Origin of the sequence: Halomonas dongshanensis, assembly GCF_024790395.1 — a bacterium.
GTDB classification, from domain to species: domain Bacteria; phylum Pseudomonadota; class Gammaproteobacteria; order Pseudomonadales; family Halomonadaceae; genus Vreelandella; species Vreelandella dongshanensis.
Genome location: NZ_JAJISC010000002.1, coordinates 114,242 through 170,938 on the forward strand (window position 1 = coordinate 114,242; position 56,697 = coordinate 170,938).

53 protein-coding genes and 1 pseudogene (2 of these 54 only partly in view) are annotated in these 56,697 nt (G+C 59.4%); 26 read left to right on the top strand and 28 right to left on the bottom strand.

The features are described 5' to 3' along the window. A protein-coding gene (locus tag LLY24_RS04050; protein ID WP_259035000.1) for a sedoheptulose 7-phosphate cyclase crosses the window boundary here: on the bottom strand, positions 1-8 show its beginning. Its footprint begins 1,180 nt before the window's first position; 8 of the gene's 1,188 nt are visible here — the first part of the coding sequence; it begins with the start codon at positions 6-8; its stop codon lies off the left edge, out of view. A gap of 348 nt (positions 9-356) precedes the next feature. Between LLY24_RS04050 and LLY24_RS04055 the strand changes: the two genes are divergently transcribed. Continuing rightward, the gene (locus LLY24_RS04055) at positions 357-473 is read left to right on the top strand and encodes a transposase (protein ID WP_259035001.1); all 117 of its coding nucleotides are present in this window, start codon (positions 357-359) and stop codon (positions 471-473) included. Positions 474-547: 74 nt separating this feature from the next. Further along, positions 548-1,691, top strand: a pseudogene (locus tag LLY24_RS04060) (IS3 family transposase). A gap of 76 nt (positions 1,692-1,767) precedes the next feature. On the opposite strand, the gene LLY24_RS04065 reads toward LLY24_RS04060, so the two are convergent. From LLY24_RS04065 to LLY24_RS04075, 3 genes are all read right to left on the bottom strand, one after another. Next, positions 1,768-2,070 (bottom strand): hypothetical protein, encoded by a 303-nt coding sequence (locus LLY24_RS04065; protein WP_259035002.1) that lies wholly within the window; start codon positions 2,068-2,070, stop codon positions 1,768-1,770. A gap of 225 nt (positions 2,071-2,295) precedes the next feature. Further along, a complete protein-coding gene (locus LLY24_RS04070; protein ID WP_259035003.1) occupies positions 2,296-3,564 on the bottom strand; it encodes a type II toxin-antitoxin system HipA family toxin in 1,269 nt (422 codons plus the stop codon). Further along, positions 3,554-3,811 carry a helix-turn-helix transcriptional regulator gene (locus LLY24_RS04075; protein WP_259035004.1) on the bottom strand — a complete coding sequence of 86 codons (258 nt, stop codon included), beginning with the start codon at positions 3,809-3,811 and terminating at the stop codon, positions 3,554-3,556. The genes LLY24_RS04070 and LLY24_RS04075 overlap by 11 nt, the downstream gene beginning before the upstream one ends. A gap of 246 nt (positions 3,812-4,057) precedes the next feature. Here LLY24_RS04075 and LLY24_RS04080 point away from each other — a divergent pair, with 246 nt between their 5' ends. Then, the gene (locus LLY24_RS04080) at positions 4,058-5,002 is read left to right on the top strand and encodes a DUF808 domain-containing protein (RefSeq protein ID WP_259035005.1); all 945 of its coding nucleotides are present in this window, start codon (positions 4,058-4,060) and stop codon (positions 5,000-5,002) included. Positions 5,003-5,151: 149 nt separating this feature from the next. Here LLY24_RS04080 and LLY24_RS04085 read toward each other — a convergent pair whose 3' ends face one another. Next, on the bottom strand, positions 5,152-5,739 hold the full coding sequence (locus tag LLY24_RS04085) for a superoxide dismutase (protein WP_259035006.1): 588 nt from the start codon (positions 5,737-5,739) through the stop codon (positions 5,152-5,154). Positions 5,740-5,959: 220 nt separating this feature from the next. Here LLY24_RS04085 and LLY24_RS04090 point away from each other — a divergent pair, with 220 nt between their 5' ends. Next, positions 5,960-6,487, top strand: coding sequence for a tetratricopeptide repeat protein (locus LLY24_RS04090; RefSeq protein ID WP_259035007.1), 528 nt, complete (start codon positions 5,960-5,962; stop codon positions 6,485-6,487). 7 nt (positions 6,488-6,494) lie between these two features. On the opposite strand, the gene LLY24_RS04095 is transcribed toward LLY24_RS04090, so the two are convergent. Beyond that, entirely contained in the window at positions 6,495-7,226 is a 732-nt protein-coding gene (locus LLY24_RS04095) for an SDR family oxidoreductase (protein ID WP_259035008.1), read from the bottom strand. Between the two features lie 123 nt (positions 7,227-7,349). On the opposite strand from LLY24_RS04095, the gene LLY24_RS04100 reads away from it, so the two are divergent. The 6 genes from LLY24_RS04100 (at position 7,350) to LLY24_RS04125 (ending at position 13,760) form a co-directional block, all read left to right on the top strand. Then, on the top strand, positions 7,350-8,246 hold the full coding sequence (locus LLY24_RS04100) for a LysR family transcriptional regulator (protein ID WP_259035009.1): 897 nt from the start codon (positions 7,350-7,352) through the stop codon (positions 8,244-8,246). A gap of 269 nt (positions 8,247-8,515) precedes the next feature. Further along, entirely contained in the window at positions 8,516-9,505 is a 990-nt protein-coding gene (locus LLY24_RS04105; protein WP_259035522.1) for a TRAP transporter substrate-binding protein, read from the top strand. 107 nt (positions 9,506-9,612) lie between these two features. After that, positions 9,613-10,116 (top strand): TRAP transporter small permease, encoded by a 504-nt coding sequence (locus LLY24_RS04110; protein ID WP_259035010.1) that lies wholly within the window; start codon positions 9,613-9,615, stop codon positions 10,114-10,116. 4 nt (positions 10,117-10,120) lie between these two features. Further along, positions 10,121-11,401, top strand: a complete 1,281-nt coding sequence (locus LLY24_RS04115; RefSeq protein ID WP_259035011.1) for a TRAP transporter large permease — start codon at positions 10,121-10,123, stop codon at positions 11,399-11,401. Between the two features lie 24 nt (positions 11,402-11,425). After that, the gene (ggt, locus tag LLY24_RS04120; RefSeq protein WP_259035012.1) at positions 11,426-13,030 is read left to right on the top strand and encodes a gamma-glutamyltransferase; all 1,605 of its coding nucleotides are present in this window, start codon (positions 11,426-11,428) and stop codon (positions 13,028-13,030) included. Between the two features lie 55 nt (positions 13,031-13,085). Continuing rightward, positions 13,086-13,760, top strand: a complete 675-nt coding sequence (locus LLY24_RS04125) for a TetR/AcrR family transcriptional regulator (RefSeq protein WP_259035013.1) — start codon at positions 13,086-13,088, stop codon at positions 13,758-13,760. Between the two features lie 34 nt (positions 13,761-13,794). Here the strand turns inward: LLY24_RS04125 and LLY24_RS04130 are convergent, their stop codons facing one another. The 3 genes from LLY24_RS04130 to LLY24_RS04140 all read right to left on the bottom strand — a co-directional run bounded on the left by LLY24_RS04130 (position 13,795) and on the right by LLY24_RS04140 (position 16,077). Next, positions 13,795-14,655, bottom strand: a complete 861-nt coding sequence (locus LLY24_RS04130; protein WP_259035014.1) for a hypothetical protein — start codon at positions 14,653-14,655, stop codon at positions 13,795-13,797. Between the two features lie 104 nt (positions 14,656-14,759). Continuing rightward, on the bottom strand, positions 14,760-15,278 hold the full coding sequence (locus tag LLY24_RS04135; protein ID WP_259035015.1) for a cupin: 519 nt from the start codon (positions 15,276-15,278) through the stop codon (positions 14,760-14,762). 61 nt (positions 15,279-15,339) lie between these two features. Then, positions 15,340-16,077 carry a YoaK family protein gene (locus LLY24_RS04140; RefSeq protein WP_259035016.1) on the bottom strand — a complete coding sequence of 246 codons (738 nt, stop codon included), beginning with the start codon at positions 16,075-16,077 and terminating at the stop codon, positions 15,340-15,342. Between the two features lie 330 nt (positions 16,078-16,407). On the opposite strand from LLY24_RS04140, the gene LLY24_RS04145 reads away from it, so the two are divergent. The 5 genes from LLY24_RS04145 (at position 16,408) to thrS (ending at position 22,555) form a co-directional block, all read left to right on the top strand. Beyond that, positions 16,408-16,809 (top strand): Fur family transcriptional regulator, encoded by a 402-nt coding sequence (locus LLY24_RS04145; RefSeq protein ID WP_259035017.1) that lies wholly within the window; start codon positions 16,408-16,410, stop codon positions 16,807-16,809. A gap of 140 nt (positions 16,810-16,949) precedes the next feature. Further along, positions 16,950-18,347 carry a cysteine--tRNA ligase gene (gene cysS / locus LLY24_RS04150; RefSeq protein ID WP_259035018.1) on the top strand — a complete coding sequence of 466 codons (1,398 nt, stop codon included), beginning with the start codon at positions 16,950-16,952 and terminating at the stop codon, positions 18,345-18,347. Between the two features lie 51 nt (positions 18,348-18,398). Then, positions 18,399-19,514 carry an NAD(P)/FAD-dependent oxidoreductase gene (locus LLY24_RS04155; RefSeq protein WP_259035019.1) on the top strand — a complete coding sequence of 372 codons (1,116 nt, stop codon included), beginning with the start codon at positions 18,399-18,401 and terminating at the stop codon, positions 19,512-19,514. Further along, the gene (locus tag LLY24_RS04160; protein ID WP_259035020.1) at positions 19,508-20,521 is read left to right on the top strand and encodes an arsenic resistance protein; all 1,014 of its coding nucleotides are present in this window, start codon (positions 19,508-19,510) and stop codon (positions 20,519-20,521) included. The genes LLY24_RS04155 and LLY24_RS04160 overlap by 7 nt, the downstream gene beginning before the upstream one ends. Positions 20,522-20,545: 24 nt before the next feature. Next, complete coding sequence (gene thrS, locus LLY24_RS04165; RefSeq protein ID WP_259035021.1) at positions 20,546-22,555, top strand: threonine--tRNA ligase; 2,010 nt, start codon at positions 20,546-20,548, stop codon at positions 22,553-22,555. 364 nt (positions 22,556-22,919) lie between these two features. Here the strand turns inward: thrS and LLY24_RS04170 are convergent, their stop codons facing one another. The 8 genes from LLY24_RS04170 to LLY24_RS04205 form a co-directional block, all read right to left on the bottom strand. Then, entirely contained in the window at positions 22,920-25,076 is a 2,157-nt protein-coding gene (locus LLY24_RS04170) for a sensor domain-containing phosphodiesterase (RefSeq protein WP_259035022.1), read from the bottom strand. A gap of 407 nt (positions 25,077-25,483) precedes the next feature. Further along, positions 25,484-26,980, bottom strand: coding sequence for a tripartite tricarboxylate transporter permease (locus tag LLY24_RS04175; RefSeq protein ID WP_259035023.1), 1,497 nt, complete (start codon positions 26,978-26,980; stop codon positions 25,484-25,486). Further along, a complete protein-coding gene (locus tag LLY24_RS04180; protein WP_259035024.1) occupies positions 26,980-27,432 on the bottom strand; it encodes a tripartite tricarboxylate transporter TctB family protein in 453 nt (150 codons plus the stop codon). Before LLY24_RS04180 ends, LLY24_RS04175 begins: the two co-directional genes overlap by 1 nt. 49 nt (positions 27,433-27,481) lie before the next feature. Further along, a complete protein-coding gene (locus LLY24_RS04185) occupies positions 27,482-28,453 on the bottom strand; it encodes a Bug family tripartite tricarboxylate transporter substrate binding protein (RefSeq protein ID WP_259035025.1) in 972 nt (323 codons plus the stop codon). Between the two features lie 158 nt (positions 28,454-28,611). Next, the gene (locus tag LLY24_RS04190) at positions 28,612-29,313 is read right to left on the bottom strand and encodes an RraA family protein (RefSeq protein ID WP_259035026.1); all 702 of its coding nucleotides are present in this window, start codon (positions 29,311-29,313) and stop codon (positions 28,612-28,614) included. Then, positions 29,310-30,281, bottom strand: a complete 972-nt coding sequence (locus LLY24_RS04195) for a hydroxyacid dehydrogenase (RefSeq protein WP_259035027.1) — start codon at positions 30,279-30,281, stop codon at positions 29,310-29,312. The genes LLY24_RS04190 and LLY24_RS04195 overlap by 4 nt, the downstream gene beginning before the upstream one ends. Then, positions 30,278-31,114, bottom strand: coding sequence for a citryl-CoA lyase (locus tag LLY24_RS04200; RefSeq protein ID WP_259035028.1), 837 nt, complete (start codon positions 31,112-31,114; stop codon positions 30,278-30,280). Before LLY24_RS04200 ends, LLY24_RS04195 begins: the two co-directional genes overlap by 4 nt. Then, positions 31,111-32,370: a CaiB/BaiF CoA transferase family protein gene (locus LLY24_RS04205; protein ID WP_259035029.1), complete on the bottom strand. Its 1,260-nt coding sequence runs from the start codon at positions 32,368-32,370 to the stop codon at positions 31,111-31,113. Before LLY24_RS04205 ends, LLY24_RS04200 begins: the two co-directional genes overlap by 4 nt. Positions 32,371-32,539: 169 nt before the next feature. On the opposite strand from LLY24_RS04205, the gene LLY24_RS04210 reads away from it, so the two are divergent. Then, the gene (locus tag LLY24_RS04210) at positions 32,540-33,223 is read left to right on the top strand and encodes an IclR family transcriptional regulator (protein WP_259035030.1); all 684 of its coding nucleotides are present in this window, start codon (positions 32,540-32,542) and stop codon (positions 33,221-33,223) included. Between the two features lie 49 nt (positions 33,224-33,272). On the opposite strand, the gene LLY24_RS04215 is transcribed toward LLY24_RS04210, so the two are convergent. Together LLY24_RS04215 and LLY24_RS04220 are read right to left on the bottom strand one after the other, a co-directional pair. Continuing rightward, positions 33,273-33,569 (bottom strand): DUF1330 domain-containing protein, encoded by a 297-nt coding sequence (locus LLY24_RS04215; RefSeq protein ID WP_259035031.1) that lies wholly within the window; start codon positions 33,567-33,569, stop codon positions 33,273-33,275. A 71-nt stretch (positions 33,570-33,640) separates the two neighbouring features. Further along, positions 33,641-34,366, bottom strand: coding sequence for a FadR/GntR family transcriptional regulator (locus tag LLY24_RS04220; RefSeq protein WP_259035032.1), 726 nt, complete (start codon positions 34,364-34,366; stop codon positions 33,641-33,643). A 123-nt stretch (positions 34,367-34,489) separates the two neighbouring features. Here LLY24_RS04220 and LLY24_RS04225 point away from each other — a divergent pair, with 123 nt between their 5' ends. The 4 genes from LLY24_RS04225 (at position 34,490) to LLY24_RS04240 (ending at position 38,439) form a co-directional block, all read left to right on the top strand. Further along, the gene (locus LLY24_RS04225) at positions 34,490-35,455 is read left to right on the top strand and encodes a sialic acid TRAP transporter substrate-binding protein SiaP (protein WP_259035033.1); all 966 of its coding nucleotides are present in this window, start codon (positions 34,490-34,492) and stop codon (positions 35,453-35,455) included. Positions 35,456-35,550: 95 nt separating this feature from the next. Beyond that, the gene (locus tag LLY24_RS04230) at positions 35,551-35,976 is read left to right on the top strand and encodes a TRAP transporter small permease (RefSeq protein WP_259035034.1); all 426 of its coding nucleotides are present in this window, start codon (positions 35,551-35,553) and stop codon (positions 35,974-35,976) included. Beyond that, positions 35,973-37,244, top strand: a complete 1,272-nt coding sequence (locus LLY24_RS04235; protein WP_259035035.1) for a TRAP transporter large permease — start codon at positions 35,973-35,975, stop codon at positions 37,242-37,244. Before LLY24_RS04230 ends, LLY24_RS04235 begins: the two co-directional genes overlap by 4 nt. A 19-nt stretch (positions 37,245-37,263) precedes the next feature. Next, the gene (locus tag LLY24_RS04240; RefSeq protein WP_259035036.1) at positions 37,264-38,439 is read left to right on the top strand and encodes a mandelate racemase/muconate lactonizing enzyme family protein; all 1,176 of its coding nucleotides are present in this window, start codon (positions 37,264-37,266) and stop codon (positions 38,437-38,439) included. Between the two features lie 10 nt (positions 38,440-38,449). On the opposite strand, the gene LLY24_RS04245 is transcribed toward LLY24_RS04240, so the two are convergent. Next, positions 38,450-39,007, bottom strand: coding sequence for a hypothetical protein (locus LLY24_RS04245; RefSeq protein ID WP_259035037.1), 558 nt, complete (start codon positions 39,005-39,007; stop codon positions 38,450-38,452). Positions 39,008-39,181: 174 nt separating this feature from the next. On the opposite strand from LLY24_RS04245, the gene lldD reads away from it, so the two are divergent. Continuing rightward, positions 39,182-40,342, top strand: a complete 1,161-nt coding sequence (gene lldD, locus LLY24_RS04250; protein WP_259035038.1) for an FMN-dependent L-lactate dehydrogenase LldD — start codon at positions 39,182-39,184, stop codon at positions 40,340-40,342. Between the two features lie 154 nt (positions 40,343-40,496). Here the strand turns inward: lldD and LLY24_RS04255 are convergent, their stop codons facing one another. Further along, on the bottom strand, positions 40,497-41,060 hold the full coding sequence (locus LLY24_RS04255) for a TetR/AcrR family transcriptional regulator (protein WP_259035039.1): 564 nt from the start codon (positions 41,058-41,060) through the stop codon (positions 40,497-40,499). 123 nt (positions 41,061-41,183) lie between these two features. Between LLY24_RS04255 and LLY24_RS04260 the strand changes: the two genes are divergently transcribed. Genes LLY24_RS04260 through LLY24_RS04270 form a run of 3 tightly spaced genes read left to right on the top strand, consistent with a single transcriptional unit; the run spans position 41,184 to position 43,992 of the window. After that, the gene (locus LLY24_RS04260) at positions 41,184-42,413 is read left to right on the top strand and encodes an MFS transporter (RefSeq protein WP_259035040.1); all 1,230 of its coding nucleotides are present in this window, start codon (positions 41,184-41,186) and stop codon (positions 42,411-42,413) included. Then, on the top strand, positions 42,410-42,622 hold the full coding sequence (locus tag LLY24_RS04265) for a hypothetical protein (protein WP_259035041.1): 213 nt from the start codon (positions 42,410-42,412) through the stop codon (positions 42,620-42,622). The genes LLY24_RS04260 and LLY24_RS04265 overlap by 4 nt, the downstream gene beginning before the upstream one ends. Then, positions 42,619-43,992 carry an amidase gene (locus LLY24_RS04270; protein WP_259035042.1) on the top strand — a complete coding sequence of 458 codons (1,374 nt, stop codon included), beginning with the start codon at positions 42,619-42,621 and terminating at the stop codon, positions 43,990-43,992. The genes LLY24_RS04265 and LLY24_RS04270 overlap by 4 nt, the downstream gene beginning before the upstream one ends. A gap of 194 nt (positions 43,993-44,186) precedes the next feature. On the opposite strand, the gene LLY24_RS04275 is transcribed toward LLY24_RS04270, so the two are convergent. From LLY24_RS04275 to fhuE, 7 genes are all read right to left on the bottom strand, one after another. Continuing rightward, positions 44,187-45,479, bottom strand: coding sequence for a PQQ-dependent sugar dehydrogenase (locus tag LLY24_RS04275; RefSeq protein ID WP_259035043.1), 1,293 nt, complete (start codon positions 45,477-45,479; stop codon positions 44,187-44,189). After that, complete coding sequence (locus tag LLY24_RS04280; RefSeq protein WP_259035044.1) at positions 45,476-45,904, bottom strand: DUF2231 domain-containing protein; 429 nt, start codon at positions 45,902-45,904, stop codon at positions 45,476-45,478. Before LLY24_RS04280 ends, LLY24_RS04275 begins: the two co-directional genes overlap by 4 nt. A 128-nt stretch (positions 45,905-46,032) precedes the next feature. Continuing rightward, entirely contained in the window at positions 46,033-46,845 is an 813-nt protein-coding gene (locus LLY24_RS04285) for an ABC transporter ATP-binding protein (RefSeq protein WP_259035045.1), read from the bottom strand. 20 nt (positions 46,846-46,865) lie between these two features. Beyond that, entirely contained in the window at positions 46,866-47,912 is a 1,047-nt protein-coding gene (locus tag LLY24_RS04290) for a FecCD family ABC transporter permease (protein WP_259035046.1), read from the bottom strand. Next, entirely contained in the window at positions 47,909-48,862 is a 954-nt protein-coding gene (locus LLY24_RS04295; protein WP_259035047.1) for a FecCD family ABC transporter permease, read from the bottom strand. Before LLY24_RS04295 ends, LLY24_RS04290 begins: the two co-directional genes overlap by 4 nt. Positions 48,863-48,923: 61 nt before the next feature. Then, positions 48,924-49,913, bottom strand: coding sequence for an iron-siderophore ABC transporter substrate-binding protein (locus LLY24_RS04300; protein WP_259035048.1), 990 nt, complete (start codon positions 49,911-49,913; stop codon positions 48,924-48,926). A 160-nt stretch (positions 49,914-50,073) separates the two neighbouring features. Next, positions 50,074-52,260 (bottom strand): ferric-rhodotorulic acid/ferric-coprogen receptor FhuE, encoded by a 2,187-nt coding sequence (fhuE, locus tag LLY24_RS04305; RefSeq protein ID WP_259035049.1) that lies wholly within the window; start codon positions 52,258-52,260, stop codon positions 50,074-50,076. 345 nt (positions 52,261-52,605) lie between these two features. Between fhuE and LLY24_RS04310 the strand changes: the two genes are divergently transcribed. Together LLY24_RS04310 and cobN are read left to right on the top strand one after the other, a co-directional pair. Beyond that, positions 52,606-54,564 carry a TonB-dependent receptor domain-containing protein gene (locus LLY24_RS04310; RefSeq protein WP_259035050.1) on the top strand — a complete coding sequence of 653 codons (1,959 nt, stop codon included), beginning with the start codon at positions 52,606-52,608 and terminating at the stop codon, positions 54,562-54,564. Further along, positions 54,564-56,697: the 5' portion of a cobaltochelatase subunit CobN gene (gene cobN, locus LLY24_RS04315; protein ID WP_259035051.1), read on the top strand. 1,817 nt of this gene lie beyond the right edge of the window; 2,134 of the gene's 3,951 nt are visible here — the first part of the coding sequence; it begins with the start codon at positions 54,564-54,566; the stop codon falls past the right edge of the window. The genes LLY24_RS04310 and cobN overlap by 1 nt, the downstream gene beginning before the upstream one ends.

The window sequence follows — 56,697 nt, forward strand, 5'->3', positions numbered from 1 at the left end:
ATAAGCATTTGTAGTATACCTTTATTGTTAATTATTAAATTAAAGTGATATTAATTTTACAGTTATGCTATGTCAATTTTTTCCGACCTGGTTTGATTATACTTTCGTTGTAAGATATAAGATATTAGGCAAGGTTAATATTTCTTTATTTTGCATTAAGGAAGCTCTGAAAAGCCCCTGTCACCAGTGACTTTTCCCCGAAATTAACACCATGGACTCGATGAGATTTCCAGCCAACCTTGGTTAACGGAGACCTCATTATGAAAAAGACGCGCTATACCGAAGAGCAGATCATAGGCGTGAAGTGACTCCCTCCCGAGCTGCACAGACTATAGTGCAGCCATTAGGAGGATAAAATGAGCAATGAACCTACCGTCAAACGTTGGACGGCGAAGCGCAAAGCCGCAGTCGTCATGGACATCTTCAAAGGCAAGGCCACCGTCGCTGAAGTGGCTCGTCAGCACGATCTCTGATCTTGCCCAGTAACAGTGGACACTTCAAGAATGTAATACGCTACGATGAGGTGAACCATGGCAAGATCGACGACATCAATGAAGAAAAATCTTATACCCGTTACTCAGATGCCTACCGTCAAGAAGCGTTAGCGCTGACTGATCGCATTGGTGTGGCAGCAGCGGCTCGTGAACTGGGCATACATGCGGGCCAGCTTTATCAGTGGCGCTCTAAAGCGCAGCTTCAGCAAGATACCTCTGAACGAGAGCAGTCGTTGGTAGAAGAAAACGCCCGCTTGAAGCGCCAATTAGCCGAAGCAAATGAAGAGTTGGCCATTACAAAAAAGGCCGCGGTGTACTTTGCGAAGAGCCTGAAGTGAAGTACGCCTTTATCCATCGTCATCGGCAGGTTTTCAGTGTTCAGCGCATGTGCCATGTTGTTGGAGTCGCTCGGAGTGGCTACTACGCTTGGCGACAGCGCGAAGGAGCTTCGTCCCCAAAACGCAGCCAGCAAGCCATTACCGATCAGTGCGTGGCGAAAGCTTATCACCAACGTAAGGGGCGCTCAGGCGCCCCGAGATTAGCACTAGACCTTCGAGATGATGGGCTGCCGATCAACCGTAAGACGGTGGCTGCCAGCATGCAGCGTCAGGGCTTGTGCGCTAAAGCAGCCCGGCCACCACCGACTCTCGACATTCGCTGCCAGTAGCGCCAAATCTGCTAGCGCAAAACTTCACGGCCACAGCCACAGCCCCCAATCAAAAGTGGGTGGGGGACATCACCTATTTAGCGACGGGTGAAGGCTGGCTTTATCTAGCAGTGCTCATTGACCTGTATTCCCGAAAAGTGATCGGTTGGGCGATGAGTGGGCGTATGACAGCCGATCTTGTCTGTGATGCGCTACAAATGGCGCTATGGAAATGCAAAATGCCCAAAGGCGTGATAGTCCATTCGGATAGGGGCCGTCAGTACTGTTCCGCGCTTTACCAATCGCTGCTTACCCGGCATGAGCTTAAGTGCAGTATGAGCGCCAAAGGCAACTGCTATGATAATGCTTGTACCGAAAGCTTCTTCTACCGTCTCAAAGTTGAAGCGATCCACGGAGAGCAACTTAAAACGCGGGATACGATGAGACGCTAAGCGTTTGAATACATCGAACGGGACTACAACAAGCAACGGCGGCACAGTGCCATCGGGATGATCAGCCCAGAGGTCTTTGAAGCCCAAATGATTGCTTAAACCAGTGTCCACTATTGCTGGGCAAGATCAACCTGCTCTTCATCCAGGCCCCACCAAACCGTGCGTTTCCGCTCGATCAGCGACCCGCGCAGTTATCACGATAGAGCGCATTATCGCTCCCCAGCGCTAGGCGCTTGGTGGCACTGTTGTAGTAGAAGTGGCCAGCCTCTGCATCTGAAAATGCGTAGTCGCCGCATACCCCGTAGCCCTTGTTGACTTGCCTCAGGTGGAAAATCTCGGCGGATGTTTGGCTGCCGACGCGCTCTGAGATCGCCGTCGCAATATGGGCATCGCGCTGGGCCTCGGAGTAGGCTTGGTTGCCGAATATCAGGCCCGCCACGACGACAATGGCGACAACGGGAATCCATAGGTTGTGCATAGCGTGTCCAGTTCGAGCAGTAGGGTGCGCAGTGAGGTCGGCAGGAAAATTCTTTAGCGGGATAATAACGTGTCGTGCAACGAAATTCATGTCAAAGGGTAGCAGGCGTGGGGCGCTAGCTGTGCTTGAGCCGAGTATGAGTCCTAATCGGCTCATTATTTGATTCGAATACGCGGGGTAATCGGCTCAAGCATCTCTACGACATTACGGCTTGTTATTTCTCAATCAGTGCGTCGTTATCCGTTGCCAACGTCGCGGCATTTTTCGGCAGTTGGTCGAAAGGCGCTGTTGTAACCGCTCAAGACATGTCTGTTCGGTCCCTTCGTTAGCCAAGGGGCTTAACGTAGTGATGACCCGGTCGATAGCATCCGGCATACGTTCCACCAGCTCTAGCCCCTGCTTCATGAAATAACGGGGTTGAAAGCGCAGCGTACGGGCAAGTGCTTCCAAATGCGACCGTTCGATGTGGCCTGGTCGATCCTCATGGTGGATGCGCAAAGCAAAGCGGTTTGAAAGGCCGCTATAAAGTGTCGTACTCATCAAGTCGTAGAAGGGTGCTAAGCGTGGACCATCGGGAGTATAAAGAATGGCAAGATTCTTAGCGTGGCTGTCGTTGTTGCCAATCAATAGATTGAAAAAAAGCCAACCGATCAGCCGCTGTAGGTCCTTGGCCGGTGCGCCTTGTTGTTGCAAAAGCTCACGGCAGCAGATTAGGCCAGGGCCGCCGTCGCTTTCATATTTGATCGATGACGGGGTCCTGGCGAGTTGGCAGAAATCCAGCTGGTGCAGGCGCTGCAAGTTGCCTTGCGCATCGGAAATACGGTCATATCTGCGCACCAGGCAGGCTCGGGTATCGGGTTGGTAGGTCGCTTCGGCCGCGTCGAGTTCGAGCTCATTGGCTAACTGCATGCAGAAGGTTTCATTCAGGGCGGTCGCCCAAACCCCCTTCAGCCCTTGAATATCCGGTTTGAGTATATGGCTGGATGGGGCCGAGCCTTCTGGTATGGCGGGGCTTCCATCTGGCTTTATCATAAGAAGTAGCTTGTTTTGAGCACCCGCGAGTGAAATACGCGCGTCGCTGCTATTCGATATGAATAAAGAACCTGGTTTTCGCTGACGTAAATGTTCCGCCACGGTTGCCCATTGAGTAGGCCGGTAGTGGGGCAGCACAGGTGGTTCGCCGGGAGCAAGTAGAGTGAAGCCGCTGGCGGTATCTCCGCCGACGGCGTTCAGCAGTCCGAAAACGGTTGTGGTGTGATGACGAAGTTCGAGGTGGTTGCGAAGGCTGCCCTCCGGCAGTAGGTTCTCAAAATAAGCTAAAACGCTATCGCCTTCGTGAACCAGCTGTGAGAGGGGCAAAGAAGGTGAGAGGCTGACTGCATTAGGATGCTCTCGCCACGTTGAAACGTACTCGAAGCGTAGTGGGTTAGCATCGTGCAGCCATCCAACCAGCTTTTCAGCCTGATATACCGCCAGACAGGAGTTACTCGCCATGGCCACTATTCCCCTTGCGCTTCACTACCACTTCAAGGCCCATTAAATCCAATACATCCAACACTTTTTGCAACTGAAGGGTAGGCTTGCCGCGTTCCAAATCGACGATAAAACGGTTGCCGGTACCCGCGAGTCCCGCCAGGTCCATCTGTAATAAACCTTGCTCGATGCGGTATTGGCGCACCAGTTGACCAAGCTCTTCACTTTGTCGAATAGTCGTGGGTGAAGCAGGAGTATGTGTTGCCATGTGGAACGCCTATCGATGATTACCGTTAGGTAATTTTAGATAGAGTTTTGCTAGGACACAATTGGTTAATTACCGTTCGGTAACTTATGTGGTTCGACGCGCTAGAATTTTCAATAAATTACCGTTCGGTAGTTTATTTTAGGCATTCCACTGGGTGCTCGCTGTGCTTGATCCGAAGACGCGTCTCCAAACGTCGATTCTGCCTATGCTGTACGAGCGTTAACGCTTATTCACGGAGGAAGCCCCATGGGCGGATTGTTGGGTTTGCTGGATGACATCGCGGCCCTTGCGAAGCTTGCGGCCGCTTCGCTCGATGATGTGGGGGCGGCGGCTGGGCGTGCTACGGCGAAGGCGGCTGGGGTGGTGGTCGATGACACGGCCGTTACGCCGCAATATTTGCAAGGTGTGACGGCGGAGCGTGAGCTGCCAATCGTCAAGAAGATCGCGCTGGGGTCGATCCGTAACAAGCTGCTGTTCATTCTGCCGGTGGCGCTTTTATTGAATCACTTTCTGCCTGCGCTATTGCCCCTTATCTTGATACTGGGCGGCGCTTATCTCGCCTTCGAAGGGGCGGAGAAGGTATGGCACAAATTTTTCGGCGCCCAGCACGATGACAAGCCTGCCGTGGTTAAGGGCCCAGAGGCCGAAAAGCGGATCGTAAGCGGCGCCATTCGTACCGATCTGATTCTTTCGGCTGAAATCATGGTGATTGCGCTCTCTGAGGTGGCTCATCAAGGGTTTTGGTCGCAGCTGGTAAGCCTATTGGTCGTGGCCTTCTTCATTACAGTGCTTGTGTATGGCGCGGTGGCGCTGCTGGTGCGCATGGACGATATCGGTCTGAAACTCGCCGAGCGCGAAGGTTCGGGGGCGCAAGCGCTGGGCCGTGGCTTGGTAACGGCCATGCCTAGCGTACTGGCGGTCATTTCGTTGGTGGGCACCGTGGCGATGCTGTGGGTGGGCGGGCACATTCTGCTGGCCAATATGGGAGAGGAGGGGCTGGGCTGGCTCAACGCGCCTTACGCCTGGGTGCACCATATTGAGCACATCATTGCGGAAGCCACCGGGGCCTTTGGCAGCGTGCTCGGCTGGAGCTTCAATACGCTGTGCTCGGCAGTTATCGGCTTTATGGTGGGGTCGTTACTCGTTGGGGGCTTGCGCCTTGTCGCGGCGGGAAAAGGCCATGTGGAATAGAAATAACCATAGTGTTGCGAAATTCTGATACGCCACCGTGCCCACCTATAAGATGGGCACGGCAGCTAAGTACAAGGACGGTAGGGGCTTTGCTATGCTTCACACCACCTCATTTTTGCCTACTACTCACCACTCACCACTCACCACTCTCACTCATCCAGCCGCCGCGCAGCGGCGCCGAAATCTGCTAGCGCCCAGAAGCTTTCCAGGAAATCCGGTTTCGCGTTGCGGTGGTCGATGTAGTAGGCGTGCTCCCACATGTCGACGGTCAGAAGCGGCGTTTGGCCTTCGAGCAGTGGATTTTGTGCATTTGGGGTATTGACGATCTTGAGCGTGTCGCCGTCTGCCACTAGCCACGTCCAGCCAGCGCCAAAGACCTTCTGCGCGGCGTCTGAAAACTGCTGCTTGAATGCCTCCAGCGAGCCAAAGTGGCGGTCCAATTCACGGGCCAGCTCGCCAGAGGGAGCAGAACCTCCGGGCGTCAGGCAGTGCCAGAAAAACGTGTGGTTCCAGATTTGCGCGGCCTGATTGAACAGAAACCCGTCGCGCTCACGGGTGATTAGCTCAGGCAAATCGGCGTTACTAAGCGATGCGTCGGCGGTGTTCTTGATCGCGTCGTTGGCCTTGGTCACGTAGGTGTTGTGGTGCTTTCCGTAGTGGTAATCCAGTGTCTCGCGCGACATATGCGGTGCTAAGGCGTCGCGGGGGTAGGGTAGCTCGGGAAGCGTAAACGCCATGGTTCTCTCCTCGGTTGGTTTTCATCGATGCCGTCACAGTGCTTGCAAAAGGTTTGTTTCCCTTTGCTTAAAATTTTAGCCAATGCTAAGTTTTAAATCAAAGGGGCAGGCTGTGGCATTGCCTAGGTGGCTCACAAAGGCGTTTGTTTTCTCAGCAACACGTCTTTGCCGCACGCCTTGCCCACATCCTCAAAACGGTTCCTAAAAGAGGAAGCCTTCGATGAGCCAGACGATGCACGTCATGCCAGTTGAAGAGAGTATCGACAGCCAATGGGCGCGCTTCACCCAAGCCGGTAACGAGGCGTTCGAGCGTGGTGACATGCGCGAGGCGCAGCACTATTACGAGAAGGCAATGGCAGAGGCCAACGACATGTTCGACAAGGCCCATACTGACCCTGCTGCCTGCCAATATGCGCCTATGACCTACACTATCGCAGCGTTCAATCTCGCGGGTTTATTCAGTGATATCGGTGATAGGCAGATGATGCACCGCTACGCGCGCGCGGGGTTGGAGCGCCTGGTAGAGCTCGCCGATGAACGGAGCGTGCCGCACGCCCTGCGGGTGCAGTGCGTGCGCCACCTTGGCCGTGCGGTCATAACGCTAGAGGAGATCTACCCGGCGGCACGAACCCACCCTGACTATCGCGTGCTGGTCGCGAATGCCGACCTGCTCCAACGCCAGTTCGATACCCAGGCGGGGCTTTACAGCGTGCCTTCGGCATCGGCGCGTGTTGCTATGGTGCATTGAGTGGGCCTTAATGGGGTGATGCGGTAGCGCGAATAGTAATCTCCGAGGTATCGACGTTAGCGGGTGCTTCGATAAGCTGCCTAACCGCGTGGGCAATATCGATGGGTTGTAGCGCTATGGCGCGGTACTCATCCATGGAGGCCGCCGTCTCATCGTGCGTGATGGTCGATGCCAAATCGCTCTCTACGACACCTGGGTTTACGCAGGTCACGCGAATGTTGGACGTTTCCTGGCGCAGCCCATCCGATATAGCGCGTACGGCGAACTTCGTTGCGCAGTAAACGGCGGCCGTGGGAACGGCTTTGAGCGCCCCAACAGATGCAATATTGATGATTTGCCCCTCGGCTTGGTGCTCCATGGTGGGCAAGACGGCGCCGATGCCCCATAGAACGCCCTTGATATTCACGTCGATCATACGCTCCCACTCATCCAACTTGTCGGCACTAAGCGGCGAAAGCGGCATGATGCCTGCATTGTTGACCAACACATCGATGCGCCCCCAGCGATCCAGTGCATCCTGAGCGAAGGCCGCCATCGCGTTTCGATCCGTAACGTCTAGGGCGTGTGCTTCTGCCGTTCCGCCCTCAAGGCGGATCTCTTTGACGATCTGTTCCAGCCTATCCAGACGGCGTGCGCCCACTAGCACCTTGGCGCCTGCAGTAGCCAATTCTCGGGCAATGGCTTCTCCGATGCCGCTACTTCCGCCCGTAATCAAGACGACTTTATGGTTGATGCTCATGCGCTTTTTCTCCTCGTTTCTTGGGTGGGAACCTCGTTGGTACCCAAGGCAGTCACGATAGAGCGCCGAATGCGTAAACAGAATATGCTGAATGCTGGACTCTTAGGTTAGCCAGGTTTACCAATGAGCAGTGATCTCAATCTTTTGACGATGTTTGTTGCTGTAGCTGAGGCACAAAACTTTCGCATTGCAGCTGATCGATTAGGCGTGACGCGCTCGGCGGTGAGCCAGGGTGTGGGACGTCTCGAGCGTACGCTGGGAAAGCCTCTTTTCAATCGAACGACGCGCAGTGTAAGGCTGACGGAGGAGGGGGAGCGGCTGCTTCAGGCAGTGGTAAGCCCCTTGGCGGATATAGCCGCAGTGCTTGAGGCGACGGTGGATGAACCCGGGTCACCTCGGGGTAAGCTCAAAGTGACGACGACCTCGATTGCAGAGCGGTTTTTATCAGGACCGTTGCTTGCCGACTTTATCGAGCGCTATCCCCATATCGTGCTGGATGTGACGGTGAGCGACGAGGAGTTCGATATCGTTGATGCGGGATTCGATGCCGGGATACGCCTGGGTGAGGTGATCGAGCAAGACATGGTCGCCATTCCTCTTACGGGAGAGCAGCGTCAGGTCGCCGTTGCATCACCGCGTTATCTGGCCCGCCATGGGCAGCCAGATCATCCCCGTAACTTGACCCAACATCGTTGCATTGGCTGGCGTCTATTGCCTGATACAGCGCCTTATCGATGGGAGTTCGAACGCGATGGCAAAGCGTTCGACGTGGCGGTCGAACCCCAGTTTACGACCAACGATATGTTGTTAATGACCCGTATGGCGCTAGCCGGCGGCGGTGTTACGTTTGGAATGGAGGAGACCTTCAAGCCTTATATCGAACGTGGTGAACTGATCACTATGCTAGACGAGTGGTTACCACCTTTTGCGGGTTTTTATCTCTACTATCCCAGCCGACGTACCGTTACGCCTAGGCTTCGCGCCTTGATCGATCACGTTCGCCACTATCGCGCTCACTAGTAGCTTGGGGATTGGCAACATTATTCGATATGGCTTCCCCTAACTGAATTTCAAACGGTGCCCGCACCATGTTAGTGCTCTATGCACAGTGGTGGTGCGGTTTTTTATCTCCTTTCTCAATGAAATCAGCCACCTAACAAGAATTTATATTGGCACGATATCTGCATAGTGAATTATTAAGTAAACGATTACTTATCTCGCTGTGTAACGAACGTTCAATGACAAGATGTAAAGGCAGGGGTCACCTCATGAAAAAGCACATTAAGGCTATGAAATTGAAAGCTCTCGTAGGTAGCGTCGCCATGGGGGCAATGATGCTCTCTGGCGTAGCAAGTGCCAATGTCCATATTAAATTTCACCATGACTTACCGGAAGATAGCGCTCAGCACTTAGCCGCCGAGCGCTTCCGGGACACGATAGCCGAGCGCAGCAGTGGCGAGATCACTGTCGAAATATTTCCTAACAATACGCTGGGTGACGATGTCGAAGTTACCCAGCAAATGCAGATGGGCGCCGTAGAGGCGGCGATCATTCCCACGGCCAAGCTATCGGGCTTCGTACCCGCCATGCAGATCGTCGACCTTCCGTTCCTATTTCCGACCCCGGAGATCGCCCACACCGTGCTGGATGGTCAGGCAGGCGATGATCTTCTCGCCACGGTAGAGCAGGTCGGTCTGCACGGCGTAACGTTCTGGGAAAGTGGCTTCAAGCAGTTCACCTGTAACCATCCCATTGAGGGGCCGGAAGACTTCAGCGGGCAGAAAGTGCGCGTAATGCAGAGCCCCATCATCATGGAGCAGTTCAGGGCGATGGGTGCCAACCCGGTGCCGATTTCCTTCGGCGAAACCTATAACGCGCTGCAGCAGCGCATCGTCGACTGTCAGGAGAACCCGTTGGTTTCGATTGCCCAAATGCGATTCTACGAGGTGCAGTCGGACATGGTCATCAGCAACCATGCTTACTTGGGTTACGCCTTTCTGTTCAGCCAGCGCTGGTTCGAAGGGCTAAGCGCTGAGGACCAAGCGTTGTTGACCGAGGTGGCGCGAGAAACCACTACGTTCCAGCGTGAAGAAACTGCGCGTCGAGAAGCCGGTTATATCGACACCATCGAAGCCAGCGGCACCAACATCAGCACGCTTGACGATAGCCAGTTGGCTGCCTTCAGAGCGGCAACCGCACCGGTACACGAGGCGTTTGCAAGCGACATAGGTGCCGACTTGGTAGCGGAGTTCCAGCAGGCGATCGCCGAAGCAGAGTGACGCGATAGACGAGGGGCTGGCGACACTCTGCTGGCCCTTTTTCGCGCTAGCTCTACTCACGTTGTGGTTTTTCTTCCTCCTCTCTCTCATCGCTAGTGGAGTCTGTGATGCGCAAACTCGATGCCGTGATCTCACGCGCAGAGGAAATCTTGATTGGCCTGCTAATTTTGTCGGCCTCGATCATTCTGTTCGCCAATGTCATTGCGCGCTACGTGTTCAACGATGGTTTTTCCTGGGCCGAAGAGCTAGTGCGCTACGAGATTGTCTGGATGGTGCTGTTGGGGGCTAGCGTTGCGGCGCGTCAGGGGATTCACATCGGTGTGGATATTCTGCGTCGTTTTAGCCCGCCGCCGATGGCAAAAGCGGTCACGCTATTGGTGCATGCGATCTCGATCGCATTCTGTGTTTTTTTGGTGGTGTACGGCGTTCAGCTTACTGAGCAGACCCACCGCTTTGGTCAGGTAAGTTCGGCACTGCAGGCGCCCATGTGGGCCATCCAACTGGCGATTCCCGTCGGGGGACTATTGATGGGAATCCGTTTTACCCAGCATTTTTTCCGTACGCTGTTCGATCGTGAGCAGGGTCCCGTTCATCTCGATCAGATCGGATAACGTCATGGTCATCACCTTTCTCGTTCTCTTGGCGGCCTCGATGCTGGTGGGCGTGCCCATCTTCATTGCCTTGGCCGGTTCCGTTGCGGTGGCGATGGGGAGTTTCAGCCATATCCCGCTGGCCATCGTCATTGAGCGGCTATTTGCAGGGCTAGATAAGTTTCCTTTGATGGCCATTCCTTTCTTCATTCTCACCGGTAGCCTGATGAGCGCAGGAGGGCTGTCGCAGCGTATCATTCGCTTTGCCAACCTCCTGGTGGGGCGCTTTACCGGTGGCATGGGTATGACGGCGGTGTCATCGAGCATGTTTTTTGGCGCTATCTCGGGCTCAAGTCCAGCTACCGTGGTAGCGGTGGGGTCACTGCTGTATCCCGCCATGCGCAAGGAGGGCTATTCCGGTCCATTTTCCATTGGCGTATTGGTCTCGTCTGGTTCGTTGGGCATCATCATTCCGCCTTCGGTGGTGATGATAGTCTATGCGGCCGTTACCGGCGTCTCGGTAGGAGCCTTGTTCATGGCGGGCGTGGGCGCGGGGCTTTTGTACGGCGCTTGTTTCTTACCCTACTGCTGGTATCGGGCGAAGAAAGATGGTGTAACCCCCATGACGCCGCCTAGCTGGCGCGAGGTGCTGACCGGGCTGAAAGAGGCTTCTTGGGGGCTTGGGGTGCCGGTGGTGGTGCTCGGCGGTATCTACTTGGGTATCTTTACCCCCACCGAAGCGGCGGCTGTCTCGGTGATTTATGCGCTGCTGGTTTCGGCGCTGATCTACCGCGAAAAAAGCCTCAAAGATCTGTTTTACAGCATGGTAGAGGCGGCAACCACCACTGCTCAGGTCATGATCATCCTGGCGGCAGCATCGGTATTGGCCTGGTTTTTGACCAGTAACGGTCTGGCGGTGATGCTGGCCAATGCCATTCTGTCGCTTTCCGACAACCCTTATCACATTTTTCTACTGATCAATGTATCGGTGCTGATCGCCGGTATGTTCCTCGATGCTTCATCGATCATGGTGATTCTAGGACCGCTGTTTTACGCGGTGGGCCTGCGCGTGGGGATCGACCCCGTGCATCTAGGCGCGGTACTGACCGTCAACGGGGCGATTGGTATGTTTACCCCGCCGTTCGGCCTCAACCTGTTCGTCGCGGGCACGCTCAAGGGCGTCGATTACGTGCAAGCGGTGCGTGGGGCAATGCCGTTCATCGGGATTGCGCTGTTTGCCTTGGTACTACTGACGTACATTCCCGCCATCAGCATGTGGTTGCCCAGCGTGGTATACGGCGGCTAGAGCGCCAACATAAGGACATATATTTTGGTCATTTCGACGGATCACGATTCATCGGCGCTGGCGCACTCCTTCGAAGGGGTCGTGACCAGCCCGCATACTCTGGCCACCGAAGCGGGACGCGAGGTGCTGCGTCAGGGAGGTAATGCAGTCGAAGCGGCGATTACCATGAGCGCGTGCCTGGCCGTCACTTATCCGCACTTTAACGGGCTTGGCGGGGATGCTTTCATGATCATTGCCGATGCTGCGGGCGGCGTTCGTACGCTCTCCGGCATTGGTCAGGCACCGCAGGCAAGGCTCGAACTCTCAGGCCCGCTGCCCACGCGAGGGCCGGGTTCGTTGCTAACCACGGCAGCGACGGTGGATACCTGGGGGCAGGCCCACGAGATTTCCCGCCAGCATTGTGGCGGCCAAATGAGCTGGCAAGCCTTGCTGGCGCCCGCTATCGAATTTGCCAGCGAGGGCTTCGCGCTTTCGCCCTCGCAGCGATTCTGGCTCGATTTTAGGCGCGATGAGATGGCTGCCATGCCCTGCGTGCGCAAGCTGTTCATGCCCGGCAATAAGCTGCCACAAGTGGGCGATAGGCTTCATCAACCACAACTGGCCGCTTCGCTCGAGTCGCTGGCTGCGAACGGCTATCGAGATTTTTATGAAGGAGAGTTGGCGTCGAGGATCGCCGCTGGACTCGCCGATGCTGGGTCGCCGCTGACGGCGGCGGATCTAGCCGCGACTCGTGCCCGTATCGAAGCGCCGCTATCGGTGGCCTATCGTGGGGGGGAACTGTTGGCCCATCGCCCGCCGACGCAGGGAATGACGACGCTCGAGATCATGGGCATTCTGGCGCGTTTCGACCTTTCGCGCATCGAAGAGGGCAGTGCCGACTATTACCACCTGTTGGTCGAGGCAGTGAAGCGCGCCTTTCTGGACCGTAATGCTCACCTGGCGGATCCTGAGTTTGCCTCGGTGCCTTGGGATCGCCTATTGTCGGCAGAGCACCTCGACGCTCAAGCCAAACAGATCGATATGCGTCGAGCGTTGGCGTGGCCCCTGGACTATCAGCACGGCGATACAGTTTATCTCGCCGCGTCTGACCGTTTTGGCAATGCCGTTTCGATGTTGCAGACGATCTACTACGACTGGGGAAGCGGCGTTGAGATTGGCGATACCGGCATTCTTTGGCATAACCGTGGCGCGGCGTTCAGCCTCGATCCGGCGCATCCGAACGTGCTGGCGCCGAGTAAGCGGCCGTTTCACACCCTTAACCCAGGCATGTACCGTGTGGATGGCAAGCCGCGCCTGCTTTATGGCACTCAAGGTGCCGACGGGCAGCCGCAGACCTTAGCCGCAGTGCTGACCCGTTTGATAGACTATGGCATGGATCCGCTCAGCGCTCTGAGTGCTCCGCGTTTTCTGCTTGGGCGCACTTTCTCTGATGGTCGCGATACCTTAAAGCTAGAGCAGGATGCCGGTGAGGCCGTGTTTGCCGAACTGGCTAAGCGTGGCCACCAAGTGAGTCCGCTACCTGTGCAAAGTGCCTTGGCTGGACAACCTGGTGCGGTAGTCATTACTCCTGAGAATGGCGCATACGCCGCCCATGACCCGCGCAGCGATGGCATTGCGTTAGGGCTTTGACAAGCCGAAACGGTAAAGAGCGACAGGACGTTGAGATGAAATACAGGACGTTGATATGAGCCTTCACGAACCTGGTGCTTCGCAGCGGCACCCGCGTATCCAAAGCCCCAAGCGTCGAGACGCTCAGGAAACGCGTGAACGCCTGCTAAAGGCAGCGATGCAAGAATTTTGTGAGCGTGGCTACGACGGCGCGCGCATGCAGCGCATCGTGGGTGTGGCTGAGTGCAACGTGCGTATGGCGTACCACTATTTTGGCGACAAGGAAGGGCTTTATCTGGCCGTACTGGAGCACGTTTACGCGGAGCTGCGCGCCAAGGAGCGCGCGCTTAATCTAGGCGGCCTCGAGCCCGAGGCGGGCATGCGTGCTTTGGTCGAATTCACCTTCGACCACATGGCCGAACATCCTGAGTTCACAAGTCTCGTGCGTAACGAAAACCTGCTTGGAGGGCGCATGCTGCGCAAATCTAGCAAAGTTGTGCAGCAAACGACGCCACTGGTGGGGATGATTCGCGATACGCTGTCGCGAGGCGAAGCGGCTGGGGTATTTCGTCCTGCTGTTGACCCCACTCAGCTTTATATCTCAATTCTGTCGCTGTCGATCATCCATATCAATCAGCGCGATACTCTCTCCATCATCTTCGAGCAGGACCTGGCGGCACCGGGCTGGCTCGCCGCACGCCGCGCTCATGCGGTCGAGGTGATTCTTTCTTATCTTTGCGTGACCGCTTAAGCGCGTAGTGAGTAGTAGTGGGTAACGGCTATGTTCATCCCCGCAACCGCTCCTCGTGCGGGGTGTCGTCATAACGGGGGTCGAGCCACTTGCGTATTTTTTGGTAGCCCTTGAAGATGAAATAGCCCGCCGTGCAGACACCTAGCAAATAGAGGACCATAGCCAGCAGCACCAACAAAACGTTCGTTCGCGCGATGAAGGTCACCATGAATGGCTGCATCGCGATATACAGGGTGAGCGCCGCGAAAAGGCAGAAAGAGAGCGCCCACTGAAGCTGGTGGATGAGCAAATAGTGGCGTCCATACTTTGCCAGTACCCCGTGGATATTGATGGTGCCTTGGTGATTGAGCACGATCCCCACCCCGTCGATATCCTGGCCAAGCAAACGCTTATTCAAACGCGCTAGTAGCGTTTTCAGCTTCTGGAGGCTGGAGATGTCGATCATCGCCACGCTTAGCGCCACATACTGGCCCACCAGCGGGCGATAAATCCCTTCCGAGTTGGGAGGCCAGCAAATCCGAATGGCATCGATGTAATACTCGTAGTGGGTAGAACGACTGCCGGTATTGGGGCTAACGGCCGTGCGTCGCTTTTCGATCAGAGTGCCGCGTAGCTGCGTCGTGGTGGGGCTCAGCGTCATTTGTCGCCATAGCCCATGGGCGGTGATGAAAAGCCCCAAGGCAAAAATGACCAATGCCAGTGCGAACAGAAACATCATCATGAGAGGCGATATGCGCATATCGTCCACCACGAACGCAACGGGCAATCCGATGCCGAGTAGGGTAAGTAGAATGCCCAACACCAGCAGCACCCACTTGAGTAATATCAAGCGCACGTAAACCGTGCGGGCGTAATACGTTTCCAAACCGGTCAGCGGGCGGTTGGGTTTGCTCAAGAGGGCTCCTTACGATCATCGAGGCCGCTGACGGCGGCCTTTACAAGGCCAATATCGTGAAGGAGGCAGGGAGGAAAATCAAAAAAAGCGCAGGGCGCATCAGTTCACGGCTCGCCACCCCACAAAAACGCAAGCGCCCCGCCTAGCGGGGCATGCTCAGGGAGCGGTACGGCTGCCGTTTGGACGAGGGCGTCATCCAGCGTGGCGGGGTCGCCGCGTTTGAGGTCGGGCGTTTGCCCTTCGGGGTAGGCGCCGACCATGCAAAAGTCATCGCTTGCTTCCAGGCTCTTGTGACCGACCCCGGCAGGCAGCACCAGCACGTCCCCTTTTTCGAGCACGATATCGATACCGCTAGGACCACCCAGCCGCGCCTTGGCGTGGCCGCGAAACACTCCCAGTGCCTCGTGAGCGGTGGTGTGAAAATGATGGAAATCATAAAGGTGGTAGCGCCAGGCAGGCAGCCAGCCGTTTCGCGCGAAGAGCGCCTCGAAGCTTTGAGCCCCCGTTTCGGGGTCTTTGATCTTCACCGCACCACGATACACCAGCACCGGCAGTAATGCGTTGGGAAAGCCGTACTGGTGATCGGCGGGTAGTGTCAGCGTTTCTGGGGCGAGCTTGTTCATTGGCGCCTCCTTGGCATCGTAGCTTCTGTATAGAAGATCGCCTCTTCTGTATAGAAGAAAGTCACGCTTTACGCGCCACCATCAGCTTGCTTGCAGTGCGTACCGTGAGCACGATGGCGCTGGCGGCGACGACCATGAGAAAAGCGCCTAGGGCAAGCATCGCCTTGAAACCGAAAGCGTCGAAGAGCAAAAGCCCGGCGACACAGCCAGTGAGAAAGGAGAAAATCGTCGTCAGGTGGGTGTGCAATTGCTTTTGAAACGCGCGCCGGTCTAGCGCTTTTTCACGCGAGAAAAGACACGAGATCACCGAGCCCAGGGCTATTCCTGCATCGGTCAGGGTACCGGTCACGTGGGTCGTTCTTACCCGACCGTTGGAGAGCTGGGTCGAGGTGGAATTGTGCACGCCCATCAAAAAGCCCAGTGACAGCAAGACTTCCGAATCGAAGCGCGGCGAGAAAAACAGGATTTCGAAGAGCGAAATGGCGCTCAAGGCTGCGCCTTCCATCAGCAAAATCAGGCAAAAAATGGTGCGTAGTCTCTGCCCCATGAGAACGGTGATACGCGCCAACATACCGCCCGCCACAAAGGCGAGAATTAGTGCTGCGAGAAAGAGCAAGCCGTAGGTGTCGGCGCTAACCACTTCGCTCGATATCTGCGATGCGTTGCCGCTCATGTGTGAGGGAAGAAAACCGAAGGCGCCCAGGGCCATGGCATTGAGTACTCCAGCTGCCGTTGCCAGCACGAGGGCCAAATAGCGGTCTTCGGTATGCGAACGCACTCTCTTTTTCTTGATCAGCACAGGCGTCTCCCGCCAACTAATGGATATTTAACGTTGCGACGTCATGAGGAAAGAATAGTTCTCGTTTATCTAATTAAGCAGGTGCTATTTTCCATTTCATTCAACGCTAACCGTTTACTCGCTTGGCAGTGAGGTGCTCACGTTATCAATGGTGCGGCTCGAATAAGCAGGCCTACGCCACTATGCGTTATTTATTTGTTATGTTATAACGTTTTATTTAGTATTGCATGCGCCGCTATGTATGTCCTTGAGAACGCAACTGGGATTACGTGCTGAAAAAGATTACCGAGTTAGCCGTTGAATGAGCGGAATTAACCGAGCGATTCGACCATGCCTTTGACCGCCAACCAAAAAGCCGTATACACCGCGTTGAGGCGCGCCCAAAGCCCGCTGAGCGCTTATACGCTGCTAGCTCGCCTGCGTGAGCAAGGGTTCAATGCGCCTACCCAGGTATACCGCGCGCTGGATCGTTTGCTCGAACAGGGCATCGTTCACCGGCTCGAGTCCATGAACGCCTATGTTTCGTGTCGCCATTCGGATGGCTGCCACCACGCGGCGAGAGCGTTTGCCATCTGCGATAACTGCGGCCACGTCGACGAATTCTCCGACGACGAACTGGCACATTGCCTGGGACGCTGGACGAGCGGTAACGGCTTTTCGCTAAGCCACACCACCGTGGAGTTGCACGGCCTGTGTGGCATCTGCGCCTCCTCGAGAGCGCAAGACAGCTGACCTCTGAATACCGTTTATCTCGCTCATCGGCCGAACCGCAGTGGCATTGCCGTTGCTTGTGGGTATCGATGCCCCGGCCGCCCTCTTTTATACAAGCCTCGTAAAAGACTCTTTTGGAAGTACCTTCAGGAGCACCTGGTATGACCCACATCCTGTTGCATAACACCTTGACGCGCACCAAGGAGCCGCTGCAAACCGAAAGGCCGGATCGGGTCACGCTCTACGTGTGTGGGCCGACGGTGTACAACTATGCGCATATTGGTAATGCACGGCCTGCCGTAGTATTCGACGTGCTGGCACGCCTGCTGCGCCACGATTACCGCGAGCTGGTGTACGCGCGCAACTTCACCGACGTAGACGACAAAATCAACGCTGCCGCGGCGGCCGCCGGTGTTTCCATCGGCAGTATCACCTCGCGCTACATCGATGCCTACCACCAGGACATGCAGGCGCTGAGCGTGCTTACTCCCGACGTCGAGCCGCGCGTAACGGCGCATATCGATGACATCATTACCTTGGTGCAGACGCTCGTCGAGCGCGGTCACGCCTACGAGGTCGAAGGGCACGTGCTCTTCGAGGTGGCCTCCTACCCGGAGTACGGCCATCTCTCGGGGCGTCGCCCGGAAGACATGCTCGCGGGTGCCCGAGTGGAAGTTGCACCTTACAAGCGCGACCCGCTGGACTTCGTGCTGTGGAAGCCCTCGACCGACGAGCAGCCCGGCTGGGAGAGCCCCTGGGGGCGGGGTCGGCCGGGCTGGCACGTCGAATGCACGGCGATGATCGGCCAGCACCTGGGCCACACCATCGACATTCACGGCGGTGGCCAGGACCTGATTTTTCCCCATCACGAAAACGAGATCGCCCAGGGCACCTGCGCCCACGGTGGGCTCTACTGCCGCACCTGGGTGCACAACAGCTTCGTCACCGTCGATGGGCAGAAGATGTCCAAATCGCTGGGCAACGTGCTGCTGGTGCGCGACTTACTGGCGCAGGCCTCGGGTGAGGCGATTCGATTGGCCCTGCTCTCGACCCACTACCGGCGGCCGCTGGACTGGAACGCCGCCCGTCTCGAGGCCGCGCGTAAAACGCTGGCGCGTATTTACACCACGTTGCGAAAAGTAGCCGATGTTGCCCCCACGCCTGGCATCGGCGCCGATGCCGACGTGCTGGCGGCGCTGCGTAACGACTTGAACGTCTCCGCCGCCCTAACTCGGCTACAGCAGTTAGTGCGCACTCTCGATAGTGCTGAAACATACGCGCAGCAAGCCGAAGCCAAAGCTCGGCTGTTGGCCTCGGCGAGTTTGCTCGGGCTGCTCCATAACGCTGACGCAGAACGGGATGTTGGAGAAAGCGGTGCAGAGCGCACAGATGAAATCGCCCAGGCCGAAAGGCTTCTGGCCGCACGCGAGCAGGCGCGGCAAAAGCGTGACTTCGCCAAGGCGGACGCCCTGCGCGACGAACTGGCAGCGCTTGGTTTCGACATCCAAGACGGCGCCTCGGGCTCAAAGCTCAAACCACGCACGGAGGCGCTCATATGAGCAGTGAGCGTCAAAACCAGAGTGTGACATTCAAGACGACAGGGGGCGCCGATGCGTAGTGTCGATGTAGTGATCGTAGGCGCGGGGGCGGCCGGTATCGGTATGGCCAGAGCGCTGCAGGCCGTACCCGACATCGAGTATGAAATTTTGGAGAGCGGGCGCATCGGCGAGTCGTTTCACCGCTGGCCCGCGCAGACCCGTTTCATCACCCCGTCGTTCTACAGCAATCCTTTCGGCTTGGCCGATCTCAACGCCGTCGACGCCGTGACGTCACCGGCACTCGCCGTCGGGGCCGAGCATCTGAGCGGCCGGCAGTACGCCGAGTATTTACGCTTCGTTGCCGAGGCAGCCGAGCTTTCGATCACCTGCCAGTGCAAGGTGCTGGACGTGACCCGCCGCCACGATGGCTACTTCGAGCTTGAAACCGAGCAGGGCGACTACGAAGCGCGCTTCGTCATCTGGGCCTGCGGCGAATACCAGTTCCCTGATCTGAATCCCTTTCCGGGCGGACAGTGGTGCCTGCACTACGCCAACGTGGCCGACTGGCAGGCCCTCGAGCCCGGCCATTACACGGTGATCGGCGGCTACGAAAGCGGCGTGGATACGGTGGTGAATCTGGTGCGCCTGGGCCACTCGGTGCGCCTGCTGGTGCGCCGTGCCACCTGGGAGCAACCCGGCGTACACGACCCCAGCGTGGCCTTGTCGCCTTACAGCCAGCAGCGCCTGCGTGACCTGCAGCCCAGCGGCGCGCTGCAGATCATTTACGGCGCCGACGTGGTGGAGGTCAGTGCCGACGCAGGCGGCGGGGCACGTATTCACGCTGCCGACGGCCGCTACTGGGACAGCCAGACGCCACCGATACTCGGTACCGGCTTCCTCAAGGGCGGCGGCGCCACGCAGATTGCCGATTTCTGGTCATGGGATGAGAGCGGCCGCATTCGCCTGAGCGAGCGCGACGAGTCGCTGCGCACGCCGGGGCTGTTTCTGGTCGGCCCGCAGGTGCGCCACGAGCCGCTCATCTACTGCTTCATCTACAAGTTCCGCCAGCGTTTCGCGCTGATTGCCGAAGAGATCGCCGCGCGGCTGAGTCTCGAACATGCCGGGCAGGAGCCGGGCAGTTGGGGGCCGTTCGGTAATGCAGAATGTTGCGAGGGCTGCCAATGCTGACGCTCAAGGCGTCTGGCGTCTCCTTCACCTCACTGATCCTGCTGGCGGCCATCGCCCTCGGCTCCGCCCTGGGGCACTTCGCGCCGGACACCGGCGAGCGCTTGGGCGACTGGGTCGACCCCACGCTGCTGAGCCTGGTGGCGCTGCTGTTCTTTGGCGTGCGTTTTGGCGCCTTGCTGCAGGCAGCGAGCAACCTGCGTTTCTTCGCCGTGGCGCTGCTGGCCAACTTCGTGCTGATTCCGCTGATCGGCTACGCCGTGGCCTGGCTGCTGCTTGGCCACCATCCGCTGTTCATGGTCGGCCTGGTGATCTACTTCATGTCGCCCTGCACCGACTGGTTTCTCGACTTCACCCGGCTGGCCAAGGGCAACGTCGCTCTGGGAACGGCGCTGATTCCGCTGAACATGCTGGTGCAACTGCTGCTTTACCCACTCTATCTACAACTGTTCGCCGGGCAGGCCGTGGCGGTGGAGGCGGGCGCCCTGGGCAGCACGCTGCTGCAGTGGTTCCTGCAGCCGTTGCTGCTGGCCATTGCCGCCCATCAGGTGCTGCGCTGGCTGCTGGGCGGCGAGCGTTTCGAGGCCTTACTGGCCCGGGTCGATCAACTGTTGCCCTGGCTGATCGGCCTGCTGGTACTGGAAATCTTCGTCGGCAACATCGCGGTGATCCTCGAACACCGCGGCGTGTTCGCCTGGGTGCTGCTGGCGGTGTTCATCTTCTTCGTGCTGACCTTCCTGCTCGGTGAAGCGCTCAGCCGCCTGCTGCATTTCGACTACCCCGAGCACGCCCTGCTGAGCATGACCACCGCCGCACGCAATGCGCCGCTGATGCTTGCCGTGACCATGGCGGCTTTGCCCGGCCAGCCGCTGATCTACGCCGCCCTGGTGATCGGCATGCTGGTGGAGTTCCCCCACCTGACCGCGCTCAGCCGCGTGCTGCTCGGTACCCGCCGGGAGCGCACCTGGTTAAGTCACCTGTTTCAGGCCACCCGCTCCAGACATCAGTAAGCCCTTTTTAGGAGTGAGCTTTTAATGAGTAACCACCGCAATACCCTGACGCTACCCGACGGTTCGCAGCGCACCTTCGACGCACCGGTCACCGTGGCCGAAGTCGCCGCTGCCATCGGCCCGGGCCTGGCGAAAAACACCCTGGCCGGGCGCCTCGACGGCCGTCTGGTGGACGCCTGCGAGCGCATCGACCACGACGCTAGCCTGCAGATCATCACCCCTCGCGACGACGAGGGCCTGGAGATCATCCGCCACTCCTGCGCCCACCTGATCGGCCACGCGGTCAAGCAGCTCTATCCCACGGCGAAGATGGTCATCGGCCCGGTGATCAACGACGGTTTCTACTACGACATCGCCTACGAGCGGCCCTTCACCCCCGAGGATCTAGCCGCCATTGAGCAGCGCATGGGCGAGCTGATCAAGCGCGATTACGACGTGATCAAGCGCATGACCCCGCGCGACGAGGTCATCGCGCTGTTCGCCTCACGGGGTGAGGACTACAAGCTGCAGCTGATCGACGACATGCCCGAGGAATCGGCCATGGGCCTGTACTTTCACCAGGAGTACGTCGACATGTGCCGGGGCCCGCACGTGCCCAACACACGCTTTCTCAAACACTTCAAGCTGACCAAACTGTCCGGCGCCTACTGGCGCGGCGATGCGCAGAACGAGCAGTTGCAGCGCATCTACGGCACCGCCTGGGCCGACAAGAAATCGCTGCAGGCCTACCTGCAGCGCCTCGAAGAAGCCGAGAAGCGCGACCACCGCAAGTTGGGCCGCGAGCTGGATCTGTTCCACTTCCAGGAAGATGCTCCCGGTGCAGTGTTCTGGCACCCGCGCGGCTGGACGCTGTTCCAGCAGCTGATCGGCTACATGCGTCGCCGCCACGATGGCGCGGGCTACATCGAGGTCAACACCCCGGACGTGATGGACCGCAGCCTGTGGCAGATTTCTGGGCACTGGCAGAACTACCGCGACCACATGTTCACCACCGAAACCGAGGACGGGCGCGCCCTGGCGCTCAAGCCGATGAACTGCCCCGGCAGCGTGCTGCTCTACCGTCATGGCCTGAAGAGTTACCGCGACCTGCCGATCCGCATGGGCGAGTTCGGCAAGGTGCACCGCTACGAGCCGTCCGGCTCGCTGCACGGCCTGCTGCGCGTGCGCCATTTCACCCAGGATGACGCGCACATCTACTGCACCCCGGCGCAGATGGATGCCGAATGCCGCGAAGTGGTGGCGCTGACCCTGGACATCTACCGTCAGTTCGGCTTCGACGACGTGCGCATCAAGCTCTCCACCCGCCCGGCCAACCGCATGGGCAGCGAAGCCACCTGGGACACTCTCGAAGGCGCCCTGGTGCAGGCGCTGGACGCGATGAACCTGCCGTACCAGATCAACCCGGGGGAGGGCGCCTTCTACGGGCCCAAACTGGAGTTCGTGCTGCGCGACGCCATCGGCCGCGACTGGCAGTGCGGCACCCTGCAGGTGGACATGAACCTGCCCGAACGCTTCGGCATCGACTACGTCGACGAAGAGGGGCAGCGGCAGCGCCCGGTGATGCTGCACCGCGCGTTGTTCGGCTCGCTGGAGCGCTTCACCGGTATTCTCATCGAGCACTACACCGGCAAGCTGCCGGTGTGGCTGGCGCCGGTGCAGGCGGTGCTGCTGCCAATCACCGATGCCCACGCCGATTATGCCCGCGACGTGGCCCAGTGGCTGGTGGACGCCGGCCTGCGTGTCGAGCACGACCTGCGCAACGAGAAGATCGGCTACAAGATCCGTGAGCAGACCCTGCAGCGCGTACCTTTCCTGCTGGTGGTCGGCGCCAAGGAAGCGGCAGCCGGCGAAGTGGCGCTGCGCACCCGCGACGGCGAAGACCTGGGCGTGATGCGCCTGGAAGACGCTCGCCGCTACTTGCTGGAGCAGGCTCAGGCGCCGGACTGCCTCGAGGGGCAGGCCGAGCAGCGCGAGCGTGATGAACGCCTGCGCGCTTTAGTCGGGATGAAGCCAGCGGCTGAGATGAACATATGAGTGAACTTCACGCCGCTGTGTCTCCGAACGGCGGGATACTACTGACACTCAGCGGCGCTCATCTTGATGAACGATACCGTCATTGCCGCTTCGCTCCCTCTCCATAGAGAGGGAAACCGGAGACTGGCGATTAAGCTCTATGCAGATAGGACCGATGCCGCTAGTGCTGATGCTGGGCTATATAAATAACGCTTGGAAAGACTATTCCGACAAGCGGAGCGTTACGGGAACTACTCGCAGCATCTTGTTATGGCACAAGGAGGCCGTCAGTGGACTCGAAAGAGGTCAATGGAAACGCATCGAGCTTACCCTGTTGCAAGTTTTTTATAGACATTCAGCTGGGTAGATTTATTCTGAAGTGGCTCTATTGCGTCGGTAAGATAAAATCTTTTGCGGGAACAGGGCGGCCAAAAAGATACCCCTGTGCTTCTAGGCAGTGGTGTTCTTTTAGAAAGGAAAGCTGAGCTTCATTTTCAACGCCCTCTGCGATGACACTCATGTCGAAACTACGTGCGAGATACAGTATTGCTTTGACCACGGCGGCGTCTTCACTCGATGTCGTTACGTTCCGAATAAACGAGCGATCTATCTTCAGACGGGTAACAGGGAATTTCTTGAGAAGGCTGAGTGAGGCAAAACCCGTGCCGTAATCATCAAAGGCAAGGCCAATGCCTATATCGCGTAGGTCATATATCAGTTTCAGTGTCTTTGCATCGGTGTGTAGTAAAATGTTTTCTACGAGTTCAAGCTCTAGTGCTTCAGGGGGGAGATGGTACTCATCTAAAATGTCATGAATGGTCTGGGGAAGAGATCCAGAACGAAACTGTGACTCAAATAAGTTAACCCCTATGGTAAAGTCGGGAATGATGTTTCGCCATTGGGCTGCCTGTTGGCAAGCCGAGCGCAAAATCCATTCTCCGACCATTACGGCTGAGGATTTTTGCCCCAGTATTTCGATAAAGGTGTCTGGCGTTAATAGCCCACGGCCTGGATGATTCCAGCGTAAGAGAGCCTCGGCGCCTAAGAGTCGACGATCATAAGTCGAGACTTGGGGTTGATAGTAAAGCTCGAACTCCTCATGCTCGAAGGCGTTGCGTAACTCTTTTTGAAAAGCGCGTCGTGCGGTGGCCACTTCGCGTAGTGAAGGCTCGAATATTTCATAGTGCCCCTTTCCCGTCGCTTTCGCTCTGTAGAGTGCTAGGTCGGCCGATCCCAGTAACTCCTCGGGTGTGGTGCTGTGTTGGGGCGAGAAAGAGACGCCAATGCTGACACCGATTTCCACTGTTTGTCCCGAAAATTCATAGAGATCCGTGATGGCGGCAACGAGTCGAGAGGCGATAGCGTTGGCTTGACGTTCATCATTGCCTGGAATCAGTGCGACAAATTCGTCGCCGCCAAGTCTCGCCACCATGATGGCATCAGTACACGTGCTTTTAAGACGCTGTGCTACGCTTTTAAGAACAGCATCGCCAGCAGAGTGCCCCAGAGTGTCATTGACCTCTTTGAAACCATCTAAATCGAGTAGCAGTACCGTCGCAGGCAGGTTGGCCGCCAACGTTTGATTCAAGCGTTCGCGCCAAGCGCTGCGGTTAGGAAGGTCTGTGAGCGCGTCGAGAGACGCAAGCCGGAAAAGACGTTCTTCGTTTTGGCGTCGTTCCGTGATGTCACGCACGATAGCGCCGACGCTGGTGCTGTCGCCCTCGTTCCACGTGGACAAGGAGAATTCAGCAGGAAATTCGCTACCATCTTTACGCAAGCCAGAAAGTTCGACGGTTCGGTCGGCAAGCTTCAGTTTGCAACCCTGCTTCAGACGCTTTAATTCGTCTTCATATATAACCCGCCAGCTATCTGGCACAATGATTTCGGTGGTTTTTTCAACGGCTTCTTGTGCGCTATATCCGAAAATTCTCTCAGCGGAGCGGTTCCAAAACGTAATACCACCCTCGGAGTTAGAACAGATGATCGCGTCGGGGGAAGTAGCGGCGATATTCTCAAAACGGGCCTGATTGATCGACTTGACGAAGTCTAGTCGCCTTAACTCCATGCGGTCCATGACCAGTGCCGCCAAATCAGCAAGGTTTTTCCTATCTTTGTCCGTGAACTCCTGTCTTGGCTTGGTATCGATAAGACAAACGGTTCCTATGTTTTCACCCGCCGGCGATTTTAGTGGCTTACCAGCATAAAAACGAATAAAGGGATATCCTAGAACGAGAGGATTGGTGGAGAATCGCGCGTCTTTCAGTGCATCGAAGATGACCATTGTGTCGTCTTGCATAATCGCATGAGTGCAAAAAGAGACCTCTCGGCTCGTCTCACAAACGTCGAACCCAATTTTGGACTTAAAGAATTGACGATCCCGATCGAGTAACGTGACCAGTACGATGGGCACGTCGAAAAGGCATGACGCCAAGTGGGTCAAGCGATCGAAGTCGTCTTCTGCCGGGGTGTCCATCATATGGTACTCGGCTAACACTTGAAGACGTTTTTCTTCGCTGTCGGGTAGAGGATATGAAATAGACAACGTTGTCTCCTGTTTTTGCTGCGACCATAGGATTCCACTCTACGACGCCGTGCGCATCAACACTATGCTTTCTTTGCACCACATGTCGGGCCGCGATCAAACCTCTTCGACCCCATCCACCAAAAATAAGCGATAGTCGGTGCCCTGGAGGCGAGGTGATGCCTCACAGCGTGCGACGCACGCGTGATGCCGAGAACCTCAAAGTGATGCGCCTGGAAGACGCCCGTCGGTACTTGCTGAAACAAGCACAGACGCCAGATTTCGCTAACCGGTAGGCTGAGCAGTGTGTGCGCGATGAACGTCTGCGCGCTTTGGCAAGGGCGTAGCTTTTGATGGAAATAACGCAGGTATTATGAGCGAGGCATACTGTTTCTCTTTGCCTCGCTCATTTCCATTGAAGAGTATGCTTAGAGAGAGAGACGTCGTGACCGAACTGTTGAAATGATGCTCCACAGTATCAGTACACCTGCTATAGCGAGTAGCGTTGCGCTAATGGGGCGTTGGACGAAAGTTGCGAAATCTCCAGACGATAGCAGCATGGCACGTCGGAAGTGATCCTCCATCATCGGCCCTAGCACGAAGCCCAGTATCAAGGGGGCAGCGGGGAAAGCGAGTTTGCGCATGCCCACTCCCAATGCGCCGAATATCATGACTAGCAGGACATCGAATGTGCTGTTGTTAACACTGTAAGTACCCAGACAGATAAACATCAGGACTGCTGGGAAGAGCAAGTGGTAGGGCACGGCCAATAAGCGCACCCAGATGCCGATCAAAGGTACGTTGAGAATCACGAGCAGAACGTTGCCGATCCAGAAGCTCATCACCAGCCCCCAAAATAGGCTGGGCTGCTCCGTCATCAGGCCGGGACCTGGCGTAATGCCATGAATAATCAGAGCGCCTAGCATCAGTGCCATGGTGGGGCTGCCGGGAATACCGAGCGCCAGGGTGGGGATGAAGGAAGTCTGGTCTGCGGCATTGTTGGCAGATTCTGGGGCTGTGATGCCTTCGATGGCGCCCTTACCGAAGCGGGACGGCTCCCGGGCGGTGCGCTTTTCGATAGCGTAGGCGATGAATGCCGCCAGGGACGGGCCAGTGCCCGGTAGCGCGCCGAAGAAGGAACCGATGCCGGAGCCTCGCAGCATAGGGCGCCAGGAACGTTTCATGTCGTCTCGGGTGGGCTTCATCGCCCGCAGGGTCAAGTCGGAGGATTCGAAGCGCTTGCCCTTGACGCTGCCAACGCTGATGATCAGCTCGGCCACGCCGAACACCCCCATGGCAAGGGCCACGAGGCTGATGCCGTCGCCCAGTTCAGGAATGCCGAAGGCGAAGCGCTGGGTGCCGGTATACACGTCGGTGCCGATACCGCCGAGAAATATCCCGAGCATCACCATGACGAACCCTTTTACCGCAGAGCCGTCGGCGATGCCGGTGGCGGCGACCAAGCCCAGCAACATCAGCGAGAAGTACTCCGCGGAGCCCATGCTTAGCGCATACTGGGCGATGACCGGCGCAAACAGAGTTAGGATCACTATGCCGATGGAGCCGCCGACGAAGGAAGCTATGGTGGTCATGAACAACGCCACCGCCCCCCGGCCTTGCTGAGCCATGGGGTAGCCGTCCAGGCAGACCACCGCATTGGCCGGCGTGCCGGGAACGTTGAGCAGAATCGAGGCGGTGCTGCCGCCGTAACTGGTGCCGTACCAGATACCGGCGAGCATGATCAGCGCTGAGGTCGGCTCCATGTGAAAGGTGATGGGGAATAGCATGGAAATGGCGGCCAGCACGCCGATCCCGGGAATGACTCCGAGCAGGGTGCCGAGAAACACCCCCACGAAACAGTAGAAGACGTTGGTGAGGGAGAGGGCGGTTTGTAGGCCAAGGCCGAGGTTGCCGAAGAGATCCATTAAAAGGCCCACCTGACGATCGGGATGTTCATGCCCAGCGCCAAACGAAAGATCACGACGGCGGCGAGGACGAGAAAGACGATGAGAAGTCCCACCGTCCTTAGACGCAGTTGGCGGTCAGCCAAGCTAGTTACCAAGGTCATGGCGGCGATGGCCGGAGCAAGACCCATCCGAGGAACGGCCACGGCGAAGGTCAGAATGCCGCCAAGGATGGCGAGCAGCGGACGCCACTCAATACTGGGTAGAGCGACCCGAGGTCGCAGCATACCCCCACCGGCCAGTGCCGCTCCCAGCAAGGCGATGATCGCGCCGATGCCCATGGGCACCATGCCTGGGCCCATGCGCTGAAGTGTTCCCAGGTGATAGTGGCTCGAGGCGTATAGGACGATGACTAGGCCGAGCACGGCCAACCCCAGGCCGGTGAAGATATCGACGATATCGCGGTTCAGCATGATGAGATCTCCCGTCGGGTCGAGCGGCTTACCGCACGACCCGGAACAATCACTGAACGGTGGCGCCCGAGGCGATGACGGCGTCAGCCCAACGCGCGTGCTCGGCCTGTAGGTAATTGGCGAACTCATCGGCGGTGCCACCTTCGATGGTGCTGCCTTCGTTCTCGATCGTGTTGCGCAGGCGCTCGTCCTGCAGCGCTTCGTTGACCGCCGCGTTGAGGGTGGCGACGAGCTCGTCGGCCATATCTGCAGGGCCGACCACCGCCTTCCAGTCCGATGCCTCGAAGCCTTCGTATCCAAGCTCGGCCACTGATGGCGTCTCCGGCAGTGCATTGCTGCGCTCGCGAGAGGTAACCGCCAGCGCCTTGAGCGAGCCAGAGCGAATGTGGGAAAGCACGCTCGGCAAACTCGCTGCCACGAAATCCACATGTCCTCCAATAGCGTCCGTTACTGCTTGGGCAGCGCCGGGATATGGTATGTGCATAAACTCAATGTCCGCTCGGCTGCTGAACACCTCCATGGATAAATGACTTACCGTGCCAGCTCCGGGAGTACTCATGGAGACCTTGCCCGTATTCTCACGGGCGGCCTCGATCAGGGCTTCGAAGTCGTTGTAGGAGGACTGTGCGGAGACCGCTACCACCATTGGCTGGGAACTAACCAAAGCGATGGGCGTGAAATCGGTTAAGGCGTCGTAGGGGATGTTGGCATAGAGGGTTGGGTTGATGGCCATATTGGAGGTCTGGCCCATGGCCAGCACATGACCGTCGTTCGCTGCCCGGGTCAACTGAGATAGACCGATGTTGCCGCCAGCACCGCCACGGTTTTCAATGATGAAGTTCCAGCCTTGCTGTTCGGCCATCTTTTCGGTCAATACTCGCGAGGCGAAGTCCGTGCCGCCCCCGGCTGAGAAGGGAACGATGAACTCGATTGATCCTTGCGGGTAGGTCTGGGCTGAGGCCACTGCAGGGAGAGTGATCAGTAGAGCGCAGGCGATTTTTTTCAACGTATTATTTTTCATGGCGTGTTTCTCCAGGGAGTGTGGTGGTCTTTTTGTTCTAGGTCGTGGTCGTTCTAGTGGGTGATCAGTTGTGAGAATCGTTTAGGGCCAGGAGGCTTTGAATCGATAGGCTCGCACTTCTAAGCGTCCGGAAAAATTGCTCTGGCTCTAGCGAAGTGTCACAAAGGGCAGCCTTTCTGGCGCAGGATCAGATCGAAACGTTCGCGGTCCACTGCTCCGGTTTCATTCTGGGCGCGGATGCGGGCCTCCTTTTGCGCATGGGCTTGGCACAAGGCTAGGATCGCCTCGGCAGCATTGGCAGGAATGGCGATGACTCCATCGGCGTCGCCGAGTATCAGATCCCCCGGCATCACGGTCATGCCTGCGCAGGAGATGGGTACGTTAATCTGCCCCGGACCGTCCTTGCTAGGCCCTCGGTGTACATGGCCCCGAGCATAGACAGGCAGCCCCCCTTCGGCCCACTCCGCGACATCGCGAAGCGCGCCGTCAAGCACGAACCCGCCCAGTTGCCGTGCCACCGCAGTGGTGCGCATCAGTCCGCCGATCACGGCAGTAGAAAGGTCACCGCCGCCATCGATGACGATGACGTCGCCAGGTTGGGCGCGCTGCATAGCGACATGAACCATTAGGTTGTCCCCTGGGCGCGTACGTACGGTGATCGCGGTACCACAAAGCGCAAGGCCAAGATCATGGTGATAGGCCTTGAGCCCCACCGCACCGGTGTGACGCCCCATGACATCCCCTGCGTGGGCCACCGGGATCGATTTGAAAGCGTCGAGGAGTTGAGGGGACAACGTGGCTTGGCGAGGCTGGACGTCGAAGCCGCTGGGCCAAGTGGCTGACTCGGAAGAAGCTGTCATGGGGTACTCTCCAGTAAGTGGGCGTTGACGATTCGGCCATGCACTGGGGGCTTGCCTGCCAGCATGGCTAACGCGTTTTCTGCAGCGGCTCGAGCGGTGGCCGCGAGCGCCGCGTCGCTGTTCCCTCCAACGTGGGGGGTGAGCACCACGTTGGGATGGTTAAGAAGCGGATGGCCCGGCGGCGGTGGCTCCGTATCGAGGGTGTCGAGCCCTGCGCCGGCGATATGACCTGAGGTGAGCGCTCGGGCCAGGGCTTGTTCGTCGATCAGCCCACCACGCGCCGTATTGATCACGAATGCCCCAGGGGGCAGCGTGGCAAGCGCCTTTGCATCGACCACTTGGCGGGTGGAGGGCAGCAGCGGGCAGTGCAGGGAGAGCACATCGCTCACACTAAGCAGTGCCTCTAGGCTCGTGCTTTTCTCGATGGGAGCGGGTAGCTCTGAGCGCCCCGGATCATAGCCCACCACACGCATGCCCAGGGCAGTGGCGATACGCGCCACGTGAGTGGCGATCGTGCCACAACCCATCAGTCCCAGCGTCCGCCCAGCGAGTTGAACCCCTGGAGTCTGGCGTGGCCATTCGCCTAGGCAAATGCGTCGGTGGGCTTCCGGGACGCGGCGAGCGCAGGCGATCATCAAGCCGATAGTCAGCTCCGCCACTGATTGAGCGTTGGTCTCTCCCACGACCGAGACGGGAATGCCTCGCTCGGCGGCGGCGTCGAGATCTACGGCGTCGTGGCCGACCCCGTGGCGAGAGATCGCGCGAAGCTCCGGGCAGGCGGCGATGGTGTCCCGGTCGAGCTCTAGAGTACGGGCGATGATCGCATCGATGGGTTGGCTTGCCAGAACCTGCTTGAGTCGATTTTCCTCGCCCTTGGATACGAACAGCACCCGGCACCCGGCGTTTTCGAGCACCTGGCGGCCTTCATCTGCCAGGCGGGGAGCCGTCACCAGAATCGTCGGGCTCATAAGCGCTTGCCCTGGGGCTCAACCGAGCGAGGCGGGTGGCCGGTGTATGTCCAGGTCTCGTTGCGCGGAAGCGGTCCCTTGTTGCGCTCCGGGCGCTGCATTTGCTCCCAGGCGTGGCTCATTATTCCTACCGATCGAGAGAGTACGAAGAGCCCACGACACAGCGCCGGGGCAAACCCGAGGGCTGCATAGATCGCGCCGGTAGCGCCGTCCACGTTCATGGGAATGGGGCGGCTGCGCCCTTGGGAGAGCTGACGCTCCACCTCTTCGGCAATGTCGGCAAACCCCTTGTCTATACTCGTGTCCGTGGTGGCCCGCAGCACGTCCATGAGCCGAGGGGCGCGAGGGTCGCGGGGGTGAAAGCGGTGACCGAATCCGGGCACATAGCGCACCCCGGAGGCTCGGAGCGCTTCGAGCTCCGCCCGGGTAGCCTCTGATAAGGTCTCACCTGCCTTATGACGTGTATTGATGGCGAGATAAAGCGTCACGCACTGCTCCCCCGCTCCGCCGTGCACGTCTCCCAGCACGTTGGCTGCCGAGGCCATGGCGTTGTTGATGCCGACCCCGCAGGTAGAGGCGATGCGCGCAATGGCGATGGAGGGCGCTTGGGGGCCGTGATCCACGGCGCTCATCAACACGGTGCTCAAGAGCGTGGCTTGGGCGGTGCTCGGTAAATCGCCTCGCAGCATCAGCCATATCATGTCGGGAAAGCCAATCGTGCCGATCAGTTCTTCAATGGCATAGCCGCGATAGCGGATCATGCCAGGGCGCATTTCGATGATCTCGGTGGACCACCAGTCTTCACCGGCGGTACGCGGGGTCTCTGCATTCATTGTTCGCGCTCGTTGTTGTCGTGAGAAGAAGCGGCGGGGGGGCCCCCCGTCGGGCGAAGTGTTGGATGCGTCGCGCCGAAGGCGGATCGGGCATCGGCGTCGTAGCCGAGCTCCTCGAGAATCGCCTCGGTATCTTGGCCAAGCGTGGGTGGCGGTGTACGGGGGGCGGGATCGCCGCTGGCCAAGCGAAAGCCCGAGCGCACCACGCTCAGCGGTGCTCGGCCGGGGCTGGCCGGGAACGTGCAGGTCAGCTTCCGGGCCTGGATTTGCGGATGACGCAGAGCCTGAGGAACGGTCAGAACCTCACCGGCGGGTACGCCTTTGGCATTGAGTGTCAAGGCCCACTGCTGGGCGGTGGCGGCCTGCAGGGCGGCCTCGAGCTCCTCGGTGAGGGCCTGCCGATGCTGCTTTCGCGCCTCGCGCTTTTGAAAGCGAGGATCGTGCAGCAGGTCCGGGCGCTCGATGAGTCCGCATAGGATCTCGAACTGCTCTTGCTTGTTGGCCGCGATGTTCAAAAGCCCTTTTCGGGTGCGAAAGGTCCCCGATGGCGCGGCGGTAGTGTTCTGGTTGCCCATGGGCAAGGGCTCGATACCAGCGGTCAGCCAATTCGATACTACCCAGCCCATGGTGCCCATCATGGACTCGAGCATAGAAACATCGATCACTTCCCCCCGGCCGGTGCGTTGGCGTCCAACCAATGCGCTCGAAATTGCAAAGGCTGCGGTCATGCCGCCGATGGTGTCGCAGACTGGATAGCCTACGCGCATCGGGGAAGAGTCGGCATCGCCGGTCACGCTCATCACCCCAGATAGCCCTTGTATGATCTGATCGTAAGCAGGGTTCTTCGCCAGCGGCCCTGTTTGGCCGAAACCTGAGATAGCGCAGTAGATCAGACGAGGGTTCAGACTGAGCAGATGTTCGTGACCGAGCCCCAGACGCTCCATCACGCCGGGGCGAAAGTTCTCTACCAGCACGTCCGCCGTTCCCACCAGCTTGAGAAAGGCCTGCTTGCCTTCGGGAGACTTTAGATCAAGCTCTATGGAGCGCTTACCCGCGTTCTGAGCCAGAAACGAGACGCCCATGAGCTGCGCGTTCAAGGCCGGGTCAGCGCCGAGCTGGCGAGCCAGGTCGCCGGAGCCGGGTTGTTCCACCTTGATGACGTCCGAACCCTGCTGCGCCAGCTGGTAGCAGCAGTAAGGGCCTGCGAGTACGTTGGTTAGATCCAGTACGCGAATGCCTGAAAGCAGCTCAGACATGGGCGTTGACGGACGTTAAAAGTGTGGGGGTAGGCATTATGGTTCCCTTTTGTTCTATCAGGCATAATGGTGTTCTGTATGACAGAACGGTTTGTCGTTGTCAAATTCGTTCTATTTTATTATTGTGCGTTCTATCAAGTAGAACGATAGTGGCGCAGGGAGGTGAAGCTTGACGCAGAAACAACAGCGGGTGGAGGCGGTGGAGCGAGCGCTATCTATCTTGGAGGCATTTAACGAGCAGGAGCGGTCGCTTTCACTGGTCGCCTTATCGGAGCGAACGGGGCTCTACAAAAGCACGATTCTGCGCCTGATAGGCTCGCTTGAGCGGTTTGGTTATATCGTAAGAGAGGAGGGGGGAACCTATGCGCTGGGGCCGCGCCTCTGGCAGTTGGGGAACCTGTTCCGACCGGCGGGGGATCTGGGCGATCTCGTCCGCCCGCAGCTGGCTCAACTGGTAGAGCAGACTCAAGAAACCGCGTCGTTTTTTATTCGCTTAGGAAATCAGCGGATGTGCCTCTATCGGATGAATTCACCGAAGCCCGCTCGGCACCATCTGGACGAGGGCGCCGTACTGCCCATTGACCGGGGCGCGACCGGGCGCGTGTTGCTAGCATTCAGCGGAGAGGAAGGGGCGTTCTACGACGATATCCGCGCCAAGGGGTACGCCTTTTCCCAAGGCGAGAGGGATCCGGACGTGGCAGCCATTGCCTTGCCGGTGTTTGATCGGCAAGGCGTGATGCGCGGAGCGATTTCCGTCTCGGCGTTGATCACCCGACTGACCGACGACAGGCTCGTGCCGACAGTGGCGCTACTCGAGAAAAGCTGCAACGCCCTAAGAGAGGCCTTGCCTTAGCCAGGAACAGTGGCGGACGCTCCTCTCCCGCGACCGAGGAGGACAGGAGTTAAATGTTTTCCACCCCATCCACCAAAAACACACGATAGTCGGCACCCTGGAAGCGATGTTTGCGTGCTTCTTGATAAGCATCGCTCTGGTACCAAGCGCGTGCGGCGGCCATATCAGGGAAGCGTAGAATCACCGCGCCTTCCATGTCGCTGCCTTCGAGCACTTCGAAGTCGCCGTAGAAGGCTAGCGGCTGCGGGTCATGGCCTTCGCGGGCGGCTTTGGCTTTGGTGCCGTAGGTGGCGAGCTCTTCGGCATCGTGGGTGCGTTCGCGGGTCAAAACGACATAAGCAGGCATGATGGTTCTCCTTGGTAGGGTAAACGCTTAGGGATAAAAGGGCGGCGTTGAAGGAAAGTCTACCCGCCTCCCTAGCCGTTGAGAATGCGCGAGAGCGATGTTTCGATGTGTTGGCGCATGGCACGGCGCGCTGCCGCTTCGTCCCGCGCGACGATGGCGTTAGCAATTGCCTCGTGCTCTTGCGCTACCTGCTGGGCATGCAGAGCGCGGGGAAGATCCGAGGCTTTTTGGCCCAACTTGACCGAAAAGACGAGGCCGGTTTGCAAAGAGAGAACGGCGTTAAGCAGAAACTTGTTGCCCGATGCCTTGGCGATCTGGACGTGAAAATCGAAATCTTCTTGGGTGGCCTGTTCGCCGCGCTGAAAGCTGCGCTTTAGAATCCGATGCTGTACTTCGATGCCCTGCAGATCGGCTTCGCTTCCCCGCTCTGCCGCGAGGCCTGCCGACTCGGTTTCGATCAGCAGGCGAAAGTCGAACAGGGCGCCGATATCGTTCAGATTGTTGACCAGATTGGGCGCATCGAGTGCGGTCACGGGCCTGGCCACGACGAACAGCCCCGAGCCTTGGCGTGACACTACTAAGCCTTCCTCTTTCAAGCGCGCAATCACGTCGCGAACGGCGCTTCGGCTCAACTCATAGCGCTCGCTAAGCTCCGCTTCCGTCGGAAGCCGCGATCCTCGCAAGTATTGGCCGCGAAGAATCCAGTTGCTCATGTCGTTATATAAGGCTTTAGTCTTTTCTTCTTTAGTCTTTGATACTTTCGTATTTGTTGTCACGTTGTTTAATTCCTTTTTCATGATTTTTTATTTCATATCAAGTGTTTAATTTTTACCATTGGTATTGTTTTTAAACAAATTGACAAATTTGTTGCATCATAATGTACTTAAAGCAGCGGTAAATCTACTTATAAGGAGACAATAATGAAAACACGCCTGCAACTGACCACGCTGCTCTTTGCTTTAACCACGTCTGCGTTCGCTAGTGCCGAAGAGTTCTCTTTTGGCCATGTGTACGAAGCAAATCATAGCCACCATAAGTGGGCGCTTTGGGCGGCAGATGAAATCGAGCGGCGAAGTGAAGGACGCCACCATATCGAGGTCTTTCCTTCTTCGCAGCTAGGTAACGAGGTAGAGCTCAACGAGGGGCTCGATCTAGGCATGGTGGATATCATCTATACCGGGAACGCCTTTGCGGGTAACTACTATCCGCCCATCGCGCTGGGTAGCGCACCCTTCGTGTTCCGTGACTTCGACCACTGGTTGGCCTACTCACAAAGTGAGCTTTTTGAAGAGCTGGCGCAGGGCTATGAGGAGGCAACCGGGCATGTGCCTTTGAGTTTGACCTACTTCGGCCAGCGGCACGTTACCGCCAATCGTCCTATTCTCACCCCCGATGACATGCAGGGAATGAAAATCCGCGTACCGGATGCGTCGCTCCTGCTCATGTTCCCCCGTGCGGTAGGCGCCAATCCTACGCCGCTGGCCTTTGCCGAGGTTTATCTGGCGCTTCAGCAGGGCGTGATCGACGGCCAGGAAAACCCGCTGCCGGTCATCGAAACGATGAAGTTCTACGAGGTCCAGTCGGATATTTCATTGACTGGTCACATCTTCGATAGTCAGCCGACCATCATCAGTGGCGATGCCTGGGCGCGCCTCTCGCCGGAGGATCAGGCTATGTTCCGCGAGGTATTCAGTGAGGCGGCCAAGCAGGGCAGTCAGGATATTCACCAGCAAGAGCAAGAGTTGGTGCCCTGGTTCGAAGAGCAGGGGGTGGCCGTACACGAGGTTGATCGTGAGCCCTTCGCCGAGGCCGTCAAGCCGCTGTTGACGGGTAACGACGTAGGCTGGTCTGTCGAGCAATACGAACGCCTTGAGGCTATCGAATGATGGACAAGGCAAAAGAAGCGCCGCACGTTGCGGCGCCATCAGCCGTAACGACTTCTAAGGCACCTAGCCGGTGGGTCCTTGAGGATCACGTAGCCTTGGGTCTTCTAATTTTGCTGGGTGTCGTCGTCTTTGCGCAGTTCCTGTCGCGCTACGTGTTCAACCACTCCATTGGCTGGACCGAAGAGGGCGCACGTATGTTGCTCGTGCTCCTGGTGTTCATGGGGGCGGCGGGCGCTGCCTCTCGGCGAGGGCATATCTGCGTCGAGGTGCTCGAACTCGTTCTGCCAAAGAGCGCTAGGCGCTGGCTTTGGGGCTTTAATAATCTGCTCAGTGCGGCCTTCTTTGGTTATGTGGCCTGGCTTGCTTGGCAGGTGAGCCAGCGTGTCTGGCACTCCCATATGAGCACGTTGCCGCTCTCCAAAGGTTGGGTATACGTCATCGTGACCCTTGCCTGCGCCGCCATGGCGTTTCGTATGGCACACCAAGCGATCACGCTATGGCGTGGCAAGGAGGACGTATGATCGCGTTGTTGTTCGTGGCGCTAGGCGGGCTTTTGTTGATCGGTGCGCCGGTGGCGGTGGCGCTTGCCGGTTCATCGCTTGTCTACCTCATGGCATCGGGGCGAGTGCCTGACATCATCCTGATTCAGCGGATGGTAGGCGGGGTCGATAGCTTTCCTCTGCTAGCGGTGCCTTTCTTCATTCTGGCAGGCAACTTGATGAACGTCTGTGGGGTGACGGAGCGGATATTTCGCTTTGCCGATGCCATGGTGGGCTGGACACGTGGCGGGCTTGGGCACGTCAACGTGGGGGCCTCGGTCATCTTTGCAGGAATGTCAGGGGCGGCGATTGCCGATGCGGGGGGCTTGGGTGCCGTCGAAATCAAGGCGATGCGTGACAAAGGCTATGATGTCGATTTCGCCGTCGGTATTACCGGCGCCTCGTCTACCGTAGGGCCCATCATACCGCCGTCATTGCCGTTGGTGGTGTATGGCGTGGTGGCCTCGGCTTCTATTGGCCAACTCTTCATTGCCGGTATCGTGCCGGGACTTCTCATTGCGGCGCTACTGATGCTGATGGTGGCAGTCATTTCGCATCGTCGCGGTTACCCCATTGGCGAGCGCTTCGCACTAAGCCGCTTGATCTCGTCCTTCCTCCACGCAGCTCTCTCTTTGATGATTCCCGTCATCATCGTAGGAGGCATCGTGCTGGGGTTTTTTACGCCGACCGAAAGCGCCATTGCGGCTGTCGCGTACGTTCTGGTGTTGGCGACACTGGTCTACCGTAGCGCCGGATGGCGGCAGATTCTCAGCGTCTTCCGTGAGACGGTAGAGATGACCTCGGTAGTGCTGATGATTGTCGCAGCATCGTCGATATTCGCTTGGATTCTGACGCGTGAAGGCATACCGGCGGCGTTTGCCGAGCTGGTCATGAGCGTTGCCGATAATCCCCTGCTCATTTTGCTACTGATCAACCTCATCTTGCTGGTAGTGGGTTGTTTCATGGAGACCGTGGCGGCGATCACCATTTTGACTCCGGTGCTTTTGCCGCTGGCCGTTCAGGCGGGCGTCGATCCGGTGCAGTTCGGCATCATCATGGTACTTAACTTGATGATTGGCCTACTGACTCCGCCGTTGGGGCTGGTGCTTTTCATTCTCGCTCGGGTGGCCGATATATCCTTCTACCGCGCCATGCGCGCCACGCTGCCTTTCATTCTGGCGCTGCTGGTTTCACTGCTGTTAGTGACCTTCATTCCCGCCCTGACTCTCTGGCTGCCAAGCCTGATGTGATCTTGGAGACACTTTTTACATGAACTCTCTTCACCCTGCTTCATCGGTTGCCCGCGACGCCATCATCGAAACCATCGAGATGGTGCCCATCGGTAGCCACTTACCAGCAAACGGCGGCTACGGCAGTGCTCGGGAGATTGGTCACGCCCGTATGGCGACGCTCATTTTCGTGCGTCTATCCTCAGGCATCGTCGGCATTGGTGAGTGCTATGGGCCGCCGAAAACCACGCTGGCCTACCTCGATATATTACGTGACGCCTATGTCGGCCAAAGCGCCTTCGATCACCGCGTGATTTGGCGGCGAATGAGCAACGTGCTCTATCACGTTCGCGCGCAAAGCCAGTTGGCGGCTGCAATCAGCGGGCTGGACATCGCGCTACACGATGGGCTTGGCAAGCTACTTGGGTTGCCCGTCTATCGGCTGCTAGGCGGCGAAGAGCAAGCCACGGTACAGGTCTACGCTTCCGGCGGCTACTTCAATGAACCGGCCGCGCTCTCGCTCGAAGCTCAGCTCGAGCGCGTGGCGGGCGAGTTCGAGGGCTATAAGATCAAGATCGGGCATGGCGTAGCGAGCGACATCGAACGTATGCAGTGCGCGCGGCGCATCCTGGGCGATGACGTGGCGATCATGGCCGATATCAACGGTGCCTATACCGCTGATGTGGCGATCGAATCGATGCAAGCGCTGGCGCCGATGCGCCCTTACTGGATCGAAGAACCCGTAGCGCCCGAGGACCTACCGGGATTCCGGCGCCTCGCTGCTGCCCAGCGCTTGCGAGTTGCCGCAGGCGAGGCCTCAATCAATGCGGTGGAGTTTCGTGAGCTGGCAGCAACCGGCGGCGTCGATGTATTGATGCCGGATCTCAATCTTTGCGGTGGTTACGTCGAGGCGCTGCGGATTGCCGATCTAGCCCATTTGAATGGGCTTCGCATATCGCCACACGTTTGGGGCAGCGCGGTAGGCATCATGGCCGCTGCGCACTTTGCCGCCGCCATGCCGCCGCATCCTCACCCCGACCGCTCTCACACGCCCTTATGGGTCGAGTTCGACGTTTCGGCCAATAACCCACTGCGCGAAGCGCTACTCACATCGCCGTTACAGCTTAGCCAAGGCCGCTTGGCCTTGCCTGAGGCGCCGGGGCTGGGTATCGAAATCGATGAAGAGCGGCTTGACGCGCTGCGGTTGGATAAGTAGGCCGACTACCCTACAAATCCTTTATCGGCGGCTCGGCATCCTTCGGCACGAAGCCTTCGTTAGCCGTTTGGGAGGAGGAAGACGTAGACGTTGCCATAGCGGCTTCGCGGTTTTCCAGGGTCTCTAGGGCGATACGGTAGCAGTCGTCGATGTGACTATTGCCCATGTAGCGCATGGCGGTGAAGCTGATGCCGCCTGCTACGGCGCTGCCGACGAAGGGAACGAACTTGGAAACGCCTTTGGTTGCGACCTTCACGCCCATCTTCTGTAGCAGCGAGAGCACCAGTTTGCGGGTGATGTACTTGCCCGCCATCTTGCTGCCGACGTTGGAGATGGCGGTCAGCACCATCACCTTCGATTCGGTGTCCAGGCCTTCGATCTGCTCGGGCGTGAGGCCGAACTTCTCATTGATCTTGGGGATCAAGCGCATCAAGAGCGTGACGTCCGACCCGATATCCACGCCGGGCACGGGGATGACCGCTGCACCGGCGGAAAGCCCAGAGCTTTTCATCACCATCGCACGGCAGGACTTCTTGATGGCGTCGAGCTCTTCGCGTGATGTGATCATGGCAAGTGCCTCGTATGAAAAAGTAAGTGAGCGATGGACCCGCCTGGGCGAGTCGCTCGCCGAATAGACTAAAGTTGGGGGCAGGGTAAGGCTTCTACAAGGGGATTACTTGATAGGCTAGCCGTTTACCTGGTTACTTTCTTCCCACTTTGGTCGCGAGCGTAAGGCGAATTCATGATCATTTCAGGTCCCTCCGATTATCGTTTGGCCGCGAAGCGGCGCATCCCCCGTTTCTTGTTCGATTACCTCGATGGGGGCTCGGTGACCGAGAGCACCTTGCGCAACAACGTCGAGGCGCTACAGGCGATTCCACTGCGCCAGCGTGTGCTGCAAGGTGGCGGAACGCCAACGCTCGAGACCAACATCTTAGGCAGTACGTGGAAAATGCCGGTCGCACTGGCGCCCGTAGGGGCGACCGGCATGTACGCCCGGCGTGGCGAGGTGCAGGCCGCACGCGCCGCCGAGAAGGCGGGAATTCCCTATACGCTCTCGACCGTCTCGGTCTGCTCCATCGAGGAAGTGGCGAGGGCCGCGCACGGCGAGCTCTGGTCGCAGCTCTACGTGCTCAAGGACCGTGGCTTCATGCAGAACGCGCTGGACCGTGCCTGGGAAGCGGGCATGAAAACGCTGGTATTCACCGTCGACATGCCGCTGCCAGGCTCGCGCTACCGCGACCGTCGTTCGGGCATGTCCGGCCCCAATGCCAAGCTGCGCCAGTACGCCCAGGCCCTCTTGCATCCGCAGTGGGCCATCGATGTGGGCCTGAAAGGCAAGCCGCTATCGTTCGGTAACATCGAGGCCTACACCGGGCGAGAGATGAACATGGACGACTACATGGGCTTTTTGGCCAAGAACTTCGACCCTTCGATCAGTTGGAGCGAGCTCGAATGGATTCGTGAAAGCTGGAAGGGCAAGCTGGTCATCAAGGGGCTTTTGGACAAAGAGGACGCTCGGGACGCATTGCGCATGGGCGCCGATGGTATCGTCGTCTCCAATCACGGCGGGCGCCAGCTCGACGGCGCGATCTCTACCGCCCAGGCGCTGCCCCACATCGTCGAGGCGGTGGGCGACGAGCTTACCGTATTGGCCGACTCCGGCGTGCGCTCGGGGCTCGACGTGGTGCGTATGCTTGCCCTCGGCGCCAAGGGCGTACTGCTCGGCCGCGCCTACGCCTACGCACTCGCCGCCCGGGGCGAGGCAGGGGTCTCACATCTGCTGGAGCTGATCGCCGCCGACATGCGCGTGACCATGACGCTGATTGGTGCTCACTCGCCCGATATGATCAACCAGAGTCATCTCGACGCGGTGGTGAAAGATATAAAGATGAGCGAGTAGCGCTTGTTGTTTACAGGCGCCGGGATGTCAGAAAAGCGAAGCGACCGAGATAGTGGTCGCCTTCGCCATGCTTCCGACTGAAGAGCGCAGCACGGCGGGAGTAGGCTGCGTCTGACGCTTCTCCGGTTGGTCATGTGCCGCTCGCCATGTCGGGTCAAGTCTTCGTCGGCATTGTCAGTCGTTCAAACAGTGCTTCCACCGCTTGGGTCGTGGGCGTGTCGTTGGCGAACAAGATTCGATACAGCAAGGGCGCGACCACTATCTGAATGACTTTTTCCGGGTCGATCGGCACTTCTTGTCGAGCGAGGGCGCGTTCATTGATCGCCTCGATCTGCTGACGCAAGAAGCCGTCACACTTTCCTGCATTGGCGTGACCCGGGGTACCCAGCACGTCGCGAAGCATCGCTCGCCCGGGGGCTGATGACATTTCCTCGAAGTACTCAATAAGCCAGGCGCGTAAGTCGCCTTGAAGACTTCCCGTGTCGGCAGGTGGTTGGTCGGGCTGCAGCTGTTCGATGGCGACATCGGCCAGTAGCTGAGCCAGGTCTCCCCAGCGACGGTAGATAGTCGAGGGCGTGACGTCTGCTCGGTTGGCGATGGCGGGTACTGTCAGCTCGGCGCGTTCCTGTTCTTTTTGCAGCTCGCGCACGGCCTGGTGAACGGCTGCCTGGATACGGGCGCTGCGGCCTCCAGGCCGAGGCGTCGAGGGCATGGTCATGTGTTCCTTTCCTGCATCCTGGTAACGAAAAACGATACGAAACCACTAAAGCAAAATATTTGCTTTAGTGGTTTCGTGAGGCTATGCTCTCTAAAGCTAATATTTTGCATTTTGAGAGAGATCATGTCCATCAATGCTTTTGATAACCCTCGCGGTTGCCCACGCTGGCAGCTGTCTTCGCACAGTGCCGTTTTCCTGCATACCGCGACGATGGTTGCCTTTCTAGCAGCATCAAGTGTCCCCACGCCGCTCTATCGGCTTTACCAGGCCCAATGGGGCTTCAGCACGACGCTGCTGACCGTTGTTTTTGCCGCTTACGCGATGGCGCTGCTGCTGGCACTGCTCGTGGTAGGGAGGTTGTCGGACTATCTCGGTCGTCGCCCGGTGATTGCCTTGGCGTTATCGCTTCAGATCATCGCGATGATGCTCTTTTTATGTGCGGCCGGGCCAGCCTGGCTGATCGGCGCACGCGCCCTGCAAGGCTTTGCCACGGGTATTGCCACGGCGGCCGTCGGCGCGGCGATACTCGATCTCGGCCGTGAGCGAGGGACGGTGATCAACAGCGTCTCACCGCTGATCGGAATGGCAGCAGGTGCGCTTGGCAGTACGTCACTGCTGATGCTCGCGCCGGCGCCGCTGCAGCTGGTATACGCGCTGCTGCTAATGATTTTCATCGTCATGCTGATCCTGGTTCGCTGGGTGCCGGAGACGGCGATACCTCGTCCCGGCGGATGGGCGAGCCTTGCACCGCGCATTGCCGTGCCGGTGCAAGCACGCAAGGCGTTGCTGTCCGTTACGCCGGCCAATATGGCCGTGTGGATGCTGGGGGGATTCTATCTATCGCTCATGCCTTCGCTGATCTTGAACGCCACTCGTGTGAGCACACCATGGTTAGGCGGGCTAGTCGTGGCAGCACTGACGCTCACGGGGGCCACGGCGGTCCTGGTGGCCCGTAAGTGGACGGCCTTCACGACTCTGCTGTCGGGCGCGCTGGCGCTGATCACCGGACTGGTGATCATCCTTGTCGGGGCGAATCTGAGCGCTGTCGTTCTGCTATTGATGGGGTCGATCATGGCCGGGTTTGGCTTTGGGGCGAGCTTTCTGGGCGCGTTGAAAAGTGTCCTGCCACTTGCCGAGCCTCATGAGCGTGCGGCGCTGATGGGGGTGTTTTATATCGAAAGTTATCTGGCTCACAGCGTACCCACCATGGCCGTTGGCTATCTGGCACAGCGGGCAGGGTTGCTGGTCGCGGTCAATGTCTATGGAGCGGTGATCGTGGCACTGGCCCTGGTGGCCGTCATTCTGCTGCTTATCCAAACACGCATCTCGATGAATAAAGGAGCCCTTGCATGACGATTGAAAAGGCCGATGCGATGACCCCCGAGCAAACCCTGGCGCTGGCGGCTTCTCTTGGCCTACCCCTCGCTGAAGAACGGGCACCCCATATTGCCGGTGTACTGCATCACATACGTTCGGTGATCGCTCGACTCGATGAGTTACCGATCGAGTATATCTGTCCCCCATCTTTCGCCTTCAACGCGCAGCAGGAGAACGCCTCATGACGACCCCACTGAATTTGACGCTAGCTCAGGCGGGCGCTGCCATCAAAGCCCGCGAGCTGTCGCCCGTGGAGCTGGTGGAGGCGGCGCTGTTGCAAATAGAGATACACGAGCTCGAGATCAATGCGTTTGTCTGCGTATGGGAAGATACGGCTCGCCAGCAAGCACGCGAGGCAGAGCGGGATATCCAGCGTGGCCGTTACCGTGGGTCGCTGCATGGTATTCCCATCGCGTTGAAGGATCTTTTCGATGTGGCCGGTCTGCCCACTACGGCAAGCTCTCGCGTGCGTGACGGCCATCGAGCAACCACCAACAGTGCGGTTACGGATGCATTGCAGCGTAGCGGGGCGATCCTTGTTGGCAAGAATCATTTGCATGAGTTCGCGTTTGGCCTGACGACACCGCAAACGCGCAACCCACTCGATCCAGAGCGCACGCCGGGCGGCTCCAGTGGCGGGTCGGCGGCGGCGGTGGCCTATGGTGGTGCCTGGGGAGCCATGGGCACCGACACCGGAGGCTCGATTCGAGTGCCCGCCGCGCTTTGCGGGCTCGTCGGGTTCAAGCCGACCTATGGACTGGTGTCTCGCCATGGCATTGCCCCCTTGGCTTGGTCGCTGGACCATGCGGGTCCGATTGCACGGACGGTCGAGGATGCTGGCCTGTTGCTGCAGGCGGTAGCGGGCTTCGATGCGCGTGACCCGGCAAGCCGTCGACCGCCGGCCGCGCTGGCGGTCGACCGGGCACCGGGGCTTGAGGGGCTGCGAGTGGGTATCCCGCGCAATTATTACTTCGACCATGTAGCAGCGCCCGTTGCGGCGTCGGCAAGGCGTGCCGCAACGCGTCTGGAAAAGCAGGGAGCCGTGTTGGTCGAGGTCGATATTCCCATGGCTGATTATCTCATCGCGACCCAGTGGGGCCTGATGGTGGCCGAGGCGGCCGATGTACACGCCAGGGATATACGCCAGTCGGCATCACTTTATGGAGAAGATGTACGCACCTTGCTCGAGGCTGGGCAGTTGCTACCTGCCGGCGACTATCTCAAGGCGCAGCGTGCTCGACGTCTGATTACCCGGCACTGGGCTGCCTTGTTTAGCGAGATCGACGTTATGCTGACGCCGACCGTGCCCCAAACGGCAGCGCTAAGGAATCAGGAGACATTTGTCTGGGAAGACGGCGCTTACGAGAGCGTGGCCGAGGCGTACGTACGTCTGTGTGCGCCTGCCAATGTCAATGGATTGCCCGCGCTGACCGTGCCTTTTGGAAAGGATCACCAGGGGCTCCCGATAGGCGTGCAAATCATGGGTAAAGCCTTCGACGACGCCCGGGTGCTGCAGGTCGGCCGAGCAATCGAGCAGCCGTTGTTGGCTGGTTAGCCTGTTCCATGGCGCCCCAATGGAATCATCACCGACTTATCGGTCACCGGGTTGGGAATAACGCGATTTTTCAGGCCGAACATCTACGGGCCTTTTCTGACATCGAACAACGCACTCTGAGCACCACTAACGCATCGGGCCGCTGCCTAAAAGGCAGCGGCCCGATGGTTCTTACGCGTTAATTACCTAAAACGCTACTCATCCTGGGTGACGCGCCATACGACGTTGGTGAGGTCGTCAGCGATGATCACCGCCCCGTCCGGGGCGACGGTGACGCCTACCGGGCGGCCTCGGGTGCGGCCGTCGTCGGTGAGAAAGCCAGCGGCGAAGTCGACGGGGTCGCCTACCGGTTCGCCGTTTTCCAGCGCGATATAGACCACCTTATAGCCGACCGGGTCGGTGCGGTTCCAACTGCCATGCTCGCCAACGAAAATACCGTTGGCGTAGTCATCGCCCACCTCAGGGGTAGAAAAGGCAATGCCCAGCGGCGCCACGTGGGAGCCGAGGCTGTAGTCTGGGGCGATGGCCGAGGCGACCTTGTCAGGATCCTGCGGGCGTACGCGTGGGTCGACGTGCTGTCCCCAGTAGCTGTAGGGCCAGCCGTAGAAGCCGCCTTCCTGTACCGAGGTGAGATAGTCTGGCACCAAGTCAGGGCCCAATTCGTCGCGTTCGTTGACCACCGCCCAGAGTACGTCGGTTTCGGGATTGACGGCCAACGCCGAGGGGTTGCGTAGTCCCGTGGCGTAGGGGCGGTGAGCGCCGGTCTCGACATCGATTTCCCATACCATGGCACGGTCGATCTCGGCTTCCATTCCGCGCTCGGTGATGTTGCTGTTGGAACCGATGCCTACGTAGACGTACTGGCCGTCGTTGCTGGCGGCCATGGCCTTGGTCCAGTGGTGATTGATCTCCGCAGGCAGCTGGGCGATCACCTCCGGCGGGCCGCTCGCCTCGCGCTGGCCCTCTTCGTAGTCAAAGCGCACCAGCGCATCCTGATTGGCTACGTAAAGACCATCGTCGATCAGTGCCAGGCCGTAGGGGGCGTTGAGGTCTTCGGCGAAGATCGTCTGCTCGTAGTTGCCATCGCCGTCGTCGTCGAACAGTAGCGTCAGCCGGTCACCGCCTTGAACCGAGGTGGTGCCTTGGTCTTTGATCAGCCCGGCGATCACGTCCTTGGGCTTGAGCGCCGGAGCATTGCCGCCGCTGCCTTCGGCCACCAGGATGTCGCCGTTGGGGAGTACCAGCGTTTGGCGCGGCACCATGAGGTCGGTGCCAATGGCCGAGATCGAATAGCCTTCAGGAACGCTCGGCAGTTCGTCGCCCCATTCTGCTGGTTCGGGCACGGTCATGTCCGGTAGCAGGCCGCGCTGGGGCTCGGGCAGGGTCGGATTGGGGCCGAAGGGCTGCTCGACGTCGAACGCCTGGGCGCCGGGGGCCAGCAGCAGCACGGCGAGCGGCGCGGCATAGCGGGGAGTCGAAAGCTTCATGCCGAACCTCCTAAGCGAAAACGGGAAAAACCGAGTATTAGAGCAAGCAGGGCCAGTAGCGTCACGACGATCGAGAGCACGAAGCCCGTCGGCATCATCGCCCAGGCATCTTGGGCGTGAAACAGAGCTCCAATGAAGCCCACGATCCAGGTCACCAACAGCACCAGGAAATAGACCAGAGCCCGGCCGCGTGAGCCCACGGGGCGAATCAGCCCCACGAGGGCAGCAATCAGCGCCAAACCGTTGAAGACCAGACCGCCTGCAATCAGCCAGGAAGCAAAGGTGCTCCACTGGATGTGGTAGCTCGTGGCGTAGGCGTAATCGCTTAGTGCGGCGCCAAGATAGAGGGGAAAGGCTCCAGCGAGCAAGATGGCATGCAGCGGATTTAGCCCGCTTCGGTACGTACGTTCAGTGACGGCTGTCACGACGACCTCCTTGTCCTGATTACGTTGTCTTGATGGATGGCAGCGTTAAGGGACGTTCGGGCTGAGTATAGTTGGCCCCAGGCGAGCTAACCAACGCGCTGTCCTCGTCACCTTGGAAATGCGCCGCCTCAATCTTGGACGTGCGCCACACCGCCATGGCGCCCCAGCGGAATCATCATCGGCTTGCCGGTCACCGGGTCGGCAATGACGCGATTTTCCAGGCCAAACACCTCGCGCACCATGGTGGCGGTCAGCACCTCTGCGGCAGCGCCCATGGCGTAGACGTTGCCCTTGGCCATGGCGATCAGCGTATCGGCGTAGCGAGCGGCGAGGTTGAGCTCATGCAGCACCATGACGATGGTGGTGCCACGGCTGTGATTGAGATCGGTGAGCAGATCCAGTACCTCTATCTGGTGGTTGATATCGAGAAAGGTCGTCGGCTCGTCGAGCAGCAGCACGTCGGTTTGCTGGGCCAGGGCCATGGCGATCCACGCCCGCTGGCGCTGGCCGCCGGAAAGCTCGTCGACTTGAACGTCGGCAAGCGCCTCCATGTGGGTAGCGCTCAGTGCTTCGACTACGGCCGCATCGTCCTCTGGACGCCAGCGGTTGAAGAGCCCCTGGTGAGGGTGGCGCCCGCGGCTAACCAGCTCCAGAACCGTGATGCCATCCGGGGCGATGGGCGACTGGGGTAAAAAGCCAAGCCGCTTTGCCAGGTGGCGGGTGGGCAGGCGGTGGATATCGGTGCCATCGAGCAGCACCTGGCCTTGGCTGGGCGGCAGTAGCCTTGAGAGCACGCGCAAGAGCGTGGATTTACCGCAGGCGTTGGCGCCGACGATAGCGGTGCACTGCCCGGCAGGAATCGTCAGATTCACGTTGTCGAGCACGCGACGCTCAGCGTAACCAGCGGTGAGCGTTTGGGCGTGCAAGGAGGAGTGGCTCATGGGGTGGCTCATAAGGTAGCTCAGAGCGTACGTCGGGCGTTGCCGTCACGCACGATGAGATAGAGAAGATAGGGGGCGCCGAGAACGCCGGTGACGATACCGACCGGATAGCGCGCGGGAAGCAGGAACTGCCCGGCGTAATCACCCAAAAGCACCAGCAGCGCCCCGACCAGCGCCGCAGGTAAAAGCAGCGCGCCGCTTTGGCGCGTGAGCCGAAGGGCGATGGGGCCCGCCAGAAACGCAACGAACGCGATGGGACCGGTCATCGCCGTGGCCACTGCCGCAAGCCCCACCGCCGCAAGCACTATGGTGACGCGTGCCGCGCCGAGATGCACGCCAAGTCCGGCAGCAACGTCGTCGCCCATGCGCAGCGCATCGAGATCGCGCCGACGGCTCAAAAGCAGGCCGCCAAAGACCAATAGCGCCGCCAGCAGGGGCAGCGCTTGGTCGAGCCGGGCGCCGTTGAGGCTGCCGGTCATCCAGCGCAGCGCTTCCTGCAGCGACCAGTTGGGCGCACGCATGAGCAGGTACGCCGTGACGCTCTGCAGCATGGCGGAAAGCCCGATGCCGATCAGAATCAAGCGGCCGCCGGTCACGCCCTGACGCCAGGAGAGCAGATAGATCAGCAGCGCCACGCCAAGCGCGGCGCCAATTGCCGCCAGCGACACCGCCGGGCCATTCAGCGATAGCACGACGATGGCGAACACAGCACCCGTGCTGGCGCCGGTACTAATGCCGATGATGTCAGGGCTTGCCAACGGGTTGCGCAAGAGGGTTTGGAAAGCGACGCCCGCGAGGCCAAAGCAGGCCCCAGCGCCAAGCGCGACGACCGCACGCGGCAGGCGCAGCTCGCGCACGGTGAAGCCCACGCCCGGCACCTCGGCGCCGCCAAGCACGCGCATCACCGTCGTGACGGGCGTATAGGATTGCCCTAGCGTCAGCGTCAGCACGACTCCCGCAAACAAACATACGCCAAGTAGCCCCAGACGTTGCCAGAGCTGCTGTGAGCGCCTGTGACGAAGCTGGCGAAGGTGGGCGAGGGCGGCGCTTTCCGGCCGTGCACTCATAAAGCACCTACCTTACGCCGCCGTACGATCCAGATGAACACCGGCGCGCCGATGAAGGCCGTGACGATGCCGACGTCGAGTTCGTCGGGCCGCGCGATGAGCCGCCCCAGCACATCCGAGAGCGTGAGCAAGATCGCCCCGCCCAGCGCCGAAAAGGGCAGCAGCCAGCGGTAGTCGCCACCGGCCAGAAGCCGGCAGGCGTGCGGCACGACCAAACCGACGAAGCCGATGGGGCCACAGGCAGCGGTCACCGGCGCGCACAGCAGCACCGCGCCTATCGCCGAGAGCGCCCGCGCCAGCGCCACCTTCTCGCCCAGCCCCGCTGCGGTATCGTCACCCAGGGCCAAGAGGTTGAGCTTACGCGCCGCCAGCAGGCTGATGACCAGCCCCGCCAGTAGAAACGGCAGGATGGGGAGGATTTGCGCGTAGGTCGCACCGCCCACGCCGCCCACCAGCCATGACTGCACCAGCCCACCTATATCACCCCGCGGCAAAATGATGGCGGTGGTGAGCGAACTCAGCGCCGCCGTCACGGCCGCGCCCGCCAGCGCCAGGCGCAAGGGTGTGGCACCGCCGCGCGCCACGCTGGCAATGGCGTAGACACCAACGGCGGCAAGCGCCGCCCCACCCAAGGCGAACCAGATATAGTGCGCCAGGTCATCGATGCGAAACCAGGCAATGCCCATGACGACCGCGAGCGCTGCCCCGGCGTTGACGCCAAGAAGGCCAGGATCAGCCAGCGGGTTACGCGTTAGCCCCTGCATCACGCCGCCCGAAATAGCCAGCGCCGCCCCCGCGAGTAGCGCAAGCAGAGTGCGCGGAATGCGACTAGCCACGGCGGCATCACCTAACGTTTCTACCCGCCCACTTACGGCGGCAATGATCTCGGCCAAACCGACCTGGCGCGCGCCGAAGGCTACCGAAAGCGCCATGGCCAGAAGCAAAAGCACCACCAGCGCGCAAGCAACGGTTAGCCGACGTGATAGCCGGGGCGCGCGTCGAACGGACGTATCATTCGCTCTTGCGGGCCGCATCGGCGAGCAGATTGGCATAGTCATCCAGTACCCAAGAGAGTGACATCGGAGTCGGGTTGGCCGCCGTTCCCAGGGCGCTGTCGTCGAGCATCACGATGGCGCCGTTTTCGACCACCGGCAGCCTTGATAGCAGCGGATGCGCCTGCAGCGCGCCGATCAGGGCTTGGCCACCGTAGGTGACGACGATATCGACGTCTTTGAGCGCATCGATCAGCTCGGCGCTGATCTGCCCAGCGAACTGGCCTTCGCCAGAGTTATCCACCACCACCTGCGGCGACACCAAGCCTAGGTCGTGGAAAAACCGCACCCGGGCGTCGTTATCGGTGTAGAAGGAGAGCCGCCCCAGGTTGGTCGGATCGAGGTGGGTGACGAACATGGCGCGCTTGCCTGCAAGCTCTGGGTGGGCACTTGCCGTCTCGGCGATTCGCGCTTCGAGCTGTTCGATCAGCGCGTGCCCCTCTTCCTCTTTACCCATGCCTGCGCTGTTGAGGCGGATCATGTCGCGCCAGTCGGTTGCCCAGGGCGATTCGGGGTAGGCCACCACGGGGGCAATCTGGCTCAGGGTGGCGTAGTCGGCGGCGCTCAGGCCGGAATAGGCGGCAAGGATGACGTCTGGGCGGCTCGCCGCCACGGCTTCGAAATCGATACCGTCACCTTCGTCATAGAGCACCGGGGCAGGCTCGCCGAGCTCTTCCAGGCGCGCCTGTACCCAGGGCAGCAGGCCATCGCCATCTTCATCGCCGAAATTGGCGGCCGCAAAGCCCACCGGCACGACGCCGAGTGCCAGCGGCACTTCATGGTTGGCCCAGGCGACGGTAGCCACGCGCTCGGGCGCGGCTTCGAGCACCGTTGTGCCGAGTGCGTGTTCGATCTCGCGGGGGTAGCCATCGGCGCTAACGGATTGGGCCGCGCCAAGCACACAGGTGAGTGCCGCTACGCCAAGGCGCTTGGTAGTGAACCAGGTCATGGAAAACTCTCCCTTGGTGACGTGAAAATTGGAGTGAAAAACGAAGGCTTGGAACGCGATTGCCTCCCGAGGGCTTGGACCGACGGGAGGCAGAGGGACGTGCGTTAGTGCGCGTTTACACTCAAAGCGAACAGCTATCGCAACGACGCAGCGCGGCTACTTAGAATGAGTAGGTCAGCGTCGAGGTGATGCTACGCGGCAAGCCGTAAACACCGTAACCGCTCACGTAGGTGTAGTACTTTTCGTCGAAGAGGTTTCTGACGTTGACCTGCAGCGACAGCTCCGGCGTGAACTGGTAACGACCAAAGGCGTTGGCCAGGGTATAGCTGCCTTGCTCGTAGGTGTCGTTGCCGTTGGGACCACTAAGGCCGGTGGCAACGATGCCGCTTTGCCAGTTGACCCCGCCACCCAGCGTCAGGTTTTGCACCTGCGGCACGCGGTAGCTGGCGAACAGATTGAACAGCGAGCGCGGCTGGTTCAGGTTGAAGTCGTCGTCATCGGAGGTCGCGGTGAAGTGCGAGTAACCCACGGTCATGTCGAGATCTTGCGTCACGGCACCGCTCAGTTCGACTTCGAAGCCTTCGCTGACCAGTCCATCGATGCTTTCATAAACGGTCTGGGTTTGGCCTGGAAGCGAGGTCAGCGCTGAGGCGACGTTATCCTGCTCGATACGGAAGACCGAGAAGGAGCCGTTCAGCAAGCCGTCGAACCAGGCTGCCTTTACGCCGGTCTCGTAGTTCTTACCCTCTACCGGGTCGAGGTAGGCCCCGTTGATGTCCTGGTAGTTCTGCGGCTCGAAGATCTCGGTGTAGCTAGCAAAGGCCGAGTAGGTGTCGTTGAAGTCATACACCAAACCGCCGTAAGGCGTGACCTGGCTCTTGCTCTGGCGGTCGTAGCTTCTGAACTGGGTAAAGCCTGTCCAGTCGGTGTAGCGCGCGCCGACGATCAGCGTCAGCGGGTCGGCCAGAGAGAAACGGCCAGCGGTGTAGAACGCCTTTTGCCGCGTGCTGGAGGCTTCCGACGGTGCGAAGGGCGCCCAACCTTCGTTGGGTGCGCTGCCATCCCAGTTGTTGAAGTCATCGACCTGGAAGCCATCGATGAAAGTGTTCTCGTAGTCGTTTTCCTGATCGCTGTAGTTGCCGCCCACGACCAACTCGTGCTCACGGCCAAAGAGCGAGAACGGGCCCGAGGCTTGAACGTCGACGGCATCGACGGTCCGCTCGCCGCGGTTCCAGCCGGTGTAGAAGTAAACGCCGCTGCCGTCTACGCGATCAGGAAGGGTAGCTTCGTAGGGGTAGGCCAGCTTGCCATCCATATTGGTCTCTTCATGGGTCGCGGACACGCGCAGGCGCCAGTCATTGGCGAAGCGGTGTTCGAGATTGGCGAAGACCTTCTCGGACTCGAAGTCGTAGTAGGACCATTCGGGCGCCACGCTGAACGAGCGCGAGTAGTCGGTCGGTGTGCCGTCGCTGAACCACAGCGGCAGGCCGCCCCAGGTGGGCGAGGAGGTGTGGCTATCCTGATAGTCGAAGCCTACCGACAGGGTAGTCGCATCGCTCAAATCGGCGTCGATGACGGCGTAGCCGAAGTTACGACGTTTGTCCTGGCGATCAAGATGCGCACCGCCCTCTTCATAGCCGCCGATGAAGCGCGCCCGTACGTCGCCAGACGCGGTCAAGGGCGTAGTGATGTCGGCAGTCACGCCCTGCTGATCCCAACTACCCAGAGTACCGGCAACCGAGCCGGTAAACTCGCGGCTATCGGCGTGCTTACGCACGAAGTTGACCGAGGCGCCGGGGTTGCCCGAGCCGGTCACCAAGCCATTGGCGCCACGAATGACCTCGACGCGATCGTAAATGGCGGTGTTGAGGCGGCCTTCGCCGAAGTACCAGCGGCCATCGCGGTTGAGGGTGGGAATACCGTCGTACTGGTAGCTATTGATACGAAAACCGCGCGAATTGAAGCTGACCCGCTCGCTATCGAGATGGCTTGCCGAAATACCGGTGGTATTAGTGAGCACCCCTTCGATGGTGTCGAGGTTTTGGTCACGAATGCGCTGCTCGGTGACGATGCTGATCGCTTGGGGTAGCTCGCGCTGGCTAAGCGTTAGTCCTGTACCCGCCGTCGTACTACGCCGGGTATAACCCACGTTCTCATACAAGTTGGTGCCGGTGACCGTGACGGTATCCAGCGTCTCGGCATTGCCGGTGGTATTTGCTTGAGCGAATGCGTCAGCCGAGGCAAATAGGGCGCTGGAAACGAAGGCGCAGAGCGTCAGCCCCTTGAGCATTGGCATGGCAGCCGCGGGACGAGCCGCCGTGCGGCGAGAGAGAGGTAGCGTGTGCATAGAAACCCTTGCGATGCGCTCGTGGCGCTTATAAGTCGTTATGGGCACGACGTGTTTATGACGGATCGTACCTATAAACAGTCAGTGCAGAGGAATTGGCCCTGCGATCCTATGGAAACGTCTGACAAATGTAAATGCGCTTGAGAAATCTTATTGTTCTTTTTTGTTAATCCATTATGTCTATCCATGTAAGCCACTGATCCTTATCGAACTCACGCAAAGTCAAAAGAGTACCCGGCGTCGTTTTGTTCCAAATTGATATGTTATTACGTTATATTTCGACGCCGATGTACGTGGGTGCGGTAGCGGCTTTGATAACGACTAAAAATCTGGGATCGAACGATAATGAAGATAAAACGTAATGTTGCCCTTGTCTGTTTAGCGGCAGGGGTGCCGGGGGGAATGGTGTGGGCGCAGGCGGTTGGGGAAGTATCGGTGCCGCGTGAGCAGGCGCTTTCGCGCGTGGTGGTCACGGCTACGGCGTCCGAGCGCGACGTTGCCGATGCGCCCGCCAGCGTTACAGTGATCGACGGCGACGAGCTGCGCCGCCGTCCCGTCAACGACTTGGCTGATGCTCTGCGCGGTGCCGTGGGAGTGGATATTGGCAGCGTCGGTTTGGGGCGTGAGGGGATATCGATTCGGGGTATGAACGCCGAACATACGCTGGTGTTGGTCGACGGCCAGCGCATCAACTCGTCGGCATCCGCCATCGCCCACTCCGACTTCGAGCTTGGCTGGGTGCCGACCGAAGCGATCGAGCGCATCGAGGTCGTGCGCGGGCCCATGTCGTCGCTGTATGGTTCCGAAGCGTTGGGCGGCGTGGTCAACATCATCACCCGCGCGGCGACCGATGAGTGGCAGGGCTCGGCATCGAGCTACGCCCTCATCAACGACCACGGGCTCGATGGGGATGCCTACAAGAGCGGTTTCTACGTCGGCGGCCCGCTCGTGCCGGGAACGCTTGGATTCAACGCCTGGGGCGAGTATCGCCATCGCGATGCGCTGCAAGATGCCGAGAATCCGGCGCTCACTGCACTCGACGATCAGCGCGCCACCAGCGGCCACATCGGCCTGAGCTGGACGCCCGACGATGCCCAGCGTATCGACGTCGCCGTGGATGCGGGTAATGAAACTCAAGAGGGCGTTCGCGGTGGCACACGCGGGCTCTCCTACGCCTCCGATAACGATGTACAGCGGCGGCGCTATTCGGCGGCTCACTATGGCGATTGGGCTTGGGGCGATAGCCAAGTGCGGCTCTATCGCAGCACGCTCGACCGCGATGCCTGGCGCAGCGACGGCGGTGATACCACGAGCCCCAATCGCTTCGTCGATACCGTGTTGGATGGCCAGATAGACTTTCTCGCAGGCGAGATCCATGCGTTGACGCTGGGCGCCGAGGCGCGGCGTGAAAGCCTGGAAGATCCCAATATCAATGCCCGAGGTAAGCAGTCGCAGTCGCATTACGCGCTGTTCGGTCAGGATGAGATCTACTTCAACGAGCAGTGGGAGCTGGTGCTGGGCAGCCGCCTCGATCACCACGACGACTTTGGCTACGAGGTGAGCCCGCGCGCCTACGTGCTCTATCGCCCCAGCGATGCGCTCACGCTGCGAGCTGGAGGCGGGCGCGGTTTCAAGGCGCCTACCTTAAAGCAGCTTTCACCCGAGTTCGAATCGCGCGCAGCCATGGGTGGGCGCGGCATCATTCGCGGCAATCCCGATCTCGAGCCAGAAACCAATCAGTCCTTCGAGCTTGGCGCGGCGTTCGAGCAGGGGCGCTGGTCGGCGGGTGCGACGGTGTTCCACAACGACGTGCGTAACCTAATCGAGACGGTGCGCCAGCCGACTTGCTATGAGCCCGGCCGCGTTTGCCTGGCTTACGACAACGTGGCGCGTGCTCGCCTTCAAGGTCTTGAGCTGACGGCGGGCGTCGCGCTGAGCGAGCAGTGGCAGCTATCGGCCAACTATACCTATCTGGATGCCGAGGACCGTACTACGGGCGAGCGCCTGGCAGATCGGTCGCGCCATCGCGCCAACGCCGCCTTGGCGTGGTCCCCTGCTGCGCCCTTCACCACGCGCATGGAGGTGGAGTACATCGGCACCCAATACCGCTCGGACAGCGAAGATGATCGCCCCGAGTACGCGCTGTGGCACTGGTATGCCGACTATGACCTGACGGCTAACGTCAGCCTGCAGGCCGGGATTGAGAACCTGGGCGACGAGCGTTTGGCCAACGACGAGGCGAGCGTCTACGAGCGAGCGGACGAAGGGCGGCGCTACTTTGCCGGTGTCACGGTGCGCTTCTGATGGTCAAGGCGTGGTGCTACCGGGGTGCCCTGCGCGCCCAACGCTTATTGCGTCTGGTGCCACTAATGGCGCTTTGGCTAGCGGTCCTTTATGCAAGCGTGCAGGCGGCGGCTGCCTGGGCGCAAGCGTCTGAATCCTGGCGCATCGTCGTGCTCCACACCGATTTCGTCACGCGCGAGAAGTTCGAGCGGCTGGCGCTAATCGCCGCTGAAGCCAATGTCGTACTCGACCATTTGAGCGTCGAGTCGGCGTCACTGCCAGCGCTGGAGGCAGCACTGGCGTCGGCGTCGTTGGTGGTCGCTGATACCCCGCGCCCCAATGATCGCGCGACCGTGGAGCAGCGTTTGGCGGCGCTTCCAGACGCCATGAGCGCGCCGCTGTTGAGCGTAGGCGGCGGGCGCCCTGCCTGGGAGCGCCTATCGCCTCACTACGCAGGCCCGCTGGCCGCGCTGTACGCCGCCGGAGGCGAGGCTAACTTTCGCCGCTTCTTTTCTCTGACGGCAGCGGTACAGACCTCCTCACCGCCAGCGCCTGAACTGCTGGCGCCGCCTGACACGCTGCCCGCGACCGGGATGTACCATCCCGCTGCCGATGCGCTATTTAGCGATGTCGAGGAGTATTTGGCATGGCAAGGCCACCCGCCAGACGATGGGGCTGGCCGGGTGGCGTTTTTCGTCCATCAGGGAATGATCAGTAGCATGGCCACCGACGAGATCGATACGCTGGTGGCGCGCGTCGAGGCGGCGGGGCTCGTGCCCATCGTCTTCTGGCTGGGAGAGAATGTCCAGGAAGGCATGGCCGAGGTCCTGGCGGCCGCGAATATCGACGTGCTGGTCAATCTTTCGCATATGCAAAATGGTACCGAGCGCCAGCGCGATTTTCTCGCGCTCGACGTGCCCGTCATTCAGACCCTGCGCTTTCGTGAGGGAGAGGCGGACGACTGGCTCGATGCGCCCAGCGGCGTTGCCCCGCGTACCACGGCGGTGTTTCTCGCCGCGCCGGAGGTGTGGGGCATCAGCGATCCTATCGTGCTCTCTGCCGTGGAAGCTGGCCGCGAAGTGCTGCTACCCGCGCAGGTCGATGCCTTGATCGGTAAGCTGCAGCATCTTGTGGCACTGCGTCACCTGCCCGCCGAAGACAAACGCTTGGCGCTGCTGTTTTGGAATCATCCGGCGGGAGAGAAGAACCTGGGGGCCTCCAACCTCAACGTGCCGCGCAGCGTGCTATCGATTCGCCAAGCGCTGGCGTCGGCGGGCTATCGTATGGGCGAGGAGGTCGACGAGGAGACGCTCATCGCCACTAGCCAGCGCTTGCTCAGCGGTTTCTATAACGCAGTGGCGCTGGATGACTTGATCGCCGATGACTTGGTCGGGCTTTATCCCTTGGCCGACTATCAGCGCTGGCTTCAGACGCTGCCAGCCGCTCAGCAGGCGGCGATGCGCGAGATGGGCGGCGCGCCCGAGTATCACCGCATGCTGCGTCAAATCGATGGTGAGCGCTATTTCGTCATACCGCGCTGGCAGTTGGGCAATCTATTGATCATGCCGCAGCCGCCGCGCCATGTGGATGCCCAGGCGCACTACCACGATACTGCTATGCCGCCGGATCACGCCTATATGGCGTCTTATCTCTATCTCCAGCAGGTCTACGCAGCCCAGGCATTGATCCACCTGGGCACCCACGGTACTCAGGAGTGGCTGCCGGGTAAGGATCGCGGTCTGGCTGCCCACGACTACCCTTGGCTCGCGGTGGGTGATATTCCGGTGTTTTACCCCTATATCCAGGACAACGTCGGCGAAGCCATTCAGGCCAAGCGGCGCGGCCGCGCGGTGACGGTCAGCCACCAAACGCCATCTTTTGCCCCCGCAGGGCTCTATGACCAGCTGCGCGATATGCACCAACGCATCCACGAGTACCAGCAGCTCGATGAAGGGAGCGTCAAGGCGCGGGTCGCAAACGAGATCATTCAGGCGGCGAGGGAGAGCCACCTAAGTGACGACCTGGGGTGGAGCGCGGCGCGCATCGACGCGGATTTCGATACCTTCCTCGGCGAGCTGCACGACCACCTTCACGAGCTTGCCAGGGTCGCGATGCCGCTTGGCCTGCATACCTTCGGCCAGCCTGCCGCCCCGG

Coding starts and splice junctions, on each gene's coding strand:
- LLY24_RS04135 (WP_259035015.1), bottom strand. CDS start 15,278: ATGAACAAGCTCGCCCCAGAAACGCTGACACTACCCGCCGATCACCAG.
- LLY24_RS04090 (WP_259035007.1), top strand. CDS start 5,960: ATGAGCCAGACGATGCACGTCATGCCAGTTGAAGAGAGTATCGACAGC.
- LLY24_RS04105 (WP_259035522.1), top strand. CDS start 8,516: ATGAAATTGAAAGCTCTCGTAGGTAGCGTCGCCATGGGGGCAATGATG.
- LLY24_RS04155 (WP_259035019.1), top strand. CDS start 18,399: ATGCGTAGTGTCGATGTAGTGATCGTAGGCGCGGGGGCGGCCGGTATC.
- thrS (WP_259035021.1), top strand. CDS start 20,546: ATGAGTAACCACCGCAATACCCTGACGCTACCCGACGGTTCGCAGCGC.
- LLY24_RS04075 (WP_259035004.1), bottom strand. CDS start 3,811: ATGGCAACACATACTCCTGCTTCACCCACGACTATTCGACAAAGTGAA.
- LLY24_RS04245 (WP_259035037.1), bottom strand. CDS start 39,007: ATGATCACATCACGCGAAGAGCTCGACGCCATCAAGAAGTCCTGCCGT.
- LLY24_RS04175 (WP_259035023.1), bottom strand. CDS start 26,980: ATGGATCTCTTCGGCAACCTCGGCCTTGGCCTACAAACCGCCCTCTCC.
- LLY24_RS04195 (WP_259035027.1), bottom strand. CDS start 30,281: ATGAGCCCGACGATTCTGGTGACGGCTCCCCGCCTGGCAGATGAAGGC.
- LLY24_RS04070 (WP_259035003.1), bottom strand. CDS start 3,564: ATGGCGAGTAACTCCTGTCTGGCGGTATATCAGGCTGAAAAGCTGGTT.
- LLY24_RS04290 (WP_259035046.1), bottom strand. CDS start 47,912: ATGAGTGCACGGCCGGAAAGCGCCGCCCTCGCCCACCTTCGCCAGCTT.
- lldD (WP_259035038.1), top strand. CDS start 39,182: ATGATCATTTCAGGTCCCTCCGATTATCGTTTGGCCGCGAAGCGGCGC.
- LLY24_RS04180 (WP_259035024.1), bottom strand. CDS start 27,432: ATGCTGAACCGCGATATCGTCGATATCTTCACCGGCCTGGGGTTGGCC.
- LLY24_RS04190 (WP_259035026.1), bottom strand. CDS start 29,313: ATGACAGCTTCTTCCGAGTCAGCCACTTGGCCCAGCGGCTTCGACGTC.
- LLY24_RS04285 (WP_259035045.1), bottom strand. CDS start 46,845: ATGAGCCACTCCTCCTTGCACGCCCAAACGCTCACCGCTGGTTACGCT.
- LLY24_RS04240 (WP_259035036.1), top strand. CDS start 37,264: ATGAACTCTCTTCACCCTGCTTCATCGGTTGCCCGCGACGCCATCATC.
- LLY24_RS04225 (WP_259035033.1), top strand. CDS start 34,490: ATGAAAACACGCCTGCAACTGACCACGCTGCTCTTTGCTTTAACCACG.
- LLY24_RS04055 (WP_259035001.1), top strand. CDS start 357: ATGAGCAATGAACCTACCGTCAAACGTTGGACGGCGAAGCGCAAAGCC.
- LLY24_RS04185 (WP_259035025.1), bottom strand. CDS start 28,453: ATGAAAAATAATACGTTGAAAAAAATCGCCTGCGCTCTACTGATCACT.
- LLY24_RS04255 (WP_259035039.1), bottom strand. CDS start 41,060: ATGACCATGCCCTCGACGCCTCGGCCTGGAGGCCGCAGCGCCCGTATC.
- LLY24_RS04080 (WP_259035005.1), top strand. CDS start 4,058: ATGGGCGGATTGTTGGGTTTGCTGGATGACATCGCGGCCCTTGCGAAG.
- LLY24_RS04095 (WP_259035008.1), bottom strand. CDS start 7,226: ATGAGCATCAACCATAAAGTCGTCTTGATTACGGGCGGAAGTAGCGGC.
- LLY24_RS04215 (WP_259035031.1), bottom strand. CDS start 33,569: ATGCCTGCTTATGTCGTTTTGACCCGCGAACGCACCCACGATGCCGAA.
- LLY24_RS04270 (WP_259035042.1), top strand. CDS start 42,619: ATGACGACCCCACTGAATTTGACGCTAGCTCAGGCGGGCGCTGCCATC.
- LLY24_RS04115 (WP_259035011.1), top strand. CDS start 10,121: ATGGTCATCACCTTTCTCGTTCTCTTGGCGGCCTCGATGCTGGTGGGC.
- LLY24_RS04200 (WP_259035028.1), bottom strand. CDS start 31,114: ATGAATGCAGAGACCCCGCGTACCGCCGGTGAAGACTGGTGGTCCACC.
- LLY24_RS04235 (WP_259035035.1), top strand. CDS start 35,973: ATGATCGCGTTGTTGTTCGTGGCGCTAGGCGGGCTTTTGTTGATCGGT.
- LLY24_RS04205 (WP_259035029.1), bottom strand. CDS start 32,370: ATGTCTGAGCTGCTTTCAGGCATTCGCGTACTGGATCTAACCAACGTA.
- LLY24_RS04265 (WP_259035041.1), top strand. CDS start 42,410: ATGACGATTGAAAAGGCCGATGCGATGACCCCCGAGCAAACCCTGGCG.
- LLY24_RS04275 (WP_259035043.1), bottom strand. CDS start 45,479: ATGAAGCTTTCGACTCCCCGCTATGCCGCGCCGCTCGCCGTGCTGCTG.
- LLY24_RS04100 (WP_259035009.1), top strand. CDS start 7,350: ATGAGCAGTGATCTCAATCTTTTGACGATGTTTGTTGCTGTAGCTGAG.
- LLY24_RS04310 (WP_259035050.1), top strand. CDS start 52,606: ATGAAGATAAAACGTAATGTTGCCCTTGTCTGTTTAGCGGCAGGGGTG.
- LLY24_RS04160 (WP_259035020.1), top strand. CDS start 19,508: ATGCTGACGCTCAAGGCGTCTGGCGTCTCCTTCACCTCACTGATCCTG.
- LLY24_RS04085 (WP_259035006.1), bottom strand. CDS start 5,739: ATGGCGTTTACGCTTCCCGAGCTACCCTACCCCCGCGACGCCTTAGCA.
- LLY24_RS04300 (WP_259035048.1), bottom strand. CDS start 49,913: ATGACCTGGTTCACTACCAAGCGCCTTGGCGTAGCGGCACTCACCTGT.
- LLY24_RS04260 (WP_259035040.1), top strand. CDS start 41,184: ATGTCCATCAATGCTTTTGATAACCCTCGCGGTTGCCCACGCTGGCAG.
- LLY24_RS04125 (WP_259035013.1), top strand. CDS start 13,086: ATGAGCCTTCACGAACCTGGTGCTTCGCAGCGGCACCCGCGTATCCAA.
- LLY24_RS04220 (WP_259035032.1), bottom strand. CDS start 34,366: ATGAAAAAGGAATTAAACAACGTGACAACAAATACGAAAGTATCAAAG.
- cysS (WP_259035018.1), top strand. CDS start 16,950: ATGACCCACATCCTGTTGCATAACACCTTGACGCGCACCAAGGAGCCG.
- fhuE (WP_259035049.1), bottom strand. CDS start 52,260: ATGCACACGCTACCTCTCTCTCGCCGCACGGCGGCTCGTCCCGCGGCT.
- LLY24_RS04145 (WP_259035017.1), top strand. CDS start 16,408: ATGCCTTTGACCGCCAACCAAAAAGCCGTATACACCGCGTTGAGGCGC.
- LLY24_RS04065 (WP_259035002.1), bottom strand. CDS start 2,070: ATGCACAACCTATGGATTCCCGTTGTCGCCATTGTCGTCGTGGCGGGC.
- LLY24_RS04110 (WP_259035010.1), top strand. CDS start 9,613: ATGCGCAAACTCGATGCCGTGATCTCACGCGCAGAGGAAATCTTGATT.